A 57,671-nucleotide genomic window follows, 5' to 3' on the forward strand; every position below is an offset into this window, starting at 1 on the left:
AAGGACGGCAAGATCGGCGGCATCGCCGACGTGCGCGACGAGACCTCCTCGCGCACCGGCCAGCGGCTGGTGATCGTCCTCAAGCGGGACGCGGTCGCCAAGGTGGTGCTGAACAACCTCTACAAGCACACCGACCTGCAGACCAACTTCGGCGCCAACATGCTGGCCCTGGTCGACGGCGTGCCGCGCACCCTGTCGCTGGACGCGTTCATCCGCAACTGGGTGAACCACCAGGTCGAGGTCATCATCCGGCGCACCCGCTTCCGGCTGCGCAAGGCCGAGGAGCGCGCCCACATCCTGCGCGGCCTGCTCAAGGCGCTGGACGCGATCGACGAGGTCATCGCGCTCATCCGGCGCAGTGAGACCGTCGAGGTCGCGCGCGAGGGCCTGATGGGCCTGCTGGACATCGACGAGATCCAGGCCAACGCGATCCTGGAGATGCAGCTGCGCCGGCTGGCCGCCCTGGAGCGGCAGAAGATCATCGCCGAGCACGACGAGCTGCAGGCGAAGATCAACGAGTACAACGCGATCCTCGCCTCGCCGGAGAAGCAGCGGCAGATCATCAGCGAGGAGCTGCAGGCGATCGTCGACAAGTTCGGCGACGACCGGCGCAGCAAGCTGGTGCCCTTCGACGGCGACATGTCCATCGAGGACCTGATCGCCGAGGAGGACATCGTCGTCACGATCACCCGTGGCGGCTACGTCAAGCGCACCAAGACCGAGGACTACCGCTCGCAGAAGCGCGGCGGCAAGGGCGTACGCGGCACGAAGCTCAAGCAGGACGACATCGTCGACCACTTCTTCGTGACCACCACCCACCAGTGGCTGCTGTTCTTCACGAACAAGGGCCGGGTCTACCGTGCCAAGGCCTACGAGCTGCCCGACGCCGGCCGGGACGCGCGCGGCCAGCACGTGGCCAACCTGCTGGCCTTCCAGCCCGACGAGCGGATCGCCCAGATCCTGGCCATCAAGGACTACCAGGCGGCGCCGTACCTGGTGCTGGCCACCAAGTCCGGCCTGGTGAAGAAGACCGCGCTCAAGGACTACGACTCCCCGCGCTCGGGCGGCGTGATCGCCATCAACCTGCGGGAGTCCGAGGGCGAGGCGGGCGGCGCCGCCGGGTCGGACGAGCTGATCGGCGCGGAGCTGGTCTCCGCGGACGACGACCTGCTGCTGGTCAGCCGCAAGGCCCAGTGCATCCGCTTCACCGCGTCGGACGACGCGCTGCGGCCGATGGGCCGGGCGACGTCGGGTGTGAAGGGCATGAGTTTCCGTGAGGGAGACGAACTGCTCTCGATGAATGTCGTCAGGACCGGTACGTTCGTCTTCACCGCCACCGACGGCGGCTATGCGAAACGCACACCGGTGGACGAGTATCGGGTGCAGGGCCGCGGCGGACTGGGGATCAAGGCGGCCAAGATCGTGGAGGACCGGGGCTCGCTGGTCGGGGCGCTGGTGGTCGAGGAGACCGATGAGATCCTCGCCATCACGCTCAGCGGCGGGGTGATCCGCACGCGGGTCAACGAGGTCAGGGAGACGGGCCGTGACACCATGGGCGTCCAGCTGATCAACCTCGGGAAGCGGGATGCCGTCGTCGGCATCGCGCGCAATGCCGAGGCGGAGGATGATCCGGAGGCGGCGGGCACAGCCGGCGTCGAGGATGATGACACCGTGAACGACAGTGAGCGCAGCAGCGAGCACGACGTTGCGGCCGAGGGCGGTCAGCCCGCGGCCGGTGAACCGGAGGAGTAAGCCGTGAGTGGAGCCACGGGCGCCGCGGGTGGGGCCGGGAGGTCCGGGGGTGCCCGTGGCTCCGCCAACCTCAACGGCCCGGACGAGGGGGGATACGCCGTGACGGGCACCCGTCAGCCGGCCCAGCCGCACCAGCCGCCGCAGGCGTACACGCCTCCGCCGCCGCCCGGTGCACCGCCGGTGCCGCCGACCGCCGCTCCGACCGGCCACGGCGGCCGCGCGGGGGCCAAGCCGGGCAAGCCCGGCGGCACCCAGGGCGGGCACGCCTCGCCGGCGGCTGCCGGGGTGCGCAGGCCGCGCCCGGCCGCCCGCACGGCGCCGCGCACCCGCAAGGCGCGGCTGCGGATCGCCAAGGCCGACCCGTGGTCGGTGATGAAGGTCAGCTTCCTGCTGTCCATCGCGCTGGGCATCTGCACCATCGTGGCCGTCGCCGTGCTGTGGATGGTGCTGGACACCATCGGCGTCTTCAGCACCGTCGGCTCGACCATCAGCGAGGCCACCACGTCGGAGCAGGGCGGCAAGGGCGGCTTCGACCTGGTGTCCTTCCTGTCGCTGAACCGCGTGATGCTCTTCACCACGGTGATCGCGGTCATCGACGTGGTGCTGGCCACCGCGCTGGCCACGCTGGGCGCCTTCATCTACAACCTGTCGGCCGGTTTCGTGGGCGGCGTCGAGCTGACGCTGGCCGAGGACGAATAGGCCGCGGCCGGTCGCCGGGATACCGATTTTGGGACATGGCCTGCTGTGCGCTAATCTTTCGGTGCAGCGCGGGGCTATAGCTCAGACGGTTAGAGCGCTTCCCTGATAAGGAAGAGGCCCCAGGTTCAAGTCCTGGTAGCCCCACCGCGTGAGAGGGACCTTCTCGATTCGAGGAGGTCCCTCTCGGCGTCTGCGCCCCGCCGGGCCTGTGCCTCCAGGTCTTCGCCCTGCCAAACCGACCTCAGGTCACCGTTCGGTATCGACTGCTGTGTATAGTCGGGGCCGTCAGATGCTGTCCCCACCCATGAAGGAGGAGGTCACGCGATGAAGAAGATTCTCCTGGTCGCACTGGCCGCCGTCGCCGGGCTGTTCGTGTACCGACAGATTCAGGCGGACCGCGCCGAGCAGGACCTGTGGACGGAAGCCACTGACGCTGTCCCGGCGGGTTCCGGCGCGAACGTGTGAGACGGCGGTGCGGCACCACGAGGTGCTGCGACCGCCCCGGGTCCCGGCTGCACTCTGCGGCCGGGACCTTTGGTGTTCCCGGTGTTGTTGCAGGACCGTGACCGCCGCCGCTTGAGTTTGCGCCAGCAAATCGCTTACTTTGCTTGAGCAAACGCTGATGTGTCGGTGCGGAACGAGGGGGAAGTGGCGCCATGAGACGACGACCACCGCCGGGGCTGCTGCTGCGGCCGGCCGCCGGCCTGCTGCTCGCGGGGCTGGCAGGGCTCGCAGGGCTGGTGGGGGCCGGTGTGCTCACCGCCACCGCGGCCTGGGCCGCACCGCCCTCGACGGGCAGCCAGGACGGCAGCCTGATCATGGTGCTGGACTCCTCGGGGTCCATGGCAGGACCCGACGGCTCCGGGCACACCCGCATCGAGTCGGCCCGCACCGCCGTCGGCTCGGTCGTGGACGGGCTGCCCGACGGATACCCGACCGGGCTTCGCGTCTACGGCGCGGGCAAGGCCCACGGCTGCGACGACACCTCGCTGGCCCAGCCGGTCACCGCGCTGGACAGGGCCGCCGTGAAGCAGGCGGTCGCCGCCGTCCAGCCCAAGGGCGACACCCCGACCGCGCTCGCCCTCACCAAGGCCGCCGCCGACCTGCCCGCGAGCGGACGGCGGACGATCCTGCTGGTCTCCGACGGGGAGTCCAACTGCGGGGCGCCCAAGCCCTGCCAGGTGGCCGCAGGCCTCGCGGGCGACGGCCTGGACCTGCGGATCGAAACCGTCGGCTTCCAGGTCAAGGGCGCCGCACGCGACGAGCTGGAATGCATCGCCAAAGCCGGGCACGGCGCCTACTACGACGCCCCCGACGCCGCCGCACTGGCCCGTCAGCTGGTGCGCGCCTCGCAGCTGAGCGCCGACGCCTACCGCATGGCGGGCACACCGGTGACCGGCGGGGCGAGCGCGGCGAAGGCCGCGGCCGTCGGCCCCGGGCAGTACACCGACACCATCGGCCCCGGCGAGACCCGCTGGTACGCCGTCCCGCTGGACGCGGCGAGCACCGCCGACCTGTCCGCGACGGCCGTCCCGCAGCCGGGTGTGCCGGTGGACTACGGCGACGGCATCGAGCTGAAGCTGACCACGACGGGGGAGTACTCCTTCACCTGCGGCTCCGACTCCGCGCACTTCGGGCAGGACGAGGGCGCGATGATCCTGACCGGTGCGGTGAGCCGGGTGCCGACCAGGGACGGCAAGGACGACTGCGACAAGGCGGGCCGCTACCTGCTGTCCGTGCACCGCACCACCGCGGCGACCTCGGACACCAGCCGCTGGCCGGTCGAGCTGCGCTTCGACAACGAGGCGCCGCTGCCCAAGGGCACCGTCCCCGCGGCGGCGCGGACCGACTACGGCACCGCCCCAGCACCGCTGGCCGGCACCCCGAAGGACCGGGCGGGCGGCACCGGCTTCAACGACGCGACGCCGCTGACCGAGGGCGTCTGGCGCGACCGGCTGCTGCCTGGGCAGACCCGCTACTACAAGGTGCACGTCGGCTGGGGCCAGCAGCTCAGCTATGCGGCCGAGTTCGCCAACGAGCCGGTGCTCGACGGCGGTACGTCCTCGGCGTCGACCTTCGTGCAGACCGCCGCGTACGGGCCGGGCCGGCTGCAGGTCGGCGACGCCTCGGACGCCCGGGACAACCGGCCCTACAGCGGGACGCCGGTCTCCGTCGGCCTCGGCACCGTACCGGTGACCTGGACCAACCGGTGGGTGGACGAGTCCGACGCGGCCACCGTCCACACCGCCGGCGACTACTGGATCGCGGTCGGGCTCGGCCCTGACGCGGCGCAACTGGCCAGGAACACCGCGGTGGGCGTGGTCCTGCGGGTCGACGTCACCGGCACGGAGCTGGCGGGGCCGCAGTACCAGGCGCCGGCGCTCGCCTCCCGGGGCGCGGAGCACGGGCGGCAGGGCGCCGCGGGCGGTGACGGCAAGGGCGCCGCGGGCCAGGGCGCGGCTGCTGCCGCCTCCGCGTCGGGCGGCGGCCTGCGCGGCATGGATCTGGTGGCAGCGGGGACGGGCGGCGCCGTCGCGCTCGCCGGGATCGGAACGGCGGCGCTGGTGCACCGCCTGCGGAGCCGTACGACAAGGGGTGGGGCATGACACGGGGTTCGACGACGATGCACGCCGTATATGGCGCCGCCGCGGGACGGCGTGGCATAGGGCGCGGTATGTACACCGCGGCGACACGACGGCGCGGCATATATACCGCGGCGACGGCGCTGCTGGCCTTCACCGCCTTGCAGGGCGTCCAGGGCGGTGCCGCAGCCGCCGACGACGGGACGACCCCGACGACGGGTCCCGGCGCGCCCGCCACCTGGGCGCCGCAGGGCCAGGCACTGGCGGGTGCCGCGACCACCGCGGACGCCCCCCTGATGCAGCCCGGCGTCACCTACCACGACACCATCAAGGTCGGCGAGACGCGCATGTACGGCATCACGCTGGACGCCAAGTCCTCCGCATATGCCTCGGCCTTCGCGCTGCCGCCCCCCGGCGGCCGGGTGGCGTACAACGACGGCATCGAGCTGAAGCTGGAGAGCGCGGACGGCGACGACTGCGACAGCGTGGACGCGCACTTCGGGGACGACGGCGCCGTCCGCCCGGTCGGCAGTGCGGTGTCCCGGCTGATCGGCGTGGACACCTCCTGCCAGGACGCCAACCAGTACACCCTGTCGGTGCACCGCACCAGCGACGGCGCGTCCGACCCGGCCGCCTGGCCGCTGGAGCTGCGCTACGTCCTCGAACCGCCGCTCAAGAGCGGTGCCGCGGCCGGCCACGCGCCGGACGGGCTGGGCACGGCGTCGCCGACCCCGCTGACCGCGGGGACCCCGCAGCAGGCCGCCGGCGGCACGTCGTTCGAGACCGCGGCCGCGGTCAAGACCGGCATCTGGAAGGACCGGGTGCTGCCGGGCGAGACCCGCTTCTACAAGGTCCCGGTCGACTGGGGCCAGCAGGCGACGGTCTTCTCCGACTTCTCCAGCGCCCAGACCACCCAGTCCAGCCCCTATGTCGGCTCCGGGGTGCGGCTCGCCGCCTACAGCCCCGTACGCGAACTCATCGACGACCAGGACCACTCCTACGAGGGCACCCCGACGTCGCTGTACGAGCAGCTGGCGCCGGTCTCGTACGCCAACCGCGCCGCCGACGACTCCGACGTCGCGCGGGTGCGGTACGCGGGCTGGTACTACTTCGCGGTCACCGTGCACCCCGACGTGGCGCAGGCGGTCAGCGGCCCCGTGCCGGTGACGCTGCGGGTGGACGTCACGGGCGCGGCCCAGTCCGCGCCCGCCTACGCGGGGGACCCGAAGGCGGCGGGCATCGGCATCGACGCGCACGACGTGTCCGCGGCGAACGGGACGCCGCAGTCCGCCGGTTCGTCGTCCGGGACCTCGGCCAGGCGCTTCCTCGGCTTCGCCGCGCTCGGCGCGGGCACCGTGCTGGTGCTGGCGCTGGCCGTCTGGGTGCTCACCGCCCGGCGGCGGGCGGTCGCGGCGCCCGACACCGTCACGCAGCAGCTGCCGCCGCAGTCCGGTTTCGGGCCGCCGCCGTCCTGGTGACCGCGGGGGCGGCGCCCCGCCGTCAGCCGGCCAGCGCGTAGATGCCGACCGCGAAGCAGATCGCGGCAAGGACGAGGACCGGGATCACCACGGAAGCGGGTGGTCCCGGTCGGCGCACCGGGGCATGTGCCGCGGGGGCGGTTGCCGCTGGTAGGGGCGGCTGCGGGGCCGGGACCTGGGGTGCCGGGCCTTGTGCCGGCGCCGCGGGCGCGGGGTTCGGGACGTCGGTCCTGGTCGGCGGGTGCTCCGCCGGGGCGGCCAGCGGGTAGCCCGTCGTCGGCGACACATAGGCCGGCTCGGCGGCCTGGCGGGGCGGCGCGGGAGGCGCGGGAGGCGCGGGCGGCGCCTGCGGGCGTACTGGCGCCGATACGGTGCCGGGTCCCGCCGCGGGCGCGGGTACCTGCTCGCCCGCCGCGGGAGGCGCGGGAGCCGCGGGCAGCGGGCCGTCCGCACCGAAACCGGCAGGCAGTGGCCCGATCTGGTCGAAGATCTCCACCGGCTCCTCCCCCGGCGCCGGCTCTGGCAGCAGCTCGACGGCGCCGGCCAGCGCCTTGCGCGCCCCGGTGGCGGTACGGAACCTGGCCCGCGGATCCGGCTGCAGCAGCGCGGCGATCACCTGCCACAGCGGCTCCGGCACCCCGACGGGCGCGGGCGGCACACCGTCGGCGAGGAAACGCTCGGCAATTGCGCGCGAGTCCGGCTTCTGACCGCTCAGCAGATACAGCGCCACCAGGCCGACGGCGTAGAGGTCGGCGGGGACGTCCGGCTCCGCGCCCAGCATCTGCTCAGGCGCGAAGTAGCCGGGCGTCCCCACCACGAAGTCCGCCTCGGTGAGCCGCGGCTCACCCTTGCGCATGGCGATGCCGAAGTCCGAGAGCCGCACATGCGGGGTGCCGGTGCCGGTCGCCTCCAGCAGGATGTTCGCCGGCTTGATGTCCCGGTGGATGATGCCCTCGGCGTGCACCGCGTGCAGCCCGGACAGCAGCTGGTCGATCAGCACGCACACATAGCGCGGCGGGAGCGGGCCGTAGTCGCCGATCAGGTGCGACAGCGAGCCGCCGTGCACCAGGTCCATGGTGAACAGCACCTGGTCGTCGTCGGCCGCCCAGCTCGCCGGGGCCAGGACGTGCGGGTGGTCGATGCGCATCGCCTGCTCGCGCACGAAGCGCAGCAGCGCGTGGGCGTCGCTCTGCCGGAGGACCTTCGCTGCCACATAGCGGCGGCGCCGCTGGTCCCAGGCCCGCCAGACCGCGCCCGCACCTCCGCGCCCGATCGGGTCCACCAGCTCGTAACGGCCTGCGAAGACCTCACCCATGCCGTACCGCTCTCCCCCTGCTTGCCGTCCTGCGCGTCTCAGTCCCGGTGCGCCTCGTAGTGGGCGACGGCCTCACTGGTGCGCGCCGTTCCGTACACACGGAGGAACTCTGCCAGGTGGGGATGGTCCGGCGCGAGGGAGCGGGCGGCCTGCTCGATCTCGGCGGCCGGCGCCACCGACCGCAGCACCTCCTGGATGCCGCGCACCACGGCGGCCGACGAGTGCGTCGTCGTGCTGAGTACGGAGGAGCCCGCGGACTCGCGGATCTCCTCCATCCTGGCCGCCGCCTCCAGCGCCCCGGTGTCCCCCTCCGCCACCTGCAGGGCCAGCTCCTGCAGCGCCTGCAGCCGCTGCACCACGGCGGGGTTGCCGATCTTGGCCCGCTGCCCGCTCTTGAGCTGCGACAGCATCGGCGCCGACAGCCCGAGCACCGCGGCCAGCCGCGCCTGGTTCAGCCCCAGGTCCCCGATCAGCCGCTGGAACAGCTCCCCCAACGGCTCCCCGTACCACCCCCGCTGGAGCTCCCTGGCCTCCTCCGCCCGGCCCACGGCGTCCTGCCCCGCACCACCCTGCCCCGAGCCGTCCATACCCCACTCCCTGATTTGCGCCTGCGAATCCGCGAACCATCCTAGGCGCCCCGATCCCGTTTCTGCCCACCCCGCCCGACCCGGTACGCTGTCCCCGACGAGGGGCCTTAGCTCAGTTGGTAGAGCGCTGCCTTTGCAAGGCAGATGTCAGGAGTTCGAATCTCCTAGGCTCCACAAGTTCTTGCGTACGCCTGAGGCCCCTTCACCTGACACCGGTGGAGGGGCCTCAGGCGTACGGCGTGCGGGCGGCCGGCACGTTGCGACGCAGCCGCGGGAACATCTGGCGTGCGGGCGGGTCAGAGGTTGGTGTAGCCGGGGATCGTGGCGGCTATGCGGGACAGTTCGCGGGGGTCGGAGACTGCCTGGGGGTCGTGGCGGGGGGTGTAGGGGGACTCCAGGCGGTGGGACTCCTCGGGGGTCAGGGTGAGGTCGAGGGACGCGACGGCGTCGTCGATCTGCTGGAGGGTGCGGGCGCCGACGACGGGGGCTGCCACCGTGGGGTGGGCGTGGAGCCAGGCGAGGGCGACCTGGGCGCGGGTGGCGCCGTGGGCGGCGGCGATGGCGCCGACCTCGTCGATGATCAGGCGGTCGCTGTCGACGGTGGCCTGGTAGAGCAGGTCGGCGTAGCCGCCGTCGGTGGTGGCGCGGGTGGTGGACTTGGCCTGGTCGAAGGGGCGGGCGAGGCGGCCGCGGGCCAGCGGGCTCCAGACCATGGTGGCCACGCCCTCGTCGGCGCACAGCGGGAGCATCTCGCGTTCCTCCTCGCGGGCGAGCAGGTTGTAGTGGTCCTGCATGGTGACGAACCGCGCCCAGCCGTGCCGCTCCTGGAGGTGCAGGGCCTTGGCGAACTGCCAGGCGTGCATGGAGGAGGCGCCGAGGTAGCGGGCCTTGCCGGACTTCACGACGTCGTGGAGTGCCTCAAGGGTCTCCTCCAGCGGAGTGTCGCTGTCGAGGCGGTGGATCATGTAGACGTCGACGTAGTCGGTGCCCAGGCGGCGCAGGCTGTTGTCGATCTCGCTCAGGACGGCCTTGCGGGACAGGCCGCCGCCGTTGGGGCTGCCGGGGCGCATGGGGTGGCGGACCTTCGTGGTGATGACGAGGTCGTCGCGGTTGGCGAAGTCCTTCAGGGCACGGCCGAGGATCTCCTCGCTCGACCCGTAGGAGTAGAGGTTGGCGGTGTCGAAGAAGTTGATGCCGCTTTCCAGGGCGTGCCTGATCAGGGGGCGGGCGTCCGCCTCCGCCAGGGACCAGACGGGGTGGCCGCGGTCGGGCTCGCCGTAGCTCATGGCGCCGATGGCGATCGGGGAGACGTCCAGGCCGGTGCGGCCCAGCTTGACGTAGCGCATGGGGAAGCTCCGTAGAATGGGGAAGAGGGCAAACGGAGAACTCTCCGCCTGGCTCTTGCGACGTTAACGGAGAACTCTCCGCTTCGCAAACGGGGTCGGCACCCACCGTGACCGCCCGCACCCCTGACCGGCCGCACGCCCCCGCCGCACCCCCCGCCCGTACGCAAGGAGGACCCCCGTGGCCGACCCCGCGCACCAGCGCTCCGACGCGCTCAAGAACCGCGAGGCGATCCTGCAGGTCGCGCACGAGGCGCTCGCCGAGTCGCCCGACGCCTCGCTCAACTCGATCGCCAAGCGCGCGGGCGTCGGCGCCGGCACCCTCTACCGGCACTTCCCGACCCGCGAGGCGCTGATCCTGGAGGTCCACAGGAACGGCGTGGACCGCCTGGTCGCCGCCGTGCCCGACGTCCTCGCGGCCCATGCCCCGCTGGATGCGCTGCGGGTCTGGTTCACCACGCTGGCCGGCTACGTGCGCATCAAGCACGGCCTCGGCGAGGCCCTGCACTCCGCCGCGGCGCAGGAGGTCGTCAGCGCCTCCTGGCCGCCCGTCACGGCGGCGGTCGCGCAGCTCCTCGACGCGTGCGAGCAGGCTGGGGACGTACGGCCCGGCATCGACGCCGTCGACGTCATCCTGCTGCTGAGCTGCCTGTGGCGCACCCCTGACACCCCCGAGGGCGCCGCCCAGGCCGAACGGCTGCTGGAACTGGCGATCGACGGCTTCCGGCCGTAGGCGGTCAGCGGCGCAGGATGAGGCGGTCGGTGCGCAGTGAGGTCATGGCGCCCAGCCAACGCGAGCCCCCGCCCCGGGGCAAACGGCTTTCAGCCCCGCTCCACCGCTTCCAGCAGGCGCAGGACGTGCCCGGTGTCGGCGAGGTCCGGCAGGACGACGGGCGCACCGGCCGCTCGCAGCGCGGCCGCGCTGTCCACGCCGCTGGCCACGGCGATGACCTCGGCGCCCGAGGTGAGCGCGGCTTCGACGTCGCGTGGCGTGTCGCCCACCAGGACGACGGGGGTGTCCGCGGGCAGCCCGCGCTCCCGGTGGACCCGGCGGCGGGCGATGTCCACAAGCTGTGGACGGTCCTCGGCGTCGGCGCCGTACGCCCCCACGTCGAGGTCGACCAGCGCGTCGAGCCCGAAGGCGGCGAGTTTCATGCGGGCGTTGGCGGCGATGTTGCCGGTCAGGACCGAGGACACCCACCCGACGCGCACGGACGCCGCCATGAGCACGTCCCGCACCCCCGGCAGCGCCTTGCCCCGCTTCCGCAGCCCCACCGCCCGCCCCGCCCCGGCCGCGGCAAGCGCCTCCTCGACCCGCGCCCACTCCGCCCCGCCCCCGCCGTTGCGCAGGAACATCTCCCGCATGACCACCCGATCGGTCCGCCCCCGCGTGACGGCCGCCTCCCCCGCCCGCACCCCCACGACGGCCTCGTACGCGTCGGCGTAGATCTCCTTGCTGACCCCGCCGTTGTCGACGAGCGTGTGGTCGATGTCCCACAGCACGATGAGCGCCATACGGCCAGCGTAGGCGCGGGGCGCCCCGGGTCACTTCGGGCGGGTGTACAGGCGGAGGACGATCGGGGCGCAGGCGAGGGCCAGGGCGGCTGTGGCTGTCAGGGACCAGGTGACCGCGCCTACGGTCGGGGAATGGACGACTCCGCCCGCCCCGACGACGCCGGTACGTACGAGCCCGCTGCGGGCGCGGCCCCGCCGCGGCGGCTCAGGGCTGACGCCCGGCGCAGCATCGACGCGATCCTGAACGCGGCCCGCACCGTCGTCAGCGAGCGGCCGGACGCGAGCATGGAGGAGATCGCCGCCGCCGCGGGCGTCAGCCGCCAGACCGTCTACGCACACTTCCCCTCGCGCGACGCGCTGCTCGCCGCGCTGGTCGAGGCCGCGGCGGCCGACTACTCGGCGCTGCTGGACGAGGCGGGGCTCGACACCGCACCGCCCGCCGATGCGCTGGTCCGCTTCCTGGGCGCCGGGTGGCGGTTCGTCGACCGCTACCCGCTGGTGCTGAACGCCACCGCGAACCGCATCCCGCGGCCCGAGCCCGACCCCCACGACGTGGTGCCGCCGCGGCTCGAACGGCTCATCAGGCGCGGCCAGCAGGAGGGCGACTTCGACCCGCGGACCCCCGCGTCCTGGCTGACGGCGGCCGTGTTCGGGCTGCAGCACACCGCGGCGGAGCAGGTCGCGAGCGGGCGCCTGACCGCCGAGGAGGCGGAAGTGCTGTGCCGGGACAGCGCGTTGCGGCTGTGCGGGGGTGCGGGGTAGCCCCGCTCGGGCGGGGAGGGACAGCAGGCGGCGCACGGCGGCGAGCGCCGCCGGCTCCACCCGGTAGGAGACCCAGGTGCCGCGGCGCTCGGAGGCGGGCAGGCCCGCCTCGCGGAGCTCCCTGAGGTGGTGGGAGACGGTCGGCTGGGAGACGCCGACGTCCCGGGTGGCGCACTTGCAGGCCTAGGCCGTGTTTTGGAAGTAGGGCCGTCCGCCCACAGGGCGGGCCCCGCGGCGTCTGGTGCGTGCGATCGCAAGGCGGAGGGTCGTCCTCGTAGTGGGCCTGCTCGGACGACTCCGACAACGCAGCGAGCGTGCGTGCCAGGCGTCGCGGGGCAGGCGGGACTTCCAAAACACGGCCTAGCCGCCGGAGTGCGAGGCGATCTTCGAGAACAGCCGGAGCCGTACCGGGTCGGACAGGGCCTTGAACGTCGCGGCCGTCGCCTCGTAATGCGTACGCGCCCGCCAGGCCGGCCGCCGCCCTGACCATCGGCGGCACCGACCAGGCGGCGGGCGGCTGCTGCGGCTGAACCTCCCAGGGGGAGGGCGTCCGTCAGGCCAGTGCGCTGGCCGGCCAGAGCGCGTCGATGGACTGCTCGGCGGCCGACAGGCTCTTCTCCGCCAGCGGGATCAGCTCGGCCATGGCCGGGTTGACCTTGGCCAGGGTCAGTTCCGCGGTGATGAAGCGCGGGGTCAGGCCGGTCATCGCCACGCCGTGCGGCAGCCACTGCTCGGCGTGGTCCCAGCCCTCGCGGGGGGTGCCGGGCGCGTAGCCGCCGCCGCGGGCGGCGACGACGACGAAGTCGCGTCCGCCGAGCAGGCCTTCGTGCGTCTCCGGGTCGACGGACAGGCCGACCGCGATCAGGTGGTCCACCCAGGTCTTCACGCTGCTGGGGGCGCCGAAGTTGTAGACGGGCAGTCCGAGCAGCACGGTGTCGGCGGCCTGCACCTCGGCGACGACCTGCTCGCTCAGCGCCCAGGACGCGGCCTGCTCGGGCGTGCGGTCCGCGGCCGGCACCGCGCCGGAGTGGACGGTGCTGGGAACGATGTGCGGCAGCGGCTCTTTGCCCAGGTCGCGGTAGGTGACGGTGCCGTCGGGGTAGGCCGCGCACCAGGCCGCGGCGGCGCGGGCGGTGAGCCGGCGGCTGACGGAGTTCTCGCCCTGGACGCTGGAGTCGATGTGCAACAGGTGAGGCATCTCATTAACCCTTCATCATTGGTTTGTGTAGCACCAACGATTTATACCATGCCTCGATTCCCGGCCTCCGGATAGACTTCACAGATGGCCACCCTGCCCGTGCTGAACCAGCCGCCCAGGCGGTCGGGCGCGCTGCTCGACAACCTGGCCCGGCGGATGCGCCTGCACGCGGAGTCCGTGCTGGCGCCGCTGGGGCTGCGCCCGCGGCACCTGGTGGCCCTGACCGTGCTGCGCGACCGCGACGGGAGCACGCAGCAGGCGCTCGCGACGACGCTGATGATGGATCGCGCGACGGTGGTCGGACTGCTCAACGACCTGGAGGCCGACGCCCTGATCGAGCGGCAGCGCTCCCCCGAGGACCGCAGGCGGCACATCGTGCAGCTCACCGACCGGGGTGCGAAGCGCCTGGCGAAGGCGGAGTTCGCGCTCGCCGGGGTGGAGGACGAGGTGCTGGCCGCACTGGATGCGAGGCAGCGGGCCACCCTCTACGAACTGCTGCTGCTGGCCGCCTCCGGGACGGTGCCGGACTGCGACCCGGAGAGCCACCGGCCCGATCCCGCCTGCTGACGGCGGGTGCGGCGGCGATCGGGTGCGACACAATCGGGGCGTGAAGTTCGGCATCCTCGGCGCGACGCAGGCCCTGGGCACGGACGGCGCCGAGGTGGCGCTGGGCGGGCCGCGGCGGCGTGCGCTGCTCGCGCTGCTGCTGCTGGACGCCGGGCGGCCGGTCAGCACCGAGCGGCTGGTCGACGGGCTGTACGGCGAGTATCCGCCCGCCGGGGTCGGCAATGCCGTGCAGTCCCAGGTCTCCCGCCTGCGCCAGGTGCTGCCGGTGCCCGTCGAGGGGCTGCCGGCCGGCTACCGGCTCGCCGTGGACCCCGACCAGGTGGACGCGCACCGCTTCCGACGGCTCGGCGCCGAGGGTCACGAGGCGCTGGCGGGCGGTGAACCGGCCCTGGCCGCACGGCTGTTGCGCGAGGCGCTGGCCCTGTGGCGCGGCCCGGCCCTGGCCGACGTCGGCGACGCGCCCTTCGCCGCCGCGCAGATCGTCCGGCTGGAGGAGCTGCGGACCGGTGCCGTCGAGGACCGCATCGAGGCGGATCTCGCCCTGGGCCTGCACCGCTCCCTCGTCGCGGAAGTCGGCGAGCTGGTGACGGCCCACCCGCTGCGGGAGCGGCTGCGCGGCCAGTTGATGCGGGCGCTGTACGGCAGCGGACGGCAGAGCGAGGCCCTGGCGGCGTACGAAGACGCCCGGCGCGAGCTGGCCGACTCCCTCGGCGCCGACCCGGGACCCGAGCTGGCCGCCGTCCACCTGGCCGTCCTGCGGGGCGAACCGTTGGCGGCCCCATGGGATGTTTCACGTGAAACCGGACCTGGCGGGGATGTTCCACGTGAAACATCGTCAGATACGAGGCTTGGGACCAGGTCGGGTGCGAGGCCGGGAACGGGGCCACACACGCGGTCGCACCCGGCTCAGCACAGCGCGCCGGGCAACGCGCCGGGCACGGCGACCCCCGACCCGCTCGCACCCGCCGCCCGCCACCAACTGCCCGCGCAGCTGACCAGCTTCATCGGCCGGGCCGACGAACTCGCGCTGCTCGCCGACCGATTGGCCCGGCAGCGGCTGGTGACCCTGATCGGACCCGGCGGCGCGGGCAAGACCCGCCTCGCCGTCGAGGCGGCGGGCCGCCATCCGCAGGACGCCTGCTTCGTGGCGCTGGCCGGGGTCACGGAAGGGGCCGGGATACCGCAGGCGGTGCTCGGCGCGCTCGGCCTGCGCGACGGCGGGCTGCTGCCCGCGGCCGGCTCCGCCGCGGCCCCTGACCCCGTCGCCCGGATCGCGGCGGCGCTCGCCGACCGGCCGCTGCTGCTGGTGCTCGACAACTGCGAGCACCTGGTAGCCGACGCGGCCGTACTGGCCGAACGGCTGCTCACCGGGTGCCCGCGGCTGCGCATCCTGGCCACCAGCCGGGAGGCGCTCGGCATCACCGGCGAGGCGCTGTGCCCGGTGGCCACGCTCGGCCTGCCGAAGCCGGGCACAGAGCCCGCGCAGGTGCTCGCCTCCCCCGCCGTGCGGCTGTTCGCCGAGCGCGCCGCCGCCGTCAGCCCCGGCTTCGACCCGGCGGCCGACCGCGCCACCGCCGAGACCGTGCTGCGGCTGTGCTCCGTGCTCGACGGGCTGCCGCTGGCCATCGAACTGGCCGCGGCCCGGCTGCGGTCGCTGTCCGTGCACGACATCGCCGCCCGGCTCGGCGCGCTGCCGCGCGACGACACCGCCTACAGCCTCGGTGTGCGGCCCGACGCGCTCTTCCGGCTGCTGTCCCGCGGCAGCAGGACCGCCCAGCCGCGGCAGCGCACGCTGCGCGGGGTCGTCGACTGGAGCTGGGAGCTGCTGCCCGACGACGAGCGGGCGGTGCTGCGCAGGGCCGCGGTCTTCGCGGGCGGCTGGACACAGGCGGCGGCCGAGGCGGTGTGCGCGGACGGCGAGGCCATCGACGCGGACGACGTGCAGGACCTGATGTCCGCACTGGTCGAGAAGTCCCTGGTGGTCGCCGAGCACACCGAGGGCGCGGGCCTGGTCCGCTACCGGATGCTGGAGTCCATCAGGGCCTACGGTGCCGAGCGCCTCGCCGAGGCAGGTGAGACCGAGCGCATGCACCAGGCCCACGCCGGCTACTTCCTGGACGTCGCGCTCACCGCCGACCCGCACCTGCGCAGCGCCGAGCAGCTGGAGTGGCTGCGGCTGCTGTCGGACGAGCGCGACAACCTGCAGGCGGCGCTGCACCGTTCGCTCGACGCGGGCGACATCCACGGCGCCATGCGGCTGATCGCCGCACTGTCCTCCTACTGGCTGCTGCGCGGGGTGCGCTACGAGGGCGTCGGCCCCGCCCGCCAGGTGCTCGCGGCCCTCGGGCCTGCCGCGCCCCCCGGCCTTGAGGAGGAGTACGCGCTGTGCGTGCTCGCCGTGGTCAGCGCGCTGTCCGACCCGGCCGGCTACACCGCGCACGTGGCGGCGGCCACCGAGATCGTCGAGGGCATGGACCGCATCGCCCGGCGCTTCCCGGTGCTGACCCTGCTGTGGGCGCCCTTCGCCGGGGTGCCGCACGGCGACATGGACACCCTGGACGGCATCGAGGCACTGCTGGCCGGGCGCGACGACCCCTGGTACGACGCGCTGGTGCACCTCGGCTTCGGCTTCCAGGCCTGGATGGTGCACGGGGACGCCGGCACCGCGCAGCGCGAGTGCGAGCGGTCCCTCGCCGGCTTCCGCGGGCAGGGCGACCGCTGGGGTCTGATCACCTGCCTCAACGTGCTCGCCGACCTCGCCGACCACCGCGGCCGCCCCGACGAGGCGCTGGACTTCATCGGCCAGGCGCTGGTCCTGGCCGAGGAGCTGGACTCCGCGCTCGACGTGGCGGAACTGCTCACCAACCGTGCCCTCTACAGCCTGCGGGCCGGCGACCTCGACGCGGCAGGCGCGTCCTGTGAGCGGGCGGTCGCGCTCTCCCGGCGGGCCGGGGCGCCCGAGACGCTGGCCCTCGCCCACCGCTGCCTCGCCGACACCGCCCGGCTGCGCCGCGACCTGCCGGCCGCCCGCGCGCTCGCCGAGCAGGCGCTCGCCGAATGCCCCACCGGCTGGTTCTCCAGCAACAGCACCCGGTCGACGGTGCTGACGTCGCTGGCACTCGTCGCCGTCGCGGAGGGCGACGCGCAGGCCGCCCGGGCCTGCCTCAAGGACGCCGTCACCTTCGACGCCGAGGTGCTGCAGCTGTCGATGCACGCCGCCCACATCGCCGGCGCCGCCGCCGCACTCGCCCTCCTGGAGGGCGACCCGCAGCAGGCCGCCGCACTGCTCGGCGCCGAGGAGGCGCTGCGCGGCACCCGGCCCACGGGACCTGACGCGGACGCCACAGCCGCGGCCGTACGGGCGGCGCTGGGCGACACCGCGGGCGCCGCCTGCCCGGACCGCGGCGCCGCCCTCGGCATGCTGACGGCGTACGTCACCGGGGGCTGACAGCGCCGGTGTGCGGGCGGTCAGCGTGCGGTGCGCGGCCGGTCAGCGCCGCCCCGCACGCTGCTTCCCATGACGAAGACAACCACCGCGTACGACACCACCGGCGGACCGGCCGCGCAGCAGAACGGACGGCGCTGGGCCGTACTCGCCATCTGCAGCATCGCCTCCGCGCTGCTGGGCATCGACACCAGCGTCCTGAACTACGCCGTCCCCTCGCTGTCCGCACAGCTCGCCCCGTCCGCCACCCAGTTGCTGTGGATCGTGGACGTCTACGGCTTCGTGCTCGGCGGTCTGCTGATCGTCGCGGGCAACATCGGCGACCGCATCGGGCGCAAGAAGCTGCTGCTGCTCGGGGTGGCCGGCTTCGGCGCCGCCTCCGCGGTGAGCGCCTACGCCGACAGCCCCGCCACCTTGATCGCCGCCCGCGCGCTGCTCGGGCTCGCCGGGGCGACGATCATGCCGTCCACGCTGTCGCTGGTGCGGGCCGCCTTCACCGACCCCAAGGAGCGCACCACCGCCGTCGGCATCAGCGGCGGCGTCGCCGCGGCCAGCTTCGCGCTCGGGCCGGTCGTCGGCGGGCTGCTGCTCGACCACTTCTGGTGGGGCTCGGTCTTCCTGGTCAACGTGCCGGTGATGGCGCTGGTCCTGGTGGCAGGTGCGGTGATCCTGCCGGAGACCCGCAACCCGCGGCCCGGCCGGCTCGACTGGGTCAGCGTGCCGCTGTCGGTGCTCGGGATGTTCGGCGTGATCTACGCGATCAAGACGGCGGCCCGCGACGGGGTCGCGGAGCCCTCGGTGTGGATAGCCGCGGGCCTCGGGGCCGCGCTGCTCGCGGTCTTCCTGCGCCGTCAGACCACCCTGGACGAGCCGCTGCTCGACCTGCGGCTGTTCAAGAACGCAGCCTTCTCCGGGGCGATCAGCGCGAACGTCGTGACCATGTTCGCCGCCTCCGTGCTGTCGCTGGGCTTCTCGCTGTACTTCCAGGTGGTCCGCGGCTGGTCGCCGCTGACCGCGGGGCTCGCGGTGCTGCCCGGTCCGCTGGCGGCGGCCGTGACCGCACCGGCAGCGGGTGCGCTGATCCCGCTGATCGGCCGGGCGCGCACGGTGGCAGCCGGCCTCTTCCTGATGGGCCTGAGCACCGCGGGGCTCGGCATGTCCACCCCGCACACCGCCTACTGGCAGCTGCTGCCGGTGGTGGTCGTCAACGGTGCGGGTCTGATGCTCACCTTCGCCGTCACTGCCGACACCATCCTGGCCAGCGCGCCCAGCACCAGGACCGGGGCCGCGGCGGCGATCTCGGAGACCGCGATGGAGCTGGGCGGCGCGCTCGGCATCGCCGTCCTCGGCTCGGTGCTCAGCGCGTACTACCGCAGCGACCTGAAGCTGCCCGGCGGGCTGACGGCGCAGCAGCGGGGCGCGGCACGCGAGTCGGTGAGCGGCGGCGTCGAGACCGGGCTGCACCTGCCGGGCGCCCTCGGGCGGCAGGTCGCCGACGCGGCCAGGCAGGGCTTCACCGACAGCCTGCACACCACGACGCTGATCGGGGCGGCGCTGATGGTGCTCGGCGCGGTCGCCGCGCTGATCACGCTGAAGGACGTCCCCGCGGTCCTGCACGACCCGGAGCCCGAGCCGGCGCCCGCGGCGAGCTGACGGCGGCAGGCATGCGGCACCCCGTGCCCGGCGCGACTGCGCCGGGCACGGGGTGCCGCATACGGCGGTCTCGGGGAGTTCAGGCGCCGTCGCGCTTGTCGTCCTCCGAGGGGGCGGCCTCGATGTCGGAGTCGCCGGGGGAGCCGTCGACGCGGTCGACGTGCGCGCCGGAGCCGTTCACCGACGTCGGGGAGCCGTCGAGCGGGTCGACGACCGTCAGGGTGCTGGTGCCGGTCACGCGCTCTGCGGCCTCGTCCGACTCGGTGGGCTCGGTCGGCTCGACCAGCCAGTCCGGGTTGGCCTGCTTGCTCCACCAGCGCCAGGCCGCGAAGGCCGCACCGCCGACGATGCCCGCGAGCAGCACACCGCGGAAGGCGCGTCCGGTGCGCTCCCTGCGCACCCGCTTGCGCACCAGCCGGTCGATCTCCGCGGCCGTCACCTGGCCGCGCAGCGCGTGGATGGCGGCGGCGCCGCGCAGCAGCGCCTCGTTGGTCACCGGCACCGCGACCGCCCGGGTCGCCGCGACCGCGGAACCCACCCTGGGCACCGTGTAGTCGGCCGCCGTCCTGGCGGTCTGCCGGGTTTTGCGGGCCGCGTTCTCCACGGCGACCGCGGTCTTCGGCGGCACGGCGGCCCATGCCTGCTCGCGTGCCTGCCGCACCTGCGCGGCGAGCTTGGCGTCGTAGGTCGCCCTGGCGAGCGCGCCGGCCTGCTGCGCGTACGTACCGGCCTGTTGTGCGTAACGCGTTGCCTCATCCCGGGCGGTGCTCGCGTACGGCGCAGCCACCTCCGCGGCGTGCCGCACGCTGTCCTTCGTGATGTCGGCCGCGTTGCGCACGCTGTCGATGCGGGTCACAGGAACCTCCTCCTCGGTGGCGTACGGTTTTCGCCTTTCCACCCGGTTTGAAATCATGCCCGGCTGCACGGCGTACGGCATGTGCGGACGGGCATACGGGTCAGTCGGCCCGGTTGCTGCGCAGTCGGGCAGGACGGAGGAGGACGGAAGCCCGCGGACGGGGCCGTGCCGTGCGAGGATCTGTGCCTGTCAGCGAAGACTATGGAAGGTAGACCGTGGCCGAGCAGCTCTACGCCACCTTGAAGACCACCCACGGCGACATCGTGATCCGGCTGCTGCCGAACCATGCCCCCAAGACGGTGGCGAACTTCGTCGGCCTCGCCGAGGGCACCCGGGAGTGGACCGACCCGCGGACCGGCAGCGCCACCCACGCCAGGCTCTACGACGGTACGGTCTTCCACCGGGTCATCTCCGGTTTCATGATCCAGGGCGGCGACCCGCTGGGGAACGGCACCGGCGGCCCCGGCTACGAGTTCGCCGACGAGTTCCACCCCGACCTGGCCTTCGACAAGCCCTACCTGCTGGCGATGGCCAACGCGGGACCGGGCACGAACGGCTCCCAGTTCTTCATCACGGTCGCCCCGACCACCTGGCTGACCCGCAAGCACACCATCTTCGGCGAGGTCGCCGACGACGCCAGCCGCAAGGTGGTGGACGCGATCATCAACAGCCCCGCCAACCCGCGCACCGACCGGCCGCTGGAGGACGTCGTCATCAAGTCCGTCGTCGTCGAGACCCGCGACTGACGTAGTCTTCGGGAACACCGCGCCCCGCCCGCACGTCCAAGTGGGCGGGGCGTTCAGCGCGTCAGGGCGCCGTGACAGGGGAGTGCGTTTTCATGGACCAGGCGGTCTGCTGCTACCGGCACCCGGACCGGGAGACCGGCATACGCTGCACGCGCTGCGACAAGCCGATCTGCCCGGAGTGCATGGTCAGCGCGTCGGTCGGCTTCCAGTGCCCGGACTGCGTCCGGCAGGGCTCGGGCCACATGCCCCGGCAGCGGACGGTGGCCGGCGGGGTGGTCGCGCACGACCCCTTCCTGATCACCAAGATCCTCATCGCGCTCAACATCGTGGTCTTCGTGATCGAGCTGGCGGTCGGCGACCGGGTGGTGCGCGACCTCGGCCTGTACGCGGCGTGCACCCCCAAGCAGTTCCCGCCGCAGCAGTGCATCGGGGTGGCCGACGGCGAGTGGTACCGGGTCATCACCTCGGCCTTCCTGCACGACCGGAGCAACTTCGCCCACATCGGCTTCAACATGCTGTCGCTGTGGTGGATCGGCGGCCCGCTGGAGCGGCTGCTCGGCCGCAGCCGCTACATCGCGATCTACCTGGTCTCCGCGCTGGCCGGCAGTGCCGCTGTGCTGCTGATCACACCGGACTCGCTGACCCTGGGCGCCTCCGGCGCGATCTTCGGGCTGTTCGGTGCGACGGCGGTCTTCATGCGGCGGCTGCGCTACGACATGCGGCCGATCCTGATCCTGCTGGTGCTCAACGTCGTCTTCAGCTTCACCTGGCCCAATGTCAGCTGGCAGGCGCATATGGGCGGCCTGGTGGCCGGGACCGCGGTGGCCATAGCGATGGCGTACGCACCACGGGAGCGGCGGGACGCCGTGCAGTGGGGGACGGCCGCCGGTGTGCTGGTCCTGACGGTGGTGCTCTCGGTGATCGCTGTGGCACAGGTCACGTCCTGAGGGCCGTGACCCCTGGCGTTGATCACACGTTATCCACAGCGGGTAGGGGATCCTGTGCGACTTGTGCACAGCCGGGACGAACGGCGGTGCGGGTGGCCGTGTATCCGGATTGCCCCGGTTTTCCCGGCAAGATCAGGACAGTTCGGTGTCCGGACAGCAAACGACCGGTGGCCGTCGGCTCCGGCCACCGGTCGTACCGGCGTCAACCTCGTAGAGGTTATCCACAGATCTTCCGACCTTTTCCCCACTGTGGATAACCGTGTGGACAACTACTTCCACTGCGTCGAGACGACGAACCCGCCCGCGATGAATCCGAAGCCCACCACGATGTTCCAGTTGCCGAACGCGTCCACCGGCAGACTGCCCTGCGTGACGTAGAACAGCACGATCCAGGCAAGGCCGACGATGAAGAAGGCCAGCATCAGCGGGGCCACCCAACTGCGGCCGCCGAGCTTTATGGCGGTGGCGGCCTTCGCCGGGGGCGGGGTGAAGTCGGCCTTCTTGCGGATCCGTGACTTCGGCACGAGGGAGTCTCCTGTCGATGCGCTGCGTAACCGCGGCGGATGTGCGGGGCGGTCTGGCGGATAGGGGGTGGCGGTCCGTTGCCGGCGAGGGGCGCTGCCGCCGCCGGGCGTCCGTTAGCGTAGTGCTTCCTCTGGTTGTAAGGAGACAGCGTACGGTGGCGACGGATAGCGGTGGAAGCGCACCCACCCCCTCCCCCCGTGCTGTCTCCCGCACCGTAGCGCTGCGAGTGCTCAGTGCGGGAGTCTTCGCGCTGGCCGGACTGATCTTCTGGATGAGTTTCGACACCGCCAAGGGCGTGGACATCCGCAGCGACGACCCGCTGCCGAAGCTGTCCGACACCATTCGCACCAAGAACACCCGCAATGGCCAGCTGGAGAACCAGCTCACCGGCGTCCGGCAGGACGTCGACCGGCTGACCCGGCAGGGCAGCGGGCTGAGTGCCGCGGAGCAGGCCAGGGCCGACGCCCTGGCCAGGGACGCGGGCACCGACCCGCTCACCGGACCCTCGATCGAGGTCACCCTCGACGACGCACCGCCCAACGCGACCGCCCTCGTCCCCGGCGTCCCCGACCCGCAGCCCAACGACCTGGTCATCCACCAGCAGGACCTGCAGGCCGTGGTCAACGCGCTCTGGCAGGGCGGCGCCCAGGGCATCCGGGTGATGGACCAGCGGCTGATCTCCACCAGCGCCGTCCGCTGCGTCGGCAACACCCTGATCCTCCAGGGCCGCGTCTACTCGCCGCCCTACCGGATCACCGCAGTGGGTGACCAGGCGAAACTGCGCCAGGCGCTGAACGCCAGCCCGGCGATCCAGAACTACCTGCAGTACGTGTCGGCCTACGGCCTCGGCTGGAAGGTCTCGGCCGCGAAGAAGACCACGCTCCCGGGCTACACCGGCTCGACCGTCCTGCACTATGCGCAGCCTGTGAGCCGGCCCTGAGAAGCGGCCGGTCGGCGGCCCGGGAGCTGACGGACGCCCAGGTGAAGCCATGACGAAGCTTTGTCCGGCTACCAGGGCGCTCCGGGCGATCTCCCCTTACTCTGTTCCGGGGAGCCGGAAGGAAGGGACCGTGATGTACGGCTGGATCTGGCGGCATCTGCCGGGCAACGCATGGGTGAGGGCGCTGATCTCCCTCGTGCTGGCCCTGATCGTCGTCTACGTCCTCTTCCAGTACGTCTTCCCCTGGGCGGAGCCGCTGCTGCCGTTCAACGACGTGACCGTCGACAACGGGATGGCCGCCGTCCGATGAGCGCACGCATCCTCGTGGTGGACAACTACGACAGCTTCGTCTTCAACCTCGTCCAGTACCTCTACCAGCTCGGCGCCGAGTGCGAGGTGCTGCGCAACGACGAGGTGCGCCCCGAGCACGCGCAGGACGGCTTCGACGGGGTGCTGCTCTCCCCCGGCCCCGGCACACCGGAAGAGGCCGGGGTGTGCGTCGAGATGGTGCGGCACTGCGCGGAAACCGCGGTGCCGGTCTTCGGCGTCTGTCTGGGAGTGCAGTCGATCGCGGTGGCCTACGGCGGAGTCGTCGACCGCGCGCCCGAGCTGCTGCACGGCAAGACCTCACTGGTGACACACGAAGGGGTCGGCGTCTTCGCAGGACTGCCGACGCCCTTCACCGCCACGCGTTACCACTCGCTCGCCGTCGAGGGCAGCACCCTCCCGGACGAACTCCAGGTCACCGCGTGGACGGACAACGGCATCATCATGGGGCTCAGGCACCGGGAGGCGGCCGTGGAGGGCGTGCAGTTCCATCCGGAGTCGGTGCTCACCGAATGGGGGCACAAGATGCTGGCGAACTGGCTCGCCGACTGCGGTGACGGCGCCGCACGCGACCGGTCGCACGGACTCGCACCGGTCGTCGGGAGGGCGGGGGCGTGACCACGCTCCGCCCGGAGCGCCCCGCGGACGGCCCGATGTCGTACGAGGACACCGGGCAGTTCAGAGCCGTCGTCGAGCAGCTGGACGACCCGCTGAACGACCCGCTGCCCGGTCGGCCCCCCGCGGTTCCGGAAGCGGACCACCACCCCGAGCCGGTCTTCACCGAGCTGCCCTTCGAAGAACAGCCCTTCGCCGAACCGGAGCCGGAGCCCCGGCCCGTGTTCGCCGAGCCCCCCGTGTCCCCGTGGTTCCGCGCCCCGGAGTTCGAGGAGCAGGCGGCACCCGCGGAGCCGGAACCGCCCGACCCGGTGCCCGTCGCCGACGTGGCGCAGACAGCGCGGCTGCCCGTCGTGGAGGCACCCCCACCGGACGTCCCCGTCGAGGAGGCCGACGGCGTACCGTCGCTCGCGCCGCCCACCGCGCCGGCGGACGGGGGGCGGGCGGCACGGCGGAAGGCGGCGCGGCAGGGCGGTGGCGGCCACCGGGCCGGCGGGCGCGGCCAGGGCGCCCCCGCAGCGGCCCCTGACGCGGCCCAGGAGGCCGCCTCGGCGCCGCTCAGCCGGGTGGAGGCACGGCGGGCCGCCAAGGCCGCCAAGGACAGCCCCGCGGTCATCGCGAGCCGCATCGTCGGCGAGCTGTTCATCACCACCGGCGTCCTGATGCTGCTGTTCGTCACCTACCAGCTGTGGTGGACCAACGTCCGCGCCCACCAGCAGGCCAACGGCGCCGCGAACAACCTCCAGCACCAGTGGGACTCGGCATCCGCCGACCCGAACCGGGTGCCCGGCACCTTCTCGCCCGGCCAGGGCTTCGCGATCATGTACATCCCCAAGCTGGACGTCAAGGCGCCCATCGCGCAGGGCGTCTCGAAGCACAACGTGCTCGACAAGGGCATGATCGGCCACTACGACGGCGCCCTGAACACCGCGATGCCCTGGGACAAGACCGGCAACTTCGCGGTCGCCGCCCACCGCAACACCCACGGCGAGCCCTTCCGCTACATCAACCACCTGGTGCCGGGCGACAAGGTCGTGGTCGAGACGGCCACCGAGTACTACACGTACCAGATCACCAGCTCGCTGCCGACCACCCCGCCGTCCAACACCAACGTGCTCAAGCCGATCCCGGCCGGCTCCGGCTTCACCGCGCCCGGCCGCTACCTCACCCTCACCACCTGCACCCCCGAGTTCACCAGCACCAACCGGCTGATCGTGTGGGGGAAACTGGTCGAGGAACGGCCGCGCAGCAAGGGCAAGCCCGACGCGCTGGTCAGCAGCTGAAAGCTGATATTGGACGGAGAACCGAACAGCGTGTCGACCAGCAAGCCCAGCGGGCGGCGCAGGGCCGCCTCCGTCATCAGTGTCATAGGTGAGCTGCTCATCACCGGGGGGCTGGTCCTGGCCCTCTTCGTCGTCTACTCGCTGTGGTGGACCAACGTGCTGGCCGACCGGCACGCGGCCAAGGCGAGCCAGAAGGTGCGCCAGCAGTGGGCGCAGGACGGCGGCGGCAACAACGGGACGCCCGCGCTCGGCCTGGACACCAAGGACGGCATCGGCTTCCTGCACGTCCCGGCGATGGGCCGGAACTACCAGGTGCTGGTCAAGAAGGGCACCTCGACCAAGGTCCTCAACGAGGGCGTGGCCGGCTACTACACCGACCCGACCCCGGCGGCGATGCCCTGGGACAAGACCGGCAACTTCACCCTGGCCGCGCACCGCGACGGGCACGGCGCGAAGTTCCACAACATCAACAAGATCCACACCGGTGACGCGGTCGTCTTCGAGTCCAAGGACACCTGGTACGTCTACAAGGTCTACAAGGTCCTCGACCAGACCTCGAAGTACGACGTCGCCGTGACCGACCAGGTCCCCAAGGAGTCCGGCCGCACCAAGCCGGGCCGCTACATCACCCTGACGACCTGCACCCCGGTCTACACCTCGCGCTACCGCTACGTCGTGTGGGGCGAGCTGGTCCGCACCCAGAAGGTCGACGCACAAAGGACGCCGCCGCCCGAACTGCGGTAGTCCGGACGGCGGCGTCTGTGTCGCTGCTGGTGACGCGGTGCGGGCGGCTACTGGCCCCCGCCGCCGGGACCTGCCGTGGTCTGCAGCTGGATCTGCTCGCCCTGCGTCAGCGGCTCGCCCTCACCCGGGGTGCTGCCGATGACCCAGGCGTTGCGGTCCTCGGGACCGCCGTTGACGACCACGATGCTCAGGCCGAGGTTCATGCCGTTGAGCTGGTCCTGGACCTGGCCGAGGCGGCGGAACTGCACCTTGGGCATCGTCTGGCCCTGCGGCGGGTTCTGCGTGGTCTGGCTGGGGCCTGTGGAGATCACCAGGGTGATCGTGTCGTCCTTGGCCGCGGAGGTCCCGCCGGGCGGGGTCTGGCTGATGACCGTGCCGTTGGGGAAGTTCGGGTCGTCGGACGACTGCCTGGTGACGTGGACATTGGTGAAGCCCGCATTGCTGAGCTGGTCGCGTGCGCCCTGCTCGGGGAAGCGCGTCAGGTCGGGGACGTTGATCTTCTCCGGCTCGACCGTGACCTTGAGGGTGATCACCGTGCCCTTGGGCTGCTTGGTGCCGGCGGCCGGGTTCTGGCCGACGACGATGCCCGGGTCCTTGGTGGTCGAGACCTGGTCCTCGGTCTTCACGTCGAAGCCGGCATTGCGCAGCTCCGTCGTGGCGTCCGCGACCTTGTCGTTCTTCACGTCGGGCACCGCGACCGGCGCGGCACCCTTGGACAGGATGAGGGTCACGGTCTTGTCGGAGGGGATCGCGGTGTCGGCGGCCGGGGTCTGCTTGCAGACCAGGTCCTTGTCGACGTTGCAGAACTCCGGGGTGCCCTTGACCAGCTTGATGTCGACGTTTCCTGCCAGGGTCGACGACTCGTCGAAGGTCTTGCCCACGAAGTTCGGCACCTTGGCGTCGGAGCCGGCCCCGTGGCCGCTGAAGATCGACTTGCCGAGGAAGATCGCACCGATCAGCACCAGGACGCCCGCGACGACCAGCAGGGCGGTGGACGCGCCGCCGCTCTTCTTCTGCCGGCGGCGGTCAGGACGGTCGTCGTAGCCGTAGCCGCCGTCGTCCTCGCGGGAGGGCGGCAGCATCGAGGTGTGCGGGTCGGCCTGCGGGGGCAGCGCCGTGGTGGGGGCGCTGTCCGGGTAGCCGTGCGGGTAGCCGTAGCCGGCCGCGCCCATCGCGACGGCCGCGGCGACCGGCTGGCCGTCGAGGGCCGCCTCGACGTCGGCGCGCATCTCGTCGGCGGACTGGTAGCGGTAGTCGGGGTCCTTGGTCAGCGCCTTGAGGACGATGGCGTCCATCGCCGGGGTGACCTCGGGGTCGAAGACCGACGGCGGCTGCGGGTCCTCGCGCACGTGCTGGTAGGCCACCGCGACCGGCGAGTCGCCGACGAAGGGCGGCCGTACGGTCAGCAGCTCGTAGAGCAGGCAGCCGGTGCTGTACAGGTCGGAGCGCGCGTCGACCTGCTCGCCCTTGGCCTGCTCCGGCGACAGGTACTGCGCGGTTCCGATGACCGCGGCGGTCTGCGTCATCGTCATGCCGGAGTCGCCCATCGCGCGGGCGATGCCGAAGTCCATGACCTTGACCTGGCCCGTGCGGGTCAGCATCACGTTGGCCGGCTTGATGTCGCGGTGGACGATGCCCGCCCGGTGGCTGTACTCCAGCGCCTGGAGGATGCCGACGGTCATCTCCATGGCCCGCTCGGGCAGCAGCTTGCGCCCGGAGTGCAGCAGCTCGCGCAGGGTCGAGCCGTCGACGTACTCCATCACGATGTACGGGATCGAGATGCCGTCGACGTAGTCCTCGCCGGTGTCGTAGACGGCGACGATCGAGGGGTGGTTGAGCGAGGCGGCCGACTGGGCCTCCCGGCGGAAGCGGGCCTGGAAGGACGGGTCGCGGGCGAGGTCCACCCGCAGCGTCTTCACAGCGACGGTACGGCCGAGGCGGGTGTCATGCGCGAGGTACACCTCGGCCATGCCACCGCGGCCGAGCACCGAGCCCAGCTCGTACCGGCCGCCGAGGCGACGCGGCTCTTCCATAGCTCTGCCCTCTCCTCAAACCCGTATCTTGACGTTCACGACCCGAATCCCGTCAGTGCTTGCCCTGCGCCTGCTCGGAGCTACGGTACCGGGCGTTCCGCGCCGATCCGTGCCCCGGACGGCCGCCGATACCCGACCGGTATGTGGACGGGCGCTGCGACGCGCGTGACGTTCGTCTCCTCGGCAGCCCCCCGGGCCGTGCTGCTGCACCGGTCACTTGTCGAGCACCGCCTGCATGACGCTCTTGGCGATCGGCGCCGCGAGGCCGCCGCCGCTGATGTCGTCGCGGTTGGCCGCACCGTCCTCGACGACCACGGCGACCGCGACCGGCGAGCCCTGGTCGGTCATCGCGTAGGAGACGAACCAGGCGTAGGGCGCCTTGTCGTTGTTGACGCCGTGCTGGGCGGTACCGGTCTTGCCGCCGACCTTGACCCCGGGGATCTTGGCGTTCTTGCCGGTGCCGTCGTTGACGACGGTCTCCATCATCGACTGCAGCTTCTGCGCGTTCTCCGGCGACAGCGGCTTGCTCAGCTCGGTCGGGTCGGTCTGCGAGATGGTGCTCAGGTTGGGCGCCACCAGCTTCGCGACCTCGTAGGGCTTCATCAGCACCCCGTTGTTGGCGATGGCCGAGGCGACCATGGCCATCTGCAGCGGGGTCGCCGCGGTGTCGAACTGGCCGATCGAGGACTGGGCGACCTGGTCGGGGCTCATCTTGGTGTCGAAGTTGCTGGCGTCGGCGCGGACCGGGACGAGCTGCTCCTTGTTGAAGCCGAACTTCTCGGCCTCGTCCACCATGCCCTGGAGCCCGATGTCGGCGCCGAGCTTGCCGAAGACGGTGTTGCAGGACTGCCGCAGCGCATCGCGCAGCGTGGCGTCCTTGCACTTGATGCTGCCCTCGTTCTTCAGCGGCACGGAGGTGCCGGGCAGGACGTACGGGTCGGGCGAGGTCGTCTTCGCGTTGACGTCGGTGACCTTGCCGGACTCCAGCGCCGCCGCCGCCGTGACCAGCTTGAACGTCGAGCCGGGCGGGTAGGTCTGGCGCAGCGCCCGGTTCAGCGACGGGTCGTCGGGGTCGTTCTTCTTGTCGAGCGCGATCCAGTTCTTCTCGTCGGTGCCGGAGTAGCCCGCGATGCCCGAGGGGTCGTACGACGGGGTGCTCGCCATCGCGAGGATCGCGCCGGTGCGCGGGTCGAGCGCGACGACCGCGCCCTTCTTGTTGCCGAGCCCGTCGAACGCGGCCTTCTGCGCCTTGGCGTTCAGCGTGGTCACCACGTTGCCGCCCTGCCGCTGCTTGCCGGTGAGCAGGTCGATGGTGCGGTTGAAGAACAGCCGGTCGTCGTTGCCGGTGAGGAACTTGTCCTCGACGCCCTCCAGCATCGTCGTGCCGTACGCCTGTGAGGCGTGGCCCGTCACCGGCGCCCACATCGGGCCGTCGGTGTAGGTGCGCTTGTACTTGAAGTCGCTGCCGTTGGTCTCGGTGTGACCTGTGATCGCCTTGTCGCCGACGATGATGTTGCCGCGCGGCTGTGCGTACTGGTTGATCGCGACCCGCCGGTTGTGCGGGTCGTTCTGCAGCTGGTCGGCCTGCACGAACTGCACGTAGTTGACGCGTATCAGCAGGGCGAGGACGAGGAGACCGCAGAAGACCGCGACCCTTCGTAGCGGCTTGTTCACTGGTTACGCACCACCTGGGTCGCTTCGGCGTCGGGGGAGGGGGCGGGGCTGGGGGCCGGCCGCCGTGCGGTGTCGCTGATCCGCAGCAGGATCGCGACCAGCGCCCAGTTGGCGATCACCGAGGAACCGCCCTGGGCCATGAAGGGCATCGTCATACCGGTCAGCGGGATGAGGCCGGTCACACCGCCGGCCACCACGAAGACCTGCAGCGCGAAACCGCCGGACAGGCCGATCGCCAGCAGCTTCCCGAACGGGTCGCGGGCCGCGAGCGCGGTGCGTATGCCGCGCTCGATGAGCAGGCCGTACAGCAGCAGCACCGCCATCAGCCCTGCCAGGCCCAGCTCCTCGCCGACGGTGGCCAGGATGTAGTCGCTCTTGGGGGCGATGCCGTGGATCAGCCGCGAGTACCCCTGGCCGAGCCCGGAGCCGAACAGCCCGCCGGAACCGAAGGCGTAGCGGGCCTGGGCCGTCTCCGTCACGGCGCCGTTCTCCAGCGCCAGCGGGTGCAGCCAGTCCTGCACACGGGTCTTCACGTGCGGCTCGGACGAGGCGACCGCGACCGCACCGGCCGAGCTGAGCAGCAGGCCGAAGACGATCCAGCTGGTGCGCTCGGTCGCCACGTAGAGCATGACCACGAACAGGCCGAAGAACAGCAGCGAGGTGCCCAGGTCGGTCTCGAAGACCAGGATCAGCAGGCTGACCGCCCAGATCACCAGGATCGGGCCGAGGTCGCGGCCGCGCGGCAGGTACAGGCCCATCACCCGGCGGCTGGCCAGTGCGAGCGCGTCCCGCTTGACCATCAGGTAGCCGGCGAAGAAGACCGTGATGATGATCTTCGCGAACTCCCCCGGCTGGAGCGAGCCGATGCCCGGCAGCGTGACCCAGATCCGGGCGCCGTAGACCGGCGGGAAGAACACCGGCAGCACCAGCAGGAACAGCGCGAGCACCATCGAGATGTAGGTGTAGCGCTGCAGGATGCGGTGGTCCTTGACGAAGACCAGTACCAGCACGAAGAGCACGACGCCGAAGGTGGACCACATCAGCTGCTTGGGCGCCATCGCGGCACCCAGGCTCGGCTCCTGGTCCAGCCGCCAGATCAGCACCAGGCCGAGGCCGTTGAGCAGCGTGGCGATCGGCAGCATCAGCGGGTCGGCATAGGGGGCGAACTTGCGCACCAGCAGGTGGGTCACCGTCGCCAGCAGGCCGAGCCCCACCCCGTATCCGAGCAGGCCGGCGGGGACCGAGCCGTTCTTGGCCAGGCCGACGTTCGCGTAGGCGAAGACCGGGATGGCGACGGCGAAGACCAGCAGGGCCAGTTCGGTGTTGCGGCGGTTGGGAGCGCCGATCGAGGTGATGGTGGTGGTGTTGCTGGCGCTCATGACGAGCCGACCCCTCCTGGTCTTACGGCTGGCCCGACGTGCAGTTCCGGGCCAGGTTCTGCTCGTCCTGCGTCAGCGACAGCGCCGGCGGCGCGGCGGTGGTCGGTGTGGCGGTGGGCGTGGCGGTCGGGGTCGGGGGAGTGCTCTTCTGCGGCGTCGCGGAGGAGCCGCCGACGGGGCCGGTGGCAGAGCCGCCCGACTTCTTCGGGATCTGGTCCTCGGCCTTCTTCTTCGCCTCGGCCGTCTGGTCCTTCGCCGCCTTGGTGACCTTCTCGCACACCGCCGCCTGCTTGGCCAGCTCGTCGGCCTTGTCGTTCGCCTGGCCGAGGCTGCTGAGCGCGATGGTGTTCACGACCTGGTCCCGCTGGTACGACGGCAGGTACTTGAGTTCGATATCGGTGCGGTCCTTGTGCACCTTCGACAGGTTGATCCAGGCCAGCTTCTGGTCGATGCCCTGGTAGACGGCCACGTGGTCACCCTTGGCGCCCACGTAGTACTGCGTCTGCGTCCAGGCGTACCCCACGTAGAGCAGACCGCCCACGACGGCGAGGGAGACCACGCCGATCAGGGTGCGCTTGGGCCACTTGCGGGCCTTGCCGGGCTTGTCGAAGTCCGAGCCGTCGTGGCTGCCGAAGCTGCCCAGCGGGGCGCCCGCGGCGCCCGGGACCGGGTCGCCGCTGCCGGGCGGGCCGAACGCGCCCGCGGGGCCGCTCTGCTGCTGCGGGGCGCGGCCCAGCTCCGAGGCGCGGCCGGCCGGGGTCTGCAGGTGGCGGGCGTCGCTGAGCGGCAGCTGCGTGTCGGCGACCGCGCCGACCACCACGGGGGTGTCGTTGAGCTGCGCGGCGAGCGTGTCGCCGTCGTCGGTGTCCAGGACGTCGGCGACGATGCAGGTGATGTTGTCGGGGCCGCCGCCGCGCAGCGCCAGCTGGATCAGCTCCTGCACCGTCTCGTGCGGCGCCTGGTAGCCGGCCAGGGTGTCTTCCAGCGTCTGGTGGCTGACCACGCCCGACAGGCCGTCGGAGCAGATCAGGTAGCGGTCGCCGACCCGGACCTCGCGGATCGACAGGTCGGGCTCGACCCGCTCGCCACTGCCCAGCGCGCGCATCAGCAGGGAGCGCTGCGGGTGGGTGGTGGCCTCCTCCTCGGTGATCCGGCCCTCGTCGACCAGCCGCTGCACCCACGTGTGGTCCTGGGTGATCTGGGTGAGGACGCCGTCGCGCAGCAGATAGGCGCGCGAGTCGCCGACGTGCACAAGGCCGAGCCGCTGGCCCGTCCACAGCAGGGCGGTCAGCGTCGTGCCCATGCCCTCCAGCTGCGGGTCCTCCTGGACCATCTGCAGCAGCTGGTCGTTGGCGCGCTGCACGGCAGTACCCAGCGACGTCAGGATGTCGGAACCGGGAATGTCGTCGTCAAGCGTGACAATGGTGGAGATCACCTCGGAGGAGGCGACCTCGCCGGCGGCCTGGCCGCCCATGCCGTCGGCGATCGCGAGCAGACGGGGGCCGGCGTAGCCGGAGTCCTCGTTCCCCTCGCGGATCATGCCCTTGTGCGAACCGGCGGCGAAACGCAGGCTCAGAGACATGCGCACCTCCCCCGTCGGCTCCGGGTACATCCGCACGCTGCCCACCCTCTCGCTCGCGCGTCGTGGCTCCGCTCGCCCATTGTGCGACTACTTCCGCAGCTCGATGACGGTCTTGCCGATGCGGATCGGCGCACCCAGCGGGACCGGCGTCGGCGTGGTCAGCCGGTTCCGGTCGAGATAGGTGCCGTTCGTCGATCCCAGGTCCTCCACGATCCACTGCCCGTCGCGGTCGGGGTAGATCCTGGCATGCCTGCTGGACGCGTAGTCGTCATCGAGGACGATCGTCGAGTCGTGCGCCCTGCCCAGCGTGATGGTCTGACCCTGCAGCGCAACGGTGGTGCCTGCCAGTGAGCCCTCGGCCACCACCAGTTTGGTGGGGGCGCCCCTGCGCTGACGGGCGCTCGCCGCCGGCTGCTGGGCACGCCGGTCCTGCGCCGCGGCCTGCTGGCGCTGCTGCGGCGGGCGGGCGGCGGTCTCCCCGCGGCGGCCCGCGCGCTGGGTCACCCGGGTCCCGAACAGGTCGCTGCGGATGACCTGCACCGCGACGATCACGAACAGCCACAGAACGGCGAGGAAACCCAACCGCATGACCGTCAGGGTCAGCTCTGACATTGGCCCCGCTTCACCCTTCGGCTTGCCGGTAGACGATGGTGGTGCTCCCCACGACAATGCGGGAGCCGTCGCGGAGCGTAGCGCGCTGGGTGTGCTGCCCGTCCACCACAATGCCGTTTGTCGACCCGAGGTCCTGCACCAGGGAGGGGGTGCCGACCCTGATCTCGCAGTGTTTGCGCGATACGCCCGGGTCGTCCACCCGCACGTCCGCCTCGGTGGAGCGGCCCAGGACGAGGGAGCCCCGGGTGATCTGGTGCCGGGTGCCGTTGATCTCGATCCAGCGCCGGGTGGCGGCCGCGGGCGACCCCGCGGGCACACCCGTTCCCGGCAGCCGGGTGACCGCGGCGGGCGGGCGGCCCGCACCGCCGGCGGGCGGCGGTGCCGCGGGCATCGGCGGCGGGCTGGACGGGCGCTGGGCGGCGCCGGACGCGGGGAAGGGTGCCTGGGGCGGCTGCTGGTAGCCCTGCGGGGGCTGCCGGTCCTGGGCCTGGTGGCCGTACGGGGACTGCGGGGCGCGGCCCTGCTGGCCGTACTGGCCTTGGCCGGGACCTTGGCCGGGTCCCTGGCCCTGGGGGAACTGGGGGTGCTGGGACTCGCTGGAGGCGAGGGTGCGGCTGCGGACCCGGTACAGGCCGGTGTCGAGGTCGGCCGCGCGCTCCAGGTGCACCTTGATGGTGCCCATGAAGGTGTAGCGCTGCTGCTTGGCGTAGTCGCGGACCATGCCGGCCAGCTCGTCGCCCAGCTGCACCGCGTACGGGCTCAGCCGCTCGAAGTCGGGGGTGCTCAGCTCCACGATGAAGTCGTTGGGGACGACGGTGCGGTCCCGGTTCCAGATCGTGGCGTTGTTGTCGCACTCGCGCTGCAGCGCGCCCGCGATCTCGACGGGTTGCACCTCGCTCTTGAACACCTTGGCGAAGGTGCCGTTCACCAGGCCTTCGAGCCGCTGCTCAAAGCGCTTCAGTACTCCCACGGGGCACCTCCCTCCTCGGGGCCTTCCTCCGAGTCGAATCCGATACTGCTTACTGATCGTATCCACGCGCGGGAAAAACCTGTGGTTCCCCGATCGCGCTGGACAGCCGGGTGTCACCCCTCACACGGCCGTGCTTCCCCTCCCCCTGCCCACTGCGATGGTAGATGCGACCGGATGCCGGCGTTCCCAGTGTCGCGCACGCCCCGCCGCCGCCGCGCCGTCTCCGGCATCCTGCCCCCGAGCGGGCGGCCCAGGCCCCGCCTCCCCAAACGGATGTGATTCCACCCCGCACCCCGTGCTAATCTTCTGCATGTCGGAAGGCACTCCCACTCCACAGGACCGACCGGTCCACCGGATGTGTGAGAATCGAACGGCAGCACCCATGCGCGGGTGGCGGAATAGGCAGACGCGCTGGATTCAGGTTCCAGTGCCCGAAAGGGCGTGGGGGTTCAACTCCCCCCTCGCGCACAAGAGCAGTACCAGAGAAGGTGCCCCCCTCCGGTGACGGAAGTCATCGAGGGGGGCACCTTCCGTTGTGCCGGGGGTCGGCATGCGGTGCGGTGGCCAAGCTTCCACCAAGCGGGGCGACCTACAGTGGCCCACCACTTCGTGGCCCACCAGGACAGGAAAAATACCCCATGATGGATAATGCGCACACTCTGGACGATGTCGCCCGGCGCCACCTCTGGCTGCACTTCACGGACCATTCGGAATTCGCGGACTCCCCCGTTCCGATGATCGTGCGGGGGGAAGGCGCGTACATTTTCGACCAGAACGGCCGCAGGTACCTGGACGGGATATCGGGGCTCCTTGTCACACAACTGGGGCACGGCCGCACCGAGTTAGTGAGTGCCGCCGCGAAGCAGGCACAGGAGCTGGCCTTCTTTCCGTTGTGGTCGTTCGCGCACCCGACGGCCGTCGAGCTGGCCGGGAGAATCGCGGACGCGGCGCCGGGGGATCTGAACCGGGTGTTCTTCACCAGCGGTGGAAGCGAGGCCGTCGAATCGGCCTGGAAGCTCGCCAAGCTCTATTTCAAGCTGACGGGCAAGCCCTCGAAGACGAAGGTGATCAGCCGTGCCGGCGCCTATCACGGCACCACCCACGGCGCCCTGTCGATCACCGGGATCCCCAGTTACCGGCAGCCGTACGAGCCGCTGGTGCCGGGTGTGGTCAGGGCGCCGAACACCGACTTCTACCGTTCGCAGCAGGTCACGGGGGACCTCGCCGTCTCCGGCGACGAGGAGGCCTTCGGGCGCTGGGCCGCGGAGGAGGTGGGGCGGCTGATCGAGCGGGAGGGTGCGGACACCGTTGCCGCCGTCTTCGTCGAACCCGTGCAGAACTCCGGCGGCTGCCTCACCCCGCCGCCGGGGTATTTCGCGCGGCTGCGGGAGATATGCGACACCTACGACGTACTGCTCGTCTCGGACGAGGTCATCTGCGGATACGGGCGGCTCGGCACGATGTTCGGCTGCCAGAAGTTCGGATACCTCCCCGACATCATCACCTCGGCCAAGGGACTCACCTCCGGCTACTCGCCCATCGGCGCGATGATCGCCTCCGACCGGCTGTTCGAGCCCTTTGCGAGCGACGGCACGATCTTCACCCACGGATACACCTTCGGCGGGCACCCGGTGTCGGCCGCCGTCGCGCTGGCGAATCTCGACATCTTCGAGCGCGAGGGAATTCTCGAACACGTGACGGAGAACGAGCCGGTCTTCCGCAGCATTCTGGAACGGCTTTACGACCTTCCCATCGTGGGCGACGTGCGGGGCGCCGGGTACTTCTTCGGCGTCGAACTCGTCAAGGACAAGGACAAGCGCACGGTTTTCACCGCGGAGGAGTGCGACACGGTACTCGGCGGGCGTTTCTCGCAGGCGCTGCTCGACGCGGGCCTGTATTGCAGGACCGCGGGCGACCAGGGCGACCGGGTGGTGCAGCTGGCCCCTCCGCTGATCTGCGGCGAGGAGCACTTCGAGGAGATCGAGGCAGCACTGCGGACGGTCCTGTCCGAAGCCTGGAAGATGCTCTAGGGGTGGCGGCGACGAGTGCGCGGCCCGGCTGGGAGCTGAGCGGCACGCTCCCCGGGCGGGTGGCACCGACGTGCCTGTTCGACTCGGCCGGCTGGCTGGGGCGGTGGGCCACAGCGCAGATCGAGACCTTCGACACCGTCGACTACGTGGTGGAGCGCGCCGCCGGGGACCTGCCCCGGCAGGTGCTGCCGCTCTACACGGTCAAGTTCTCGCCCTTCTGGCAGGGCTACGAACTGCAGACCGGGGTGGCACCGCTGTGCCCGGGGCCGATCGTCTTCGCCGGGTCCGTGTACTCGATGTACACCAAGCGCGGCCATGTGCCGGACGACCTGGTGGACGGCGCCTTCCAGGAGGCGGCAGGGCGGATCGCCCGGCAGGAGGCCAGCCTGCTGGTCGTCCCGAACCTGACGGACGAGGGCGTCGCCGACTGGGTGCGGAGGGCGGGCGAACCGGCCGGGCGGGTGCTGCTGGACCTGACCTACCACTGCGAACTCGCGGGCGGCTTCCAGGAGTACCTGCACCGCCTGGACACGAAAATCCGCAGGGACGTGGACCGGCGGCGGCGCCGGGCGCACGAGCGCGGGCTGCGCGTACGGCTGCTGGCACCGGACGAGGCCGAGCCGTACCTGGAGCGGGCGCTGCAGCTCACCGTCGGCACCTCCGACCACCACAGCTGGCCCGCGCTGTACGACCTGCCGACGCTGCGGCTGCTGCTGTCGGTGCCCGGCTCGGTCACCGCGCTGGCCGAAGCGGACGGCGAGGTGCTGGGGGTCTTCTTCGGGTTCCGGCACGGCGACGAGGTCGTCTTCCTCACCGGCGGCGTCCAGTACGACAGCCTCGGCAGGTACAGCACCTACGTCGCCCTGATGTACCACTGCATCGAGTGGGCGCACCAGAACGGGGTGCGCCGCATCGAGTGGGGCCGCGACAACTACCGCTTCAAGGAGCGGCACGGCCTGACCCCCGTGCAGCTGTGGGGCCTGGTCTACGCGCCCGAGGGCGACACGCGGACGGCGGGGAAGGCCGCGCACATGCACCGCTTCCTGTCCGACTACATGGAATCGTCCAGATGACGCGGGCCGCCCGGTTACGGGTCGGCCTGCTCCTGGCGGGCATCGTCAGTGCCAACGCCTCCTACACCGTCCTGATCCCCTTCGTTCCCGAACTGGAGCGCAGGGTCCACATGGACGGGCTCGGCCTGGCGCTCACCTTCGCGCTGTTCGCGGCGGCCAAGGCGCTCTTCCAGCCGGTCGGCGGGGCGTGGAGCGACCGGTGGCAGGCGCGTTCCGTGGCCTTCACCGGGCTCGGCGTGGTCGCGCTGTCGGTGACCTGGCTGGCCTTCTCCACCTCGCAGTGGGAGCTGCTGGGCGCACGCGTCGCCTGGGGGGCGGGCGAGGGGATCCTGACGCCTGCGCTCTACCACGGGGCGACGCTGCTGTGCGGTGAGCACCGCATCCCCGACCACCGGATGATGGGCTGGTTCGGGACGGCGTCGGTCACCGGTTTCCTGCTGGGCCCGGTCGTCGCCGGGTCGGGTTCCGCGCTCGGCCTCACCACGCTGTGCGTCCTGGGGGCCGCGGCGACCGTCGCCACCGCCTTCGGCGTCTTCCGCGCGATCCCGCGGGAGGCACGCGCGGGCGCCGTGGAAGGGGAGGCGGCGCCGGACCCTGCGGCGGGCGGCCGTGCGCCGCGGCACTGGATGATGCTGGTGCTGGTCTTCGGCGTGCTGGACCTGGTGGCCGGGCTCACCTCCTCGGCGCTGGAACCCACCATCCCGCTCTACATCGCCGCGGCGGGGGAGTCCACCGTGGTCATCTCCTCGGTCTTCACCGTCGGGATGGCCACCTTCGCGCTGGTCTCCACCGTCCTCGGCCGTGTCGCCGAGAAGTGGTCGGTGGAGACGCTGGTCACCGTCGGCCTGGTGACGGGGACGGTGGGCACCGCGGGGATCTCGCTGAGCAACCACCAGATCCCGCTGATGTGCTGCTTCGTCCTCATCATGACCGGCCAGCCCAGCGTGTACATCGCCGCCCGGAAGGGAGTCGCCGCGCTGCGGTCGGCGGGCGGGCGGCTGGGGATCTCCTTCGGGGTCTTCGGCGCCATATCGGATCTCGGCGAGGTCGTCGGCCCGCTGGCGGGGTCCGGGCTCTACGCGCTCGGCGGCCGCCAGGGCTTCATCTGGCTGGCGATCATCGGCATGACCCTTTTGACCGTTGTCCTAGGAATTTACCGAAGGTGGTCGGCGGTGGCCCGGCCGGTCACCGCCTGAATCCAGAACGGGGTTCGAGAATGCCGTCAGGACAGCAGGAACCAGGACTGCAGGAAGGGGACCGCCCCTCCTGTTTCAGGGGAAGGTCCGTTCCCTATCCGGTCGACAGTACGGTGCTGCAGCTCTTCGAGAGGCAGGCGGCCGGGGCTCCCGAGCGCCCCGCGCTGACCTTCGGCGGGGAGACGCTGACGTACGGCGAGCTGAACGGGCGGGCCAACCGGCTCGCCGAGCGATTACGCACCCTCGGCGTCCGGCGCGGCGACTTCGTACCGCTGGTCATGGGGAACTGCCTGGAACTGCCCTTGTCGATGATCGCCCTCATGAAGCTCGCGGCCCCCTTCGTCCCCGTGGACGACACCTGGCCCAGGGAGCGCTTCGAGGAGGTGATCGCCGCGCTGGACCCCCCGGTGGTCCTCACGGCGGGGAAGGTGGACCCGCCGGCGGAAGACGCCAGGTCCGTCCTGGTGGACGCGGCCTCCCTCGACGAACTGCACTCCAACCACCACGGACCCGCCGCCGGCCTCTCCGACCTCGCCTACGGCTTCTTCACCTCCGGCTCGACCGGTGTTCCCAAATGCGCTCTCAATATCCACCGCGGGCTGCTCAACCGCTTTGTCCACATGACGCGCCGCTTCGGCGGCGGCTCCGACGTCGTCCTGCAGAACAGCAGGCACGTCTTCGACTCCTCCCTGTGGCAGCTGCTGTGGCCGCTGACCAACGGCAGCCGGGTGGTGATACCGGAGCGCTCGGGAATCCTGGACCTCACCGCGACGGTGGAGGTGATCCGCCGCCACCAGGTGACGATGACCGACTTCGTGCCGTCCATCTTCAACGCGCTGGTGGACCTGCTGAGCGCCCGGCCCTCCTACGTCAGGGACCTGGCGTCGCTGCGCCGGCTGCTCGTCGGCGGCGAGGAGATCAGCGTGCCGGCCGTGCACGCCTTCCGCGCCATGCTGCCCGCGGTCGGCATCACCAACACCTACGGGCCGACCGAGGCCGCGATCGGCTCGGTCTTCCACGACGTCGGCGACGACGACGTCGAGACGATCCCGATCGGCCTCCCCATCGACAACACCTACGCCGTCGTCGTGGACGACGACATGGCCCCGCTCGGCCCGACCGCCGTCGGCGAGATCTGCATCGGCGGCGACTGCCTGGGCCTGGGCTACCTCGACGACCCCGCGAAGACCGACGCGGCCTTCGTGCCCAACCCCTTCGCCGAGATCCCCGGTTCCCGCCTCTACCGCACCGGCGACCTGGGCTTCCTGCGCACCGACGGGCTCATCCACTTCGTGGGCCGCCGCGACCAGCAGGTCAAGATCGGCGGCGTCCGTATCGAACTGTCCGAGGTGGAAGGGGCGCTGGCCGCGCACCCCGGGGTGCGCGAGGCGCGGGTGATCGCCCTGGACACCGCGGGCGTCAAGGTGCTGGGCGCCTTCGTCACCGCCCGGTCGGTGCTCACCGCCGAGGAACTGCGGGCGCACGCCGAGACGGCCCTGGCCCCGGGGCTGCGGCCCAAGCGGTACTTCCTCGTCGACGCTTTCCCGCTGACGCCCAACGGCAAGCTCGACCGCAAGGCGCTCGCGGGACTGGCCGCACCGGCGAAGAAGCCGGCAGGGGCGGTGGCGCTCACCCCGGCGGAGCGCGCCGTCGCCGACATCTGGCTCAGCCTGCTGCCCTGCGACGAGGTGACCGCCGACGACGACTTCTTCGCCTGCGGCGGCGACTCGCTGGCCGCGCTGCGGCTGACCCTGGCCCTCGAAGTCGACTCCGGGGTCAAGCTCTCGGTCAAGGACATCGTCAACGCCCCGACGCTGCGCGGCCAGGCGGCCCTGGTGTCCGGGGCGGGCACTGCGACGACCGCGCCCGCCGCCCCGAGCCGCGACCTTTTCGCCCCCGACCTGGACCTGCCCGCCGACGTCCGCGTCAGCGGTGCAGTGCCGCGCGGCCCCGTCGAGAACGTCCTGCTGACCGGCGCCACCGGATTCATCGGCGCCCACCTGCTGCACGAACTGCTCGCGCGCACCTCGGCGACCGTCCACTGCCTGGTGCGCGGCACGGACCGGGCCTCGGCGTACGAGCGCCTCGTCGCGAACCTCAGGGAGCAGCGGCTGTGGGCCGAGGCCCACGCGGACCGCGTCGTCGTGGTCAACGGCGACCTCGCCGAGCCGCGCTTCGGGCTGTCGGACGCGGACTACGACGCGCTCGCCGACCGGGTCGACACCATCGTCCACAACGGCGCCCTGGTGAACCTGCTGCTCTCCTACCAGGCCCACCGCGCGGTCAACGTGCTGAGCACCCGGCAGATCATCAGCTTCGCCGCCACCGGTCCCGTCAAGCGGCTGCACTACGTCTCGACGCTCGGGGTGTGCGTGCCGCAGCCGGACGCCGCGCCCGCCGCGTCCCCGGTCCGCGAGGCGTCCGTGCTGGGCACTCCACCGCCCGTGCGCGGCTACGACCAGTCCAAGTGGGTCGCCGAGCACCTGCTCGACGCGGCCGCAGAACGCGGACTGCCCACGGCCGTCTACCGGCTGGGCGAGGTGATGCCGCACTCGGTGCACGGCGTGCCCAGCCGGCGCGGGCTCGCCGACGGCCTGGTGAAGGCCTGCATCCGCACCGGTCTGGCCTTCAAGAGCCCGATCAGGATGGACTACACGCCGGTCGACTACGTCAGCGGCTTCGTCGTGGCGTCCGTCCTGCGCTACGAGACCGGCTGCTTCCACGTCCTGCAGCCGCGTGCGGTGGACTTCGACGAGCTGCTGGCCGCCTTCGCCGGGCACTTCCCCCTGCAATGGGTGGACTACCGGGACTTCTGGTGCGCCCTCGACGACCTGCACGACCTGCACGACCTGCACGACGTGCACGGCCGGCACGAGGACGGCTCGGACCCGGACGGGCTGGTGCGGCTGCTGTCCGCCCTGCCCAGGCCCGACGCGGCCTTCGACCCCGCCGACCTGGCCTCGCTCTTCTCCGACAGCACGGCCCTGTTCGCCAGGGCGCGCACCCAGCGGTTCCTGGACCGGGAGCGGCTGGCCTGGCCCGAGGTGGGGCGGGAGGTGTTCGAGCGCTACGCGGCCTACTACCGGGCGTGAAGGCGCGGTGTGAAGGCGGCGGCGTGGAGGAGTGGCACAGCGCCGGGAACCGGGGCAGGGTGGTGTCCGTTGGAGCCATTGGGCAAAGGAATCGTCAAGTGGCGCGGCCCGCGCCGGATTGAGCAGGGAGATCCACCATGGGTGTCAGCCTCTCCAAGGGCGGCAATGTCTCACTGACGAAGGAGGCCCCCGGACTGACGGCGGTCACCGTCGGCCTGGGCTGGGACGTCCGCACGACCACGGGTACGGACTTCGACCTCGACGCGAGCGCGCTGCTGCTCGACGCGGCGGGCAAGGTCGTCTCGGACAAGCACTTCGTGTTCTTCAACAACCTCAAGAGCCCCGACGGCTCGGTCGAGCACACCGGTGACAACCTCACCGGTGAGGGCGAGGGCGACGACGAGGCCATCAAGGTGAATCTCGCCGGGGTGCCCGCCGAGGTGGACAAGATCGTCTTCCCGGTCTCGATCTACGACGGCGAGACCCGCCAGCAGAGCTTCGGCCAGGTGCGCAACGCGTTCATCCGGGTCGTCAACCAGGCGGGCGGCACCGAGATCGCCCGCTACGACCTCACCGAGGACGCCTCGACGGAGACCGCCATGGTCTTCGGCGAGCTGTACCGCAACGGGGCCGAGTGGAAGTTCCGCGCGGTCGGCCAGGGGTATGCCTCGGGCCTGCGCGGCATCGCCCAGGACTTCGGCGTCAACCTCTGACGCAGGAGTCCGCGCCGCGGCTCAGGGATGGGCCGCGGCGTCCGCGTTGTAGCGGACCAGGTAGCGGGCGAAGCGCTCCAGGTCCTCCGGGTCCCAGTCGGCCAGCCGGACCCGGATGGACTCCTGTCTGCGCGCACGGGCCGCGGCCAGGATCTCGACGCCGCCGGGCGCCAGGTGCAGCACCTGCACCCGGTGGTCGGCCTCGTCCACCCGCCGCTCGATGAAGCCGAGCCTCTCCAGCGACGCCACCTGCCGGCTGACCGTGGACTTGTCCAGCAGGTAGTGCGCCGCCAGGTCGGTGGCGCGGCAGCCCTGCTGCTCCTCCAGGTGGGCCAGGATCGTGTAGGCCACGAGCGACAGTTCGGGGTGCATACGGGCGGCGGTGGCCCGCGCTCTGCGGGCGAACGCGGTCAGTTCCCGCTGGACGGTGTCCAGGGACGACTCCCGTGCGCTCATGGCTGCGACTCCTCACGCCCGGCTCCCGGCCGACCGGTACGGGCCGACGGCCACCTGCGGAAACATGGTGTTGTAGAATACAACCATATCAGCTGGGCAGCGGAAGTTCGAACCACACCACCTTGCCGACCGCCTTGCGGCTGGTCCCCCAGCGCCGCGACATGTGCGACACCAGCGCCAGGCCGCGCCCGCGTACGTCGTCGGCCTCGGCGCGCTGCAGCTGCGGCAGGTTGTGGTTGTCGTCGCTGACCTCGACCAGCAGCTTGCCGACCCGCATCAGCCGCAGCTCCACCTCGTAGGACGCCGCCCGGATCGCATTGGTGACGAGCTCGCTGACCAGCAGCTCCGTGGTGTCGCTCAGCCGGTCCAGGCCCCAGGCGGCGAGCTGCTGCCGGGTCAGGTCGCGGGCGCGGGCCACCTCGCTGTCGTCCACCCGCAGCCGCCACTGGGCCACGTCCTGCGGCGCGATGCCGTCGAAGCGCGCGACCAGCAGCGCCACGTCGTCCCGCCGGTCCTCGGAGTGCACCCTGCCGAGGATCTGCCCGCACACGTCCTCCGGCGTCTGCTGCGGCTCGATCACATGGGCGCACAGCGCCGCCAGCCCGGCGTCTATGCCCTGGCCGCGCACCTCCACCAGGCCGTCGGTGCACAGCACCAGCCAACTGCCGTCCGGCGCGGGGATCTCCACCGTCTCGAAGGGCACCCCGCCCACGCCGATCGGTGCGCCGCCGGGAATCTGCAGCAGCTCGCCGCGCCCGTCGTGCCCGGCCAGCACCGGCGGGATGTGGCCCGCGTTGGCGAGGGCCAGGGTGCGGTGGATCGGGTCGTAGACCGCGTAGACGCACGTGGCGAGGTGGTCGGTGCCCAGCCGCTGGGCCAGGTTGTCCAGATGCCGCAGCAGCTGGGCGGGCGGCAGGTCGAGCGCGGCCATGGTGATGACCGACGTGCGGAACTGGCCCATCACGGCCGCCGCCTGCAGACCGTGGCCCATCACGTCGCCGACGATCAGCGCCACCCGGCCGCCGGGCAGCTGGATCGCGTCGAACCAGTCGCCGCCGACCTGCGCCTGCCGGTCCCCCGGCATGTAGTGGTGCGCGATCTGCACACCCGGGATACGCGGCGGCCGGGTCGGCATCATCGAGCGCTGCAGCGTGGCGGCGGCGCGGGACTCCAGGCGGTGCAGCCGGGCGTTGTCCAGGTGGACGGCGCCACGGGCGGCGACCTCGGCCGCGGTGGCGGCGTCCCTGGCGTCGAAGGGCCGGCGGCCAGGGCCGCGCAGGAAGCAGACCCGGCCGAGCACCGTGCCGCGGGCGGTGAGCGGCGCGAGGATCAGCGAATGTCCGGCCAGCAGCCCTCCGATCGCGGGGACGCCCAGGTCCGCGGCGATGTCGGGGCCCAGCGCCGGATCGACGACCGGCAGCAGGACCGGGTCGCCGAGCCGCGGCATCGTGTCCTGCGCGGGCAGCGTGAGCAGTTCGCCCTCGGGCAGCGCGGTGCTCCAGCCCGCCCCGCGTCCCGTGCGGTCGGCGACCGCGACCCTGCGGACCAGCACCGTGTCGGCGGCCCTGTCGTCCTTGGGCGGCTCGGTGTCGGAGAAGAGCTGGTCCACGACGAGGACGGTGGCGAGGTCGGCGAACCGCGGCACCGTGACCGCGCACAGCTCGCGGGCGGTCGTGTGCAGGTCGAGGGTCGAGCCGACCACGGAGCCGGTCTCGCGCAGCAGCGACAGCTGCTCGTCCAGCGCGCTGCCGGGCAGGGGGCTGCGGGAGCCGTGGGCCGGCCGCCAGGGGGATCCGGGCGCTGCCGGCGCTGTTGTTCCCGAGGGGGCGGGTGGCCCCGGTGGTGCGGGCGGGGCGGCTGCCGGGTGCGGCGGCGGGAACGTGCCGACCGGACCTGCGGGACCTGCGGGACCTGCGGGACCTGCGGTGGGGAAGGGGACGGCGGTCAGGGCGGACGCACTGGAGCGGTCGCCACCACGGATAGCTGAACCAACGCCGGGAGTGAGGGATTCCGGTACGGGTCGCTCGGCGGGACGGGCGGCCGGGGCGGAAGCGGGTCCGGGGAACGCGGCGGGGTCCGGGCGGGGACCCGGCAGCAGTTCACGGCGGGCGGAGCGGTCGGCGCGGGCGGCCGCGGCGACCTGGGCGTAGTCCTGCGGGGTGACGGGCAGCCGGGCGCTGCCCTCGACCTCCAGCGCGGGGTGGCCGAGCGGGGCGATCTGCCGCACGATGCGGTCGAGGCGGCCCGGGCTGACCCCGGGCAGTATCGTGCCCAGCCGCGCGGTCAGCGCATGCCCCTGCGCGGGATCGGGCGCCGGGCACAGCACCGCGGCGATCGCGATGTCCTGGCGCTGCGGCCCTTCCGCGGTGTACGGCAGCAGCCGGCCGCCCACCGCGATCCGCAGGCCGCCGGTGCGCAGCGGCCGGGCGTTCGCCGCGATGGCCAGCAGGCTACGCCCGCCGGGCTCGGCGATCCGGTAGGTCCACCACAGCACGTCTTTGACGGTGCCGTCGCGGTCGGTCGCGGCCAGCGCGCCGGCCCAGGCCGAGGTGGTCAGGTCGTCGAGGACGTCCAGGGTGTCCCGGTGTGCGGTGCCGGACGCGGTGGGGGCCGCACCGGCGGCCGCCCGGGTGGCGGTCAGCAGGCCGGAGGCGCGGTGGCCGAACACATGCTCCCAGCGGTGGCCGAAAAGCTCCTCGGCGCCGCGGTTCCAGTACGAGATCCGGCCGTCCGGGTCGACGCACAGCACCGCGAGGCGGAGCAGTGCGGTCATGCCGCTGCCGTCGAGCACGGCGGCGCCGCTCCCCGGGGCGGCGGGGCTGCCGAAGGGCGCGGCGGCCAGGCCTGAGGCGGCGGCGCGCGCGCCCGGACCGGCGTCGTGGTCTCCGGCTGCGGGACCGCCGCCGGCAGGACCCCCGCCGGCAGGGCGGTTGTCCGTTCGGCCCGGGTCCGTCCGTACGGTGTCCGCGCCCCCGGTGCCTGCACGGCCACCCTCAGGGCGGCCGTCGTCGGCTGACCGGGTGCGGTGCGCGGGACCGGACCCGGGTGTCTGCCGGGCCTTGCCGCGGACCTGCCCGTCGCGCTCCTCGTGCCCTTCTCCGGAGTCGGGACGGTCTGTGTGATCATCTGCGTCGGTGGCTGCGGGATGCCGGATGGTCTCGTCCAACGTCGTGCACCTGCGGTTCGCCGCTGAGTAGGGTCCTGGATTCAAGGCAAGCACGAATAAGTCCGCGGGGGCGACCGAATAGCCGGATTAACCCCCGCAGCGGGGTACATGACGGGTTGTCCGCTGACGCGGACCCAGGGGATGGGGGGAACGACGGTGCACGCACGGGTGCCGCAGGTGGCGGGATTCGCCCGCTGGCCGCACGAGGGGTCGGCCAAGCAGTCGGGGCGGGCGCTGCGCGAGCAGGTGCCGCGGGCGGTCTTCGGCCGTCCCGAGACCTGGACCTGGCAGGACCGTGCCCGCCGCGACTCCGCGTCCGGTGCGGTGGCCTCGGCGGTCGCCGCCGTCGAGGAGTCCAACGCCGGCCGCCTGCAGGACCTGGTGCCGCTGCGGGTGGGGCGGATGGCGGCGAGCCCCTTCGCCTTCCTGCGCGGCTCGGCGGGCCTGATGGCCGCCGACCTCGCCGACCGCCCGGTGACCGGCATCGCCGCCCAGATATGCGGTGACGCGCACGCCGCCAACTTCGGCCTCTACGGCGACGCCCGCGGCGGCCTGGTCATGGACATCAACGACTTCGACGAGACCGTGCGCGGCCCCTGGGAGTGGGACCTGCTGCGGCTGGCGGCCTCGCTGGTGCTGGCCGGGCGGGAGGCGGGCGCGGCGCAGGACGTGTGCCGGGCGGCGGCGTACGACGCGGTCGGCGCCTACCGGCGGACCGTGAGGCTGCTGGCGAAGCTCCCCGTGCACGAGGCGTGGAACGCCATCGCCGACGAGCAGCTGGTCGCGCATGCCGACGCGAGGGACCTGGCCGGCACGCTCGACCAGGTGTCGGCCAAGGCCCGGCGCAATACCAGTGCGAAGTTCGCGGCCCGCTCGACCGAGCCGATCGAGGGCGGTGCCCGGCGCTTCACCGACGTCCCGCCGGTGCTGCGGCGCATCCCGGACGCGGAGGCCGCGGCGGTGGCGGGCGCGCTGGACGGCTACCTGGACACGGTCGGCGAGGACAGGCTGCCGCTGCTGGCGCGCTACGCCGTGCACGACGTCGCCTTCCGGGTGGTCGGCACCGGCAGCGTGGGCACCAGGTCGTACGTGGTGCTGCTGCTCGACCACCTCGGGGAGCCGCTGGTGCTCCAGGTGAAGGAGGCGCGCGCGTCGGCGCTGCTGCCGTACGCCGCCAAGGCCGGTTTCCCCGCGGAGCCGGTGGAGCACGAGGGCCGCAGGGTGGTGCTCGGCCAGAAGCGGATGCAGGTGGTCAGCGACATCCTGCTCGGCTGGACCGACGTCGACGGGCTGCCGTTCCAGGTGCGGCAGTTCAGGAACCGCAAGGGCAGTGTGGACCCGGCGACGCTGCCGCCCGGGCTGCTCGACGACTACGGGCGGATGACCGGCGCGCTGCTGGCCAGGGCGCACGCCCACAGCGCCGACCCGCGGCTGCTGGCCGGCTACTGCGGCAAGAACGAGGAGCTGGACGAGGCGATGGCCGCCTTCGCGGTGGCCTATGCCGACAGGACGGAGGCGGACCACGCCGACCTGCTGGCCGCGATACGGGCGGGGCGGCTGCCCGCGGACTTCGAGGGCCGCCCCACGGCGGCCTGACCCCTGCCGCGGCCCGCGACGCACGACGGGCCTTCGTACGGCCTGACGGCAGGCCGCGGGACCGCCCGCGGTCCTGCCTTCGGCGCGACCACCCGGACAGGCCCTAGGCTGTCCGGGTGACCAACACCTTCGGAACCGAGTCCGCCGCCGCGGCCGGCGCCGCCGCGGCCTCCGTGCCCGGTGCGCAGGAGCGGCTGGCGAACGCGGTGCGGGCGGCCGAGCAGGCACTGATCGAGTTCGAGATCGCCGTGGAGACCTTCCGGGTCGAGGTGGAGAACTTCTCCCGGCTGCACCACCAGCGGCTCGGCCCGATGTACGCGCGGCTGGACGAGCTGGACGCCCTGGTCGCGGAGGCCGTCGCGGCGCACAGCGGCGACCGGGCGGACATCGAGCGGGCCTGGGAGGCCCGCGCCCTGGTCATGCCCATGCCGGGCATCGAGGAGCTGTTCGGCGGCCTGCTCGGCTCCGACGGCGTACGCCCCGTCGAGGACCCGAACCCGCCGCGCCGGGTCAGGCCGGGCAAGGAGGCCCAGCGCCTCTACCGCGAGCTGGCCCGCAAGGCGCACCCCGACCTCGCCCAGGACGACGAGGAGAAGGAGCGGCGCAGCGCCTTCATCGCCCGGGTCAACGAGGCCTACGCCTACGCGGACGAGGAAGCGCTGCGCGCCCTGGCCGCCGAGTGGGAGGCGGGTCCCGTGCCGCTCGCCGACCTGCCCAGCGAGGCCGAGGTGCTCTACGCCCGGCTGGAGTGGCTGGCGGACCGCAAGGAGAAGCTGTCGGCGATCGCCGCGGAGCTGGACGAGAGCGCGATCGGGCAGATGATGCGGCTGGCCCCGGACGACCCGGACGCGCTGCTCAACGAGATCGCCGAGCAGCTGCTCACCCAGGTCGCCCAGCGGGAGGCGAGGCTGGCGGAACTGGTCAAGGACGCCGCGGACGGCGCCTGAGGTAGTTTTGCGGCAAGCGAGCGGCGCCGCGTCTGCGGGCCGCCTTCCCCGTGTCCCAGGAGGCCGCGCCCGATGTTCCGTTCCCAGCTGCCCTCGGTGGACGCCACCGCCGTACCCGCCGACGCGATCCTGCTCGACGTACGGGAGCACGACGAGTGGGCGGCCGGGCACGCGGAGGGCGCGCTGCACATCCCGATGGGCGAGGTCGTCGCCCGCATCGGTGAGCTGCCCGCGGACGGCACCGTCCACGTCGTCTGCCGGGTCGGCGGCCGGTCGGCGCAGGTCACGCAGTATCTGATCGCCCAGGGCAGGGACGCGGTCAACGTCAGCGGCGGCATGCTCGACTGGGAGGCCGCGGGACGTCCGGTCGTGGCCGGCGAGGGCGCCGAGGGCTACGTCCTCTGATCCGTCCCCGGGACCCGTCCGCTCCAGCCTCCCTCTTCCTCCTCTCCGGTCACGCGGGGCCATTCCTACAGCTGTGGGTAACTCGGTAAGGTCACCGCCGGACCCCGGCCGTGGGTAGCGTGCTGCCCTGCAGGCACGCCCGTGCTGAGAGCGGAGAGACGATGCAGTCAGAGCAAGGCCCATCGCCCCAGGCGGCGACCTTGTCGCTGCCCGCCCGAATAGCGGTGGCCGTGACCGTGGGTGTGGTCGCCGTGGGAGCGCTCCTCCACCTCGGCATGGTCTTCCTGCACGTCGCGCCGTCCAACACGCTCAGCAAGGAGCACGCCTCGGCGGTCAGCGACTACGTCTACCCCGAGTTCGAGCAGAACTGGAAGCTCTTCGCGCCCGACCCGCTGCAGCAGAACGTCCACGTCCAGGCGCGCGCCGAGGTCCGCAAGCCGGACGGCAGCACCGAGACCACCGGCTGGGTGGACCTGACGGCGATGGACGTGGCCGACATGCGGCACAACCCGCTGCCCAGCCACAGCCAGCAGAACGAACTGCGCCGCGCCTGGGGCTACTACAGCGACAACCACAGCGACCAGAACCAGACGACCCCGATCAGCGCCAACGACCTGAGCGGCACCTACCTCAACACCATCCTGGCCAAGCGCCTCGGCACCCGGCTCAACGGCGGCACGGTCGTCCGCGTCCAGGGCAGGGCGGCGACCACCACGGTCGCCAGGCCGTCCTGGAGCGGCGAGTCGGTCGACACCACCACCCAATACCGCGAGCTGCCCTGGTGGACCGTTCCCACCGCGCCGGCAGGGCAGGAGAACGCGTCGTGAGCGACCCCCGCACCCCGGCCGCCCCCGCCGAGGACCCAGAGCCCGCCGCGGAACCGAACACCGCAGCGGAAGCCGGCGCCTCCGCGGAACCCTCCGCGCAGGCCCCCGCCGCCGCAGAACCCGCGCTCGCGCCCGCCCTCGCCGGCGGGAGCCATGCGCAGGACGCCGGCCCCGCGCCCTTCCCCTTCGCCGGGCTCGGCCGCTCGCTCGACCGGGGCGTCAGCCGCGGCCTGGCCATGGTCACCGGCAGCGCCCTCGGCCCCTATCAGGCCGCGGTCATCCGCATCGGCTTCTCGCTGACCTGGCTGCTCTTCCTGCTGCGCGAGTGGCCGCACCGCTCCGAGCTGTACGGCCCCGACAGCCCGTGGACCGTCGCGCTGGCCAAGCGGCTGGTCGCCGGGAACCACGCCTTCACCGCGGTGCTGTGGAACGACAGCCGCGGCTGGTTCGAGCTGGTCTACGCGGTGGCCGTCGTCAGCAGCGCCCTGCTGATGGTCGGCTGGCGCACCAGGACCTCCTCCGTGCTGTTCATGCTGGGCGTGCTGTCCCTGCAGAACCGCAGCGTCTTCATGGGCGACGGCGGCGACAACGTCATCCACCTGATGGCGATCTACCTGGTCTTCACCCGCTGCGGGCAGGTCTGGTCGCTGGACCGTCGCCGCGCCGCCAAGGCGGAGGCCGAGGAGGCGGCGACAGGGGCTGGGGGGTCCGCGGGGTCCGACCCCGTGGGGATCGCGCTGTGGGTGGTGATGGGCGCCGCGCTCGTGGCCGCCACGGTCGCGGGCAAGCTCGCCACCGAGTGGAAGGTGGGCCTGTGGGCGGGCCTGCTGGTCCAGGCGGTGTGGTGGGCGGTACGCCGCTACGCGCCAGGTGAGCCGCGCACCGTGCTCAACACCATGGCCGACATCATCCACAACGGCGCCATGCTGGTCGTCGTCGTGGAGGTCTGCCTCATCTACTCCACGGCCGGCTGGTACAAGATCCAGGGCAGCCGCTGGGAGGACGGCACCGCGCTCTACTATCCGCTGCACCTGGACGACTTCACGCCGTGGCCGAGCCTGTCGCACGCGCTGGCGGGCAACGCGCTGATGGTCATGCTGATCACCTACGGCACGGTCATGGTGCAGGTCGCCTTCCCCTTCACCCTCTTCAACCGCAAGGTGAAGAACGTGCTGCTGGTGGCGATGATGCTGGAGCACGCCTCGATCGCGATCGTGCTGGGCCTGCCCTTCTTCTCGCTGGCGATGATCGCCGCCGACGCCGTCTTCCTGCCCACCGGTTTCCTGCGCTGGCTCGGCGAGCAGGTCGCCCGCCCGCTGCGGCGCCCCGCACCGCCCGCGCTCGCGGCCGTCCCCGGGCCGCGCCCCGCGGACACCGGCGCCGGGCAGGCCGCGGCGGGGCAGTCCGCGACGGAAGCCGTCACCTGACCCCCTCCCGGGCCTGCGGCCCGGGGCACGGCGCCGCCGTAGGGTAAGCGCCATGAGCGATGAGCAGGCCGCACTCCGGCTGCCCGGGGTGCGGTCCGCCGTGCTGAGCTGGCACGAGCACGCCGCCGCGGCGGACACGGTGCTGCTCGACGGCTTCCACGCCCTCAAGCACGCGCTGCGCTTCGGCGCCGACGTCCATGTCGCGGTCAGCAGTGACAAGGACGCGGTGCTGCGGCTGGCCGCCGGCCTGGCGCCCGACCTGACCGCGGACCTGGCGTCCCGGGTCACCCAGGTCCCGGCCGCCGCGCTGCGCGAGCTGGTGGCCCGCGTCCACCCGACCGGGGTGGCCGCGCTCGCCGCCCGCCCCGACCGCGCGGGCCGCACCGCCGTGCTGGGCGCACGGCCGAGGCAGGCCCCGGTGGTGGTTCTCGACCGCCCGCGCAACCTCGGCAATGTCGGCGCCGTCGTCAGGCTCGCCGCCGGTTTCGGGGTCACCGGCGTGGTCACCACCGGCGACCTCGACCCCTGGCACCCCAACGCGGTGCGCGCCGGCGCCGGGCTGCACTACGCGACGGCCGTGGACCGCACCGCCCCCGACGACCTGCCGCCGGGGCCGCTGTACGTCCTGGACCCCGAGGGCGCGGACATCCGTACCGCCGAGCTGCCCGACGACGCGCTGGTCGTCTTCGGCTCGGAGCGGCACGGGGTGTCCGACGAGCTGCGCGCCCGGGCCACGTCCCTGGTGTCGCTGCCGATGCGGCCCCAGGTGTCGAGCTACAACCTGGCCACCAGCGTCGGCATGACGCTCTACCACTGGTCGGCGACCTCCCGGTCGCCGCTGGTGCCGGGACGCCCCTGACCGTGCCGCCCCGCGCGGCCATCGGGCGGGGCGGCCCACCGGTCAGGCCGGCCTGCGCACCTCCACCGTCCGGAAGCGGCTCGCGACGAAGGCCGCGTCGCACAGCGCCGCATTGGCCGCGGGATTGCCGCCCGAGCCGTGGAAGTCGGAGAAGGCGGCGGTCTGGTTGACGTACACCCCGCCGGTCAGGTTGAGCGACAGCTGCGCGCACTCCTCCTGGCAGACCTCCACCAGCTGCCGCTCCACCTCGGGCGAGGTCGTGTAGCCGCCCACCGTCATGGCGCCCTGCTCGCGGATCGTCCTGCCCAGCAGCCTGATCGCCGCGTCGGTGGAGTCCACTGCCACGGCGAAGGCGACCGGTCCGAAGCACTCGGCCATCAGGGCCGCTTCCGCGTCCGGCTTGGCGGTGTCCAGCCTGACCAGGGCCGGGGTGCGGACGACGGCGTCGGGGAAGTCGGGGTGGGCCACCGCACGGGAGGCGAGCGCGACCTCGCCCATGCCGGGGGCGGCCTCCAGCCGCGCCTTGACGTCGGGATTGACCAGCGCCCCGAGCAGCGCGTTGGCCCGTGCGTCGTCGCCGAGCAGCTTGTCCACCGCGGCGGCGAGGTCGGCGACCACCTCGTCGTACGTCCGCGGCCCGGACTCGGTGCCGATGCCGCCCCGGGGGATCAGCAGATTCTGCGGGGTGGTGCACATCTGCCCGCTGTAGAGCGACAGCGAGAAGGCCAGGTTGCCGAGCATGCCGCGGTAGTCGTCGGTGGAGTCCACGACCACCGTGTTGACCCCGGCCTTCTCGGTGAAGACCTGCGCCTGGCGGGCGTTGGCCTCCAGCCAGTCGCCGAACGCCGTCGAGCCGGTGTAGTCGACGATGCGGACCTCGGGGCGTACGGCCAGCGTCTTGGCCAGCCCCTCGCCCGGCCGGTCGACGGCCAGGCACACCAGGTCGGGGGAGAAGCCCGCCTCGGCCAGCACGTCGCGGGCCGCCGCGACGGTCATGGCCAGCGGCAGCACCGCCCGCGGGTGCGGCTTGACCAGCACGGCATTGCCGGTGGCCAGCGACGCGAACAGCCCCGGGTAGCCGTTCCAGGTCGGGAAGGTGTTGCAGCCGATGACCAGGCCGATGCCGCGCGGCACCGCGGTGAAGGCCTTGTGCAGGCCCAGCGGGTCCCGCTTGCCCTGCGGCTTGACCCACTCGGCGCTGCCGGGGGTGCGGACCTGCTCGGCGTACGCGTACGCCACCGCTTCCAGGCCGCGGTCCTGGGCGTGCGGGCCGCCCGCCTGGAAGGCCATCGTGAAGGCCTGGCCGGAGGTGTGCATGACCGCGTGCGCGAACTCGTGGGTGCGGGCGTTGATCCGCGCCAGGATCTCCAGGCACACCATCGCGCGCGCCTCGGGTCCCGCGTCCCGCCAGGCGGGCATCGCGGCCCGCATCGCGGGCAGCAGCACGTCGGGGTCGGGGTGCGGATACTGCACGCCCAGCTCGATGCCGTACGGCGACTGCTCGCCGCCGGTCCACCCGTCCGTACCCGGCTGCTCGGAGGCGAAGGGGAAGCGCCCGCCGAGCAGCGCCTCGAAGGCGGCCCTGCCCTCCTCGGCGTCCCCGTACGCCTTCGGGTGCTCGGGGTAGGGGGACCAGTAGGCGCGGGTCCTTATGGTCTCCAGCGCCTGGTCGAGGGTGTCGCGGTGGCGCTCGGCCAGGGACAGGGGGGAGAGATCGGCGGACAATGGGACCAACTCCTCGTCGAGCTGGGCTGGGTGGAGGGAACACAGCTACATTAACCGAATGTTCGGTCGGGACAAGGGCGGAAAACCCGGCCTGTGGACAACTCCGCCGGACCGCCGCCAGGCCCGGCGGAAGCGGCGGGGCCACCAGGAACCGCCGGCACCGGCAAGGAGTCGTGGACAGCGTGAGCGCACTTGACCGCACCAGCACCGTGGCCGTCGTCGGCGCCGGGACCATGGGCCAGGGCATCGCCCAGGTGGCCCTGCTCGCCGGGCACCGCGTGCTGCTGCACGACGCGGCGCCCGGCCGGGCGCAGGCCGCCGCCGAGGCGGTGGCCGGCCGCCTCGACCGGCTCGTGGCCAAGGGCCGGCTCGGCGCGGGCGACCTGAAGGACGCGGTGGCCCGGCTGGTCCCGGCGGAGGGCACCGCGGACCTGGCGGGGGCCTCGCTGGTGGTGGAGGCCGTCGTCGAGGACCTGGCCGCCAAGCAGGCGCTCTTCGCCGAGCTGGAGGCGGTCGTCGGCGACGGCTGCCTGCTGGCCACCAACACCTCCTCGCTGCCGGTGACAGCCGTCGCGGGCACGCTGCGGCTGCCGGGCCGCCTGGTCGGGCTGCACTTCTTCAACCCGGCCCCGCTGCTTCCGCTGGTCGAGGTGGTCGCGGGCGCCGCCACCTCCGCCGAGGCGGTGGCCACGGCCTACGACACGGCTGCCGCGTGGGGCAAGACGCCGGTGCGCTGCACCGACACCCCCGGTTTCGTCGTCAACCGCATCGCCCGGCCCTTCTACGCCGAGGCGCTGCGGGTGTACGAGGAGCGCGCCGCCGACCCGGCGACCGTCGACGCGGTGCTGCGGGAGAGCGGCGGCTTCGCCATGGGGCCGTTCGAGCTGATGGACCTGATCGGCCAGGACGTCAACGAGGCGGTCACGCGGTCGGTGTGGGAGGCCTTCTTCCACGACCCGAAGTTCACCCCTTCGCTGGCCCAGCGCCGCCTGGTCGAGTCGGGCCGGCTCGGCCGCAAGTCGGGCCGCGGCTGGTTCGGCTATCCCCAGGGCAGCCAGGGCGGCGCCAGGCCGGGCCGCGGCGGCGTACAGAAGCCGGAGTTCCCGCCGCACACCGCGGCGCCCGCCGTCGCCCCGACGTCGGTGGTGCTGCGCGGCGACCTCGGCCCCGCGCGGGCGCTGCCCGGGCTGCTGCGGGAGTCGGGCATCGAGGTCCGCGAGACGGCGGCGGACGGCCCCGGCGCGCTCCTGCTGCCCGGCGGGGTGCCGCTGCGGCTCGCCGACGGGCACCCGATGCCCGCGCCCGGCGTCCGCTTCGACCTGGCCCTGGACTACCGCACCGCCACCCGTGTCGCCGTGGCCCCCTGCGACGGGGTGCACGCCGACGCCGTGGAGCAGGCGGTGGGGCTCTTCCAGGCGCTGGGCAAGGACGTCAGCGTCGTCGGGGAGGTGCCGGGCCTGATCGTGGCCCGTACCGTCGCGATGCTGGCGGACCTGGCGGCCGACGCGGTCGCCCGGCAGGTCGCCTCGGCCCGCGACATCGACACCGCGATGCGGCGCGGCGTCAGCTATCCGCTGGGTCCGCTGGAGTGGTGCGAGCGGATTTCCGCCACATATGTGCGCGATCTGCTGGAGGCGCTGCACCGCGACTCCCCCACAGGACGCTATGCACCCTGCCGGGAGCTGAGGCGGCGTGCGGACGCCGAAGGAGGTGTGGTCTCCTCATGACCATGACCAAGCGCGACACCTATACGCCGGACTCGCTGCTCGCCGTGGCCGTGGAGGTCTTCAACGAGCGCGGCTACGACGGCACGTCCATGGAGGACCTCTCGCGCGCGGCGGGCATCTCGAAATCCTCGATCTACCACCATGTGCGCGGCAAGGAGGAACTCCTCAACCGGGCGGTCGGCCGCGCCCTCGACGGTCTGTTCGGCATCCTCGACCAGCCGGAGGCCGGAACCGGCCGTGCCGTGCAGCGGCTGGAGTACGTGATCCGGCGGACCGCCGTCGTGCTCATGGACGAACTCCCCTATGTCACGCTGCTGCTGCGGGTCCGCGGGAACACCAAGACCGAGCGCTGGGCGATGGAGCGCAGGCGGGAGTTCGACCAGCGGGTGGCGACGCTGCTCAAGGAGGCCGCCGCGGACGGCGACCTGCGGGCGGACGTCGAGGTCAGGCTGGCGACCAGGCTGCTCTTCGGGATGATCAACTCGATAGTCGAGTGGTACCGCCCCGCCGTGAAGGGGGCGCTCGACCGGGAGCAGGTCGCCGACGCGGTGCTGCGTCTGGCTTTCGACGGCCTGCGGGCCTAGGCCGTGTTTTGGAGGTCCCGCCTGCCCCGCGACGCCTGGCACGCACGCTCGCTGCGTTGTCGGAGTCGTCCGAGCAGGCCCACTACGAGGACGACCCTCCGCCTTGCGATCGCACGCACCGGACGCCGCGGGGCCCGCCCTGTGGGCGGACGGCGCTACTTCCAAAACACGGCCTAGGCCTGTCACCCGATCAGGCTAAGGCCGGCTGAGCGCGGCGGCTGACGGCGCAGCCGGCCCGGACGGGGACGTCAGTCCCCCACGACCAGGTCGGTCTCCTCGAAGACCAGCAGCGTCCTGCTGCTGAGCACTTCCTCGATGGACTGCAGCCGGGTCAGGACCAGTTCGCGCAGGCTGCGGTTGTCCACGGTGTGCACCAGCAGCAGCACGTCGAAGTCACCGCTCACCAGTGCGATGTGCACGACACCCGGAAGGGTGACGAGCTTCTCCCGCACCGTCCGCCAGGAGTTCTGGACGATCTTGAGCGTGATGTACGCGGACGCGCCGTGCCCCGCCCGCTCGTGGTCCACCCGGGCGGTGAAACCCCGGATCACCCCGTCCTCGATGAGGCGGTTGATCCGGGCGTAGGCGTTCGCCCGTGACACGTGCACCTGCTCGGCCACCGAGCGTATGGAAGCCCTGCCGTCCTCCTGCAGCAGCCGCAGGATGGTGCGGTCTATCGGGTCCAGCGGTCGGACCGTGGGCTCGTCTTCGGCCATCTGTTCTCTCGCCATCCCCCGCAAGCTCCCTACCATGGACGTACTGGCTCCATCTCAGGCTGTGCAGAACCGTTTGTCCACAGGCAGAACCACCCCGTAGCCAAAATGCCTCCGGCGACCGAACAATCGGTAGGGAGCGGAACCCGCTCGCCACCGATCGATTCAGGTCACCGACCACAAGGAGGTGCTCGCGATGACCGTGCTGGACACCCCTGCCTGGCGGCCTCGCACCGACGCCGCTCCGCTGCTGCCCGATCCGGAGCCGTACCGGCTGCTCGGCACCCCCGCCGCCGCGGACCTGGACCCCGCGCTGCTCGGCCGCCTGCACGGCCAGCTCGTCCGCGGCCGCCGCTACAACGCGCAGGCCACCGCCCTGACCAAGCAGGGCCGGCTCGCCGTCTACCCGTCCAGCACCGGCCAGGAGGCCTGCGAGATCGCCGCCGCCCTCGCGCTGAGCCCCCGCGACTGGCTCTTTCCCAGCTACCGCGACACCCTTGCCGTCGTCGCCCGCGGAGTCGACCCGGTCGAGGCACTGACGCTGCTGCGCGGCGACTGGCACACCGGCTACGACCCCCGCGAGCACCGGATCGCACCGCTGAGCACCCCGCTGGCCACCCAGCTGCCGCACGCCGTGGGCCTGGCCCACGCGGCCCGGCTCTCCGGCGACCCCGTCGCCGCGCTTGCCATGGTCGGCGACGGCGGCACCAGCGAGGGCGACTTCCACGAGGCGCTCAACTTCGCCGCCGTCTGGCAGGCCCCCGTGGTCTTCCTGGTGCAGAACAACGGCTTCGCCATCTCCGTCCCGCTCGCCAAGCAGACCGCGGCCCCGACCCTCGCCCACAAGGCGGTCGGCTACGGCATGCCCGGCCGGCTGGTCGACGGCAACGACGTGGCGGCCGTCCACCAGGTCCTCAGCGAAGCGGTGGAGCGCGCCCGCGAAGGCGGCGGACCCACCCTGGTCGAGGCGGTCACCTACCGCATCGACGCGCACACCAACGCCGAC

At 72.3% G+C, this 57,671-nt stretch carries 48 protein-coding genes, 3 tRNA genes and 1 pseudogene (2 of these 52 cut by a window edge); 34 read left to right on the top strand and 18 right to left on the bottom strand.

Translation table 11 applies throughout. The features are described 5' to 3' along the window. From gyrA to JT723_RS15960, 6 genes are all read left to right on the top strand, one after another. On the top strand, positions 1–1,752 hold the 3' portion of the coding sequence (gyrA, locus tag JT723_RS15935; RefSeq protein WP_307794023.1) for a DNA gyrase subunit A. It extends 915 nt beyond the left edge of the window; the window shows 1,752 of its 2,667 coding nt (coding positions 916–2,667); its start codon lies beyond the left edge, outside the window; it ends in the stop codon at positions 1,750–1,752. 3 nt (positions 1,753–1,755) lie between these two features. Further along, entirely contained in the window at positions 1,756–2,451 is a 696-nt protein-coding gene (locus tag JT723_RS36145; protein ID WP_205045281.1) for a DUF3566 domain-containing protein, read from the top strand. Between the two features lie 70 nt (positions 2,452–2,521). Further along, positions 2,522–2,595: transfer RNA gene (locus JT723_RS15945), tRNA-Ile, on the top strand. 180 nt (positions 2,596–2,775) lie between these two features. Continuing rightward, positions 2,776–2,916 carry a DLW-39 family protein gene (locus tag JT723_RS15950; RefSeq protein WP_198535794.1) on the top strand — a complete coding sequence of 47 codons (141 nt, stop codon included), beginning with the start codon at positions 2,776–2,778 and terminating at the stop codon, positions 2,914–2,916. Positions 2,917–3,107: 191 nt separating this feature from the next. Continuing rightward, positions 3,108–5,057, top strand: a complete 1,950-nt coding sequence (locus JT723_RS15955) for a vWA domain-containing protein (RefSeq protein ID WP_205045282.1) — start codon at positions 3,108–3,110, stop codon at positions 5,055–5,057. A gap of 68 nt (positions 5,058–5,125) precedes the next feature. Further along, positions 5,126–6,511, top strand: coding sequence for a hypothetical protein (locus tag JT723_RS15960; protein WP_205045283.1), 1,386 nt, complete (start codon positions 5,126–5,128; stop codon positions 6,509–6,511). Positions 6,512–6,533: 22 nt separating this feature from the next. Here the strand turns inward: JT723_RS15960 and JT723_RS15965 are convergent, their stop codons facing one another. Together JT723_RS15965 and JT723_RS15970 are read right to left on the bottom strand one after the other, a co-directional pair. After that, a complete protein-coding gene (locus JT723_RS15965; protein WP_205045284.1) occupies positions 6,534–7,826 on the bottom strand; it encodes a serine/threonine-protein kinase in 1,293 nt (430 codons plus the stop codon). Positions 7,827–7,864: 38 nt separating this feature from the next. Then, positions 7,865–8,413, bottom strand: coding sequence for a DNA-binding protein (locus JT723_RS15970; RefSeq protein WP_205045285.1), 549 nt, complete (start codon positions 8,411–8,413; stop codon positions 7,865–7,867). Positions 8,414–8,514: 101 nt separating this feature from the next. On the opposite strand from JT723_RS15970, the gene JT723_RS15975 reads away from it, so the two are divergent. Continuing rightward, positions 8,515–8,587: transfer RNA gene (locus tag JT723_RS15975), tRNA-Ala, on the top strand. Between the two features lie 122 nt (positions 8,588–8,709). Here the strand turns inward: JT723_RS15975 and JT723_RS15980 are convergent. Continuing rightward, the gene (locus tag JT723_RS15980) at positions 8,710–9,759 is read right to left on the bottom strand and encodes an aldo/keto reductase (RefSeq protein WP_205045286.1); all 1,050 of its coding nucleotides are present in this window, start codon (positions 9,757–9,759) and stop codon (positions 8,710–8,712) included. 178 nt (positions 9,760–9,937) lie between these two features. Here JT723_RS15980 and JT723_RS15985 point away from each other — a divergent pair, with 178 nt between their 5' ends. Then, positions 9,938–10,489 carry a TetR/AcrR family transcriptional regulator gene (locus tag JT723_RS15985; protein ID WP_205045287.1) on the top strand — a complete coding sequence of 184 codons (552 nt, stop codon included), beginning with the start codon at positions 9,938–9,940 and terminating at the stop codon, positions 10,487–10,489. 89 nt (positions 10,490–10,578) lie between these two features. On the opposite strand, the gene JT723_RS15990 is transcribed toward JT723_RS15985, so the two are convergent. Next, positions 10,579–11,271: an HAD family hydrolase gene (locus JT723_RS15990; RefSeq protein ID WP_205045288.1), complete on the bottom strand. Its 693-nt coding sequence runs from the start codon at positions 11,269–11,271 to the stop codon at positions 10,579–10,581. A 132-nt stretch (positions 11,272–11,403) separates the two neighbouring features. Between JT723_RS15990 and JT723_RS15995 the strand changes: the two genes are divergently transcribed. Further along, a complete protein-coding gene (locus JT723_RS15995; protein WP_205045289.1) occupies positions 11,404–12,033 on the top strand; it encodes a TetR/AcrR family transcriptional regulator in 630 nt (209 codons plus the stop codon). Positions 12,034–12,036: 3 nt separating this feature from the next. Here the strand turns inward: JT723_RS15995 and JT723_RS16000 are convergent. Further along, positions 12,037–12,216: pseudogene (locus JT723_RS16000) on the bottom strand (ArsR/SmtB family transcription factor); the annotation flags it as partial. Positions 12,217–12,586: 370 nt separating this feature from the next. Continuing rightward, positions 12,587–13,231, bottom strand: coding sequence for an FMN-dependent NADH-azoreductase (locus tag JT723_RS16005; protein WP_205045290.1), 645 nt, complete (start codon positions 13,229–13,231; stop codon positions 12,587–12,589). Between the two features lie 84 nt (positions 13,232–13,315). Between JT723_RS16005 and JT723_RS16010 the strand changes: the two genes are divergently transcribed. From JT723_RS16010 to JT723_RS16020, 3 genes are all read left to right on the top strand, one after another. Continuing rightward, the gene (locus tag JT723_RS16010) at positions 13,316–13,798 is read left to right on the top strand and encodes a MarR family winged helix-turn-helix transcriptional regulator (RefSeq protein ID WP_205045291.1); all 483 of its coding nucleotides are present in this window, start codon (positions 13,316–13,318) and stop codon (positions 13,796–13,798) included. A 40-nt stretch (positions 13,799–13,838) separates the two neighbouring features. Further along, a complete protein-coding gene (locus tag JT723_RS16015; protein ID WP_205045292.1) occupies positions 13,839–17,246 on the top strand; it encodes an AfsR/SARP family transcriptional regulator in 3,408 nt (1,135 codons plus the stop codon). Positions 17,247–17,315: 69 nt separating this feature from the next. Beyond that, positions 17,316–18,896, top strand: a complete 1,581-nt coding sequence (locus tag JT723_RS16020) for an MFS transporter (protein WP_205045293.1) — start codon at positions 17,316–17,318, stop codon at positions 18,894–18,896. A gap of 79 nt (positions 18,897–18,975) precedes the next feature. Here JT723_RS16020 and JT723_RS16025 read toward each other — a convergent pair whose 3' ends face one another. Beyond that, positions 18,976–19,752 (bottom strand): DUF5324 family protein, encoded by a 777-nt coding sequence (locus JT723_RS16025; RefSeq protein ID WP_205045294.1) that lies wholly within the window; start codon positions 19,750–19,752, stop codon positions 18,976–18,978. Positions 19,753–19,967: 215 nt separating this feature from the next. On the opposite strand from JT723_RS16025, the gene JT723_RS16030 reads away from it, so the two are divergent. After that, positions 19,968–20,498 (top strand): peptidylprolyl isomerase, encoded by a 531-nt coding sequence (locus JT723_RS16030; protein WP_205045295.1) that lies wholly within the window; start codon positions 19,968–19,970, stop codon positions 20,496–20,498. Between the two features lie 92 nt (positions 20,499–20,590). Continuing rightward, the gene (locus JT723_RS16035; RefSeq protein ID WP_205045296.1) at positions 20,591–21,445 is read left to right on the top strand and encodes a rhomboid family intramembrane serine protease; all 855 of its coding nucleotides are present in this window, start codon (positions 20,591–20,593) and stop codon (positions 21,443–21,445) included. Between the two features lie 269 nt (positions 21,446–21,714). On the opposite strand, the gene crgA is transcribed toward JT723_RS16035, so the two are convergent. Further along, the gene (gene crgA / locus JT723_RS16040) at positions 21,715–21,969 is read right to left on the bottom strand and encodes a cell division protein CrgA (RefSeq protein WP_033175597.1); all 255 of its coding nucleotides are present in this window, start codon (positions 21,967–21,969) and stop codon (positions 21,715–21,717) included. A 221-nt stretch (positions 21,970–22,190) separates the two neighbouring features. On the opposite strand from crgA, the gene JT723_RS16045 reads away from it, so the two are divergent. From JT723_RS16045 to JT723_RS16065, 5 genes are all read left to right on the top strand, one after another. Further along, on the top strand, positions 22,191–22,910 hold the full coding sequence (locus JT723_RS16045; protein WP_372441323.1) for a DUF881 domain-containing protein: 720 nt from the start codon (positions 22,191–22,193) through the stop codon (positions 22,908–22,910). 133 nt (positions 22,911–23,043) lie between these two features. Continuing rightward, on the top strand, positions 23,044–23,220 hold the full coding sequence (locus JT723_RS16050; RefSeq protein WP_205045298.1) for a hypothetical protein: 177 nt from the start codon (positions 23,044–23,046) through the stop codon (positions 23,218–23,220). After that, the gene (locus JT723_RS16055; protein WP_205045299.1) at positions 23,217–23,855 is read left to right on the top strand and encodes an aminodeoxychorismate/anthranilate synthase component II; all 639 of its coding nucleotides are present in this window, start codon (positions 23,217–23,219) and stop codon (positions 23,853–23,855) included. The genes JT723_RS16050 and JT723_RS16055 overlap by 4 nt, the downstream gene beginning before the upstream one ends. Beyond that, positions 23,852–25,135: a class E sortase gene (locus JT723_RS16060; RefSeq protein ID WP_251513308.1), complete on the top strand. Its 1,284-nt coding sequence runs from the start codon at positions 23,852–23,854 to the stop codon at positions 25,133–25,135. The genes JT723_RS16055 and JT723_RS16060 overlap by 4 nt, the downstream gene beginning before the upstream one ends. Positions 25,136–25,165: 30 nt before the next feature. Continuing rightward, positions 25,166–25,879, top strand: coding sequence for a class E sortase (locus JT723_RS16065; RefSeq protein ID WP_251513310.1), 714 nt, complete (start codon positions 25,166–25,168; stop codon positions 25,877–25,879). Positions 25,880–25,926: 47 nt separating this feature from the next. Here the strand turns inward: JT723_RS16065 and pknB are convergent, their stop codons facing one another. From pknB to JT723_RS16095, 6 genes are all read right to left on the bottom strand, one after another. Continuing rightward, complete coding sequence (gene pknB / locus JT723_RS16070) at positions 25,927–27,912, bottom strand: Stk1 family PASTA domain-containing Ser/Thr kinase (protein ID WP_205045300.1); 1,986 nt, start codon at positions 27,910–27,912, stop codon at positions 25,927–25,929. Between the two features lie 213 nt (positions 27,913–28,125). Beyond that, positions 28,126–29,586 (bottom strand): peptidoglycan D,D-transpeptidase FtsI family protein, encoded by a 1,461-nt coding sequence (locus JT723_RS16075; protein ID WP_205045301.1) that lies wholly within the window; start codon positions 29,584–29,586, stop codon positions 28,126–28,128. Then, on the bottom strand, positions 29,583–30,965 hold the full coding sequence (locus tag JT723_RS16080) for an FtsW/RodA/SpoVE family cell cycle protein (RefSeq protein WP_205045302.1): 1,383 nt from the start codon (positions 30,963–30,965) through the stop codon (positions 29,583–29,585). The genes JT723_RS16075 and JT723_RS16080 overlap by 4 nt, the downstream gene beginning before the upstream one ends. A gap of 22 nt (positions 30,966–30,987) precedes the next feature. Then, the gene (locus tag JT723_RS16085; protein WP_307794009.1) at positions 30,988–32,577 is read right to left on the bottom strand and encodes a Stp1/IreP family PP2C-type Ser/Thr phosphatase; all 1,590 of its coding nucleotides are present in this window, start codon (positions 32,575–32,577) and stop codon (positions 30,988–30,990) included. A gap of 57 nt (positions 32,578–32,634) precedes the next feature. Continuing rightward, positions 32,635–33,159, bottom strand: a complete 525-nt coding sequence (locus JT723_RS16090; RefSeq protein WP_205045304.1) for an FHA domain-containing protein FhaB/FipA — start codon at positions 33,157–33,159, stop codon at positions 32,635–32,637. 10 nt (positions 33,160–33,169) lie between these two features. Next, on the bottom strand, positions 33,170–34,129 hold the full coding sequence (locus JT723_RS16095) for an FHA domain-containing protein (RefSeq protein ID WP_205045305.1): 960 nt from the start codon (positions 34,127–34,129) through the stop codon (positions 33,170–33,172). A 384-nt stretch (positions 34,130–34,513) separates the two neighbouring features. On the opposite strand from JT723_RS16095, the gene JT723_RS16100 reads away from it, so the two are divergent. The 6 genes from JT723_RS16100 (at position 34,514) to JT723_RS16125 (ending at position 42,233) form a co-directional block, all read left to right on the top strand. Beyond that, positions 34,514–34,597: transfer RNA gene (locus JT723_RS16100), tRNA-Leu, on the top strand. 170 nt (positions 34,598–34,767) lie between these two features. Further along, complete coding sequence (locus JT723_RS16105; protein WP_372441319.1) at positions 34,768–36,159, top strand: aspartate aminotransferase family protein; 1,392 nt, start codon at positions 34,768–34,770, stop codon at positions 36,157–36,159. A 2-nt stretch (positions 36,160–36,161) separates the two neighbouring features. Then, positions 36,162–37,232, top strand: a complete 1,071-nt coding sequence (locus tag JT723_RS16110) for a GNAT family N-acetyltransferase (RefSeq protein ID WP_205045306.1) — start codon at positions 36,162–36,164, stop codon at positions 37,230–37,232. After that, positions 37,229–38,428 (top strand): MFS transporter, encoded by a 1,200-nt coding sequence (locus tag JT723_RS16115; RefSeq protein ID WP_205045307.1) that lies wholly within the window; start codon positions 37,229–37,231, stop codon positions 38,426–38,428. Before JT723_RS16110 ends, JT723_RS16115 begins: the two co-directional genes overlap by 4 nt. A 113-nt stretch (positions 38,429–38,541) precedes the next feature. Next, complete coding sequence (locus JT723_RS16120; RefSeq protein WP_205045308.1) at positions 38,542–41,520, top strand: non-ribosomal peptide synthetase; 2,979 nt, start codon at positions 38,542–38,544, stop codon at positions 41,518–41,520. 137 nt (positions 41,521–41,657) lie between these two features. Beyond that, the gene (locus JT723_RS16125) at positions 41,658–42,233 is read left to right on the top strand and encodes a TerD family protein (protein ID WP_033175507.1); all 576 of its coding nucleotides are present in this window, start codon (positions 41,658–41,660) and stop codon (positions 42,231–42,233) included. Between the two features lie 21 nt (positions 42,234–42,254). On the opposite strand, the gene JT723_RS16130 is transcribed toward JT723_RS16125, so the two are convergent. Further along, positions 42,255–42,689: a MarR family winged helix-turn-helix transcriptional regulator gene (locus JT723_RS16130; RefSeq protein WP_205045309.1), complete on the bottom strand. Its 435-nt coding sequence runs from the start codon at positions 42,687–42,689 to the stop codon at positions 42,255–42,257. Positions 42,690–42,777: 88 nt separating this feature from the next. Next, positions 42,778–45,480, bottom strand: coding sequence for an ATP-binding SpoIIE family protein phosphatase (locus JT723_RS35780; RefSeq protein WP_265934530.1), 2,703 nt, complete (start codon positions 45,478–45,480; stop codon positions 42,778–42,780). Positions 45,481–45,963: 483 nt separating this feature from the next. Here JT723_RS35780 and JT723_RS16140 point away from each other — a divergent pair, with 483 nt between their 5' ends. From JT723_RS16140 to JT723_RS16165, 6 genes are all read left to right on the top strand, one after another. Continuing rightward, positions 45,964–47,451 (top strand): DUF2252 domain-containing protein, encoded by a 1,488-nt coding sequence (locus tag JT723_RS16140; RefSeq protein WP_205045310.1) that lies wholly within the window; start codon positions 45,964–45,966, stop codon positions 47,449–47,451. A gap of 116 nt (positions 47,452–47,567) precedes the next feature. Continuing rightward, a complete protein-coding gene (locus tag JT723_RS16145; protein ID WP_205045311.1) occupies positions 47,568–48,398 on the top strand; it encodes a hypothetical protein in 831 nt (276 codons plus the stop codon). Between the two features lie 72 nt (positions 48,399–48,470). After that, complete coding sequence (locus JT723_RS16150) at positions 48,471–48,803, top strand: rhodanese-like domain-containing protein (RefSeq protein ID WP_205045312.1); 333 nt, start codon at positions 48,471–48,473, stop codon at positions 48,801–48,803. Between the two features lie 161 nt (positions 48,804–48,964). Next, a complete protein-coding gene (locus tag JT723_RS16155; RefSeq protein WP_205045313.1) occupies positions 48,965–49,630 on the top strand; it encodes a DUF5819 family protein in 666 nt (221 codons plus the stop codon). Continuing rightward, positions 49,627–51,057 carry an HTTM domain-containing protein gene (locus JT723_RS16160; protein WP_372441320.1) on the top strand — a complete coding sequence of 477 codons (1,431 nt, stop codon included), beginning with the start codon at positions 49,627–49,629 and terminating at the stop codon, positions 51,055–51,057. The genes JT723_RS16155 and JT723_RS16160 overlap by 4 nt, the downstream gene beginning before the upstream one ends. A 52-nt stretch (positions 51,058–51,109) precedes the next feature. Then, positions 51,110–51,916, top strand: coding sequence for a TrmH family RNA methyltransferase (locus JT723_RS16165; protein ID WP_205045314.1), 807 nt, complete (start codon positions 51,110–51,112; stop codon positions 51,914–51,916). A gap of 42 nt (positions 51,917–51,958) precedes the next feature. Here JT723_RS16165 and paaN read toward each other — a convergent pair whose 3' ends face one another. Next, the gene (gene paaN / locus JT723_RS16170; protein WP_205045315.1) at positions 51,959–53,641 is read right to left on the bottom strand and encodes a phenylacetic acid degradation protein PaaN; all 1,683 of its coding nucleotides are present in this window, start codon (positions 53,639–53,641) and stop codon (positions 51,959–51,961) included. A gap of 182 nt (positions 53,642–53,823) precedes the next feature. Here paaN and JT723_RS16175 point away from each other — a divergent pair, with 182 nt between their 5' ends. Further along, positions 53,824–55,368: a 3-hydroxyacyl-CoA dehydrogenase gene (locus tag JT723_RS16175; RefSeq protein ID WP_205045316.1), complete on the top strand. Its 1,545-nt coding sequence runs from the start codon at positions 53,824–53,826 to the stop codon at positions 55,366–55,368. Then, positions 55,365–55,952, top strand: coding sequence for a TetR/AcrR family transcriptional regulator (locus JT723_RS16180; RefSeq protein WP_205045317.1), 588 nt, complete (start codon positions 55,365–55,367; stop codon positions 55,950–55,952). The genes JT723_RS16175 and JT723_RS16180 overlap by 4 nt, the downstream gene beginning before the upstream one ends. A gap of 248 nt (positions 55,953–56,200) precedes the next feature. Here the strand turns inward: JT723_RS16180 and JT723_RS16185 are convergent, their stop codons facing one another. Then, the gene (locus tag JT723_RS16185; protein ID WP_205045318.1) at positions 56,201–56,683 is read right to left on the bottom strand and encodes an Lrp/AsnC family transcriptional regulator; all 483 of its coding nucleotides are present in this window, start codon (positions 56,681–56,683) and stop codon (positions 56,201–56,203) included. Positions 56,684–56,861: 178 nt separating this feature from the next. Between JT723_RS16185 and pdhA the strand changes: the two genes are divergently transcribed. After that, a protein-coding gene (gene pdhA / locus JT723_RS16190) for a pyruvate dehydrogenase (acetyl-transferring) E1 component subunit alpha (RefSeq protein WP_205045319.1) crosses the window boundary here: on the top strand, positions 56,862–57,671 show its 5' portion. The gene runs 291 nt beyond the window's last position; 810 of the gene's 1,101 nt are visible here — the first part of the coding sequence; the start codon lies at positions 56,862–56,864; the stop codon falls past the right edge of the window.

It is taken from the genome of Actinacidiphila bryophytorum, assembly GCF_016916835.1.
Taxonomy (GTDB): domain Bacteria; phylum Actinomycetota; class Actinomycetes; order Streptomycetales; family Streptomycetaceae; genus Actinacidiphila; species Actinacidiphila bryophytorum.

What these genes read in the sequence shown, in the direction of transcription:
- JT723_RS16085 (WP_307794009.1), bottom strand. Translation starts at nt 32,577, where the DNA reads ATGTACCCGGAGCCGACGGGGGAGGTGCGCATGTCTCTGAGCCTGCGT.
- JT723_RS16125 (WP_033175507.1), top strand. Translation starts at nt 41,658, where the DNA reads ATGGGTGTCAGCCTCTCCAAGGGCGGCAATGTCTCACTGACGAAGGAG.
- JT723_RS16035 (WP_205045296.1), top strand. Translation starts at nt 20,591, where the DNA reads ATGGACCAGGCGGTCTGCTGCTACCGGCACCCGGACCGGGAGACCGGC.
- JT723_RS15980 (WP_205045286.1), bottom strand. Translation starts at nt 9,759, where the DNA reads ATGCGCTACGTCAAGCTGGGCCGCACCGGCCTGGACGTCTCCCCGATC.
- JT723_RS16020 (WP_205045293.1), top strand. Translation starts at nt 17,316, where the DNA reads ATGACGAAGACAACCACCGCGTACGACACCACCGGCGGACCGGCCGCG.
- JT723_RS16180 (WP_205045317.1), top strand. Translation starts at nt 55,365, where the DNA reads ATGACCATGACCAAGCGCGACACCTATACGCCGGACTCGCTGCTCGCC.
- JT723_RS16105 (WP_372441319.1), top strand. Translation starts at nt 34,768, where the DNA reads ATGATGGATAATGCGCACACTCTGGACGATGTCGCCCGGCGCCACCTC.
- JT723_RS16090 (WP_205045304.1), bottom strand. Translation starts at nt 33,159, where the DNA reads ATGTCAGAGCTGACCCTGACGGTCATGCGGTTGGGTTTCCTCGCCGTT.
- JT723_RS16150 (WP_205045312.1), top strand. Translation starts at nt 48,471, where the DNA reads ATGTTCCGTTCCCAGCTGCCCTCGGTGGACGCCACCGCCGTACCCGCC.
- JT723_RS16140 (WP_205045310.1), top strand. Translation starts at nt 45,964, where the DNA reads ATGACGGGTTGTCCGCTGACGCGGACCCAGGGGATGGGGGGAACGACG.
- JT723_RS16050 (WP_205045298.1), top strand. Translation starts at nt 23,044, where the DNA reads ATGTACGGCTGGATCTGGCGGCATCTGCCGGGCAACGCATGGGTGAGG.
- pknB (WP_205045300.1), bottom strand. Translation starts at nt 27,912, where the DNA reads ATGGAAGAGCCGCGTCGCCTCGGCGGCCGGTACGAGCTGGGCTCGGTG.
- JT723_RS16115 (WP_205045307.1), top strand. Translation starts at nt 37,229, where the DNA reads ATGACGCGGGCCGCCCGGTTACGGGTCGGCCTGCTCCTGGCGGGCATC.
- JT723_RS15995 (WP_205045289.1), top strand. Translation starts at nt 11,404, where the DNA reads ATGGACGACTCCGCCCGCCCCGACGACGCCGGTACGTACGAGCCCGCT.
- JT723_RS15990 (WP_205045288.1), bottom strand. Translation starts at nt 11,271, where the DNA reads ATGGCGCTCATCGTGCTGTGGGACATCGACCACACGCTCGTCGACAAC.
- JT723_RS16005 (WP_205045290.1), bottom strand. Translation starts at nt 13,231, where the DNA reads ATGCCTCACCTGTTGCACATCGACTCCAGCGTCCAGGGCGAGAACTCC.
- JT723_RS15970 (WP_205045285.1), bottom strand. Translation starts at nt 8,413, where the DNA reads ATGGACGGCTCGGGGCAGGGTGGTGCGGGGCAGGACGCCGTGGGCCGG.
- JT723_RS15965 (WP_205045284.1), bottom strand. Translation starts at nt 7,826, where the DNA reads ATGGGTGAGGTCTTCGCAGGCCGTTACGAGCTGGTGGACCCGATCGGG.
- JT723_RS16010 (WP_205045291.1), top strand. Translation starts at nt 13,316, where the DNA reads ATGGCCACCCTGCCCGTGCTGAACCAGCCGCCCAGGCGGTCGGGCGCG.
- JT723_RS15950 (WP_198535794.1), top strand. Translation starts at nt 2,776, where the DNA reads ATGAAGAAGATTCTCCTGGTCGCACTGGCCGCCGTCGCCGGGCTGTTC.
- JT723_RS15955 (WP_205045282.1), top strand. Translation starts at nt 3,108, where the DNA reads ATGAGACGACGACCACCGCCGGGGCTGCTGCTGCGGCCGGCCGCCGGC.
- JT723_RS16165 (WP_205045314.1), top strand. Translation starts at nt 51,110, where the DNA reads ATGAGCGATGAGCAGGCCGCACTCCGGCTGCCCGGGGTGCGGTCCGCC.
- JT723_RS16080 (WP_205045302.1), bottom strand. Translation starts at nt 30,965, where the DNA reads ATGAGCGCCAGCAACACCACCACCATCACCTCGATCGGCGCTCCCAAC.
- JT723_RS16155 (WP_205045313.1), top strand. Translation starts at nt 48,965, where the DNA reads ATGCAGTCAGAGCAAGGCCCATCGCCCCAGGCGGCGACCTTGTCGCTG.
- JT723_RS16185 (WP_205045318.1), bottom strand. Translation starts at nt 56,683, where the DNA reads ATGGCGAGAGAACAGATGGCCGAAGACGAGCCCACGGTCCGACCGCTG.
- JT723_RS15960 (WP_205045283.1), top strand. Translation starts at nt 5,126, where the DNA reads ATGTACACCGCGGCGACACGACGGCGCGGCATATATACCGCGGCGACG.
- JT723_RS16130 (WP_205045309.1), bottom strand. Translation starts at nt 42,689, where the DNA reads ATGAGCGCACGGGAGTCGTCCCTGGACACCGTCCAGCGGGAACTGACC.
- JT723_RS16055 (WP_205045299.1), top strand. Translation starts at nt 23,217, where the DNA reads ATGAGCGCACGCATCCTCGTGGTGGACAACTACGACAGCTTCGTCTTC.